This window comes from Floccifex porci, assembly GCF_009696175.1.
Classification (GTDB): domain Bacteria; phylum Bacillota_I; class Bacilli_A; order Erysipelotrichales; family Erysipelotrichaceae; genus Floccifex; species Floccifex porci.
In genome coordinates this window covers 1-57303 of sequence record NZ_VUMM01000010.1, presented here as the reverse complement: position 1 = coordinate 57303, position 57303 = coordinate 1, and the positions used below count along the sequence as shown (strand labels likewise).

The 57303-nt window shown below is 34.7% G+C and carries 64 protein-coding genes, 1 tRNA gene and 2 riboswitches; of the genes, 50 read left to right on the top strand and 15 right to left on the bottom strand.

The features are described 5' to 3' along the window. Window positions 1–98: 98 nt before the first annotated feature. Window positions 99–569: an SDR family NAD(P)-dependent oxidoreductase gene (locus FYJ50_RS06275; RefSeq protein ID WP_154460231.1), complete on the bottom strand. Its 471-nt coding sequence runs from the start codon at window positions 567–569 to the stop codon at window positions 99–101. Window positions 570–692: 123 nt separating this feature from the next. Next, window positions 693–2591: an NAD(+) synthase gene (locus FYJ50_RS06270; protein WP_154460230.1), complete on the bottom strand. Its 1899-nt coding sequence runs from the start codon at window positions 2589–2591 to the stop codon at window positions 693–695. A gap of 105 nt (window positions 2592–2696) precedes the next feature. Between FYJ50_RS06270 and gpmI the strand changes: the two genes are divergently transcribed. The 12 genes from gpmI to FYJ50_RS06210 all read left to right on the top strand — a co-directional run bounded on the left by gpmI (window position 2697) and on the right by FYJ50_RS06210 (window position 12710). After that, a complete protein-coding gene (gene gpmI / locus FYJ50_RS06265; protein WP_154460229.1) occupies window positions 2697–4238 on the top strand; it encodes a 2,3-bisphosphoglycerate-independent phosphoglycerate mutase in 1542 nt (513 codons plus the stop codon). Between the two features lie 258 nt (window positions 4239–4496). Continuing rightward, window positions 4497–4766: a TnpV protein gene (locus FYJ50_RS06260; protein ID WP_476729690.1), complete on the top strand. Its 270-nt coding sequence runs from the start codon at window positions 4497–4499 to the stop codon at window positions 4764–4766. Further along, on the top strand, window positions 4763–4975 hold the full coding sequence (locus tag FYJ50_RS06255; RefSeq protein ID WP_205946453.1) for a DUF6809 family protein: 213 nt from the start codon (window positions 4763–4765) through the stop codon (window positions 4973–4975). The genes FYJ50_RS06260 and FYJ50_RS06255 overlap by 4 nt, the downstream gene beginning before the upstream one ends. A gap of 326 nt (window positions 4976–5301) precedes the next feature. Further along, window positions 5302–5410, top strand: a riboswitch (TPP riboswitch). Between the two features lie 46 nt (window positions 5411–5456). Continuing rightward, a riboswitch (TPP riboswitch) is annotated at window positions 5457–5564 on the top strand. Window positions 5565–5823: 259 nt separating this feature from the next. Beyond that, window positions 5824–6342, top strand: coding sequence for an energy coupling factor transporter S component ThiW (thiW, locus tag FYJ50_RS06250; protein ID WP_154460227.1), 519 nt, complete (start codon window positions 5824–5826; stop codon window positions 6340–6342). A 12-nt stretch (window positions 6343–6354) separates the two neighbouring features. Continuing rightward, window positions 6355–7176, top strand: coding sequence for a hydroxyethylthiazole kinase (gene thiM / locus FYJ50_RS06245; RefSeq protein ID WP_154460226.1), 822 nt, complete (start codon window positions 6355–6357; stop codon window positions 7174–7176). Continuing rightward, window positions 7163–7804 carry a thiamine phosphate synthase gene (gene thiE / locus FYJ50_RS06240; RefSeq protein ID WP_154460225.1) on the top strand — a complete coding sequence of 214 codons (642 nt, stop codon included), beginning with the start codon at window positions 7163–7165 and terminating at the stop codon, window positions 7802–7804. The genes thiM and thiE overlap by 14 nt, the downstream gene beginning before the upstream one ends. Then, complete coding sequence (locus tag FYJ50_RS06235; RefSeq protein ID WP_205946452.1) at window positions 7801–8463, top strand: HAD family hydrolase; 663 nt, start codon at window positions 7801–7803, stop codon at window positions 8461–8463. Before thiE ends, FYJ50_RS06235 begins: the two co-directional genes overlap by 4 nt. Before the next feature lie 89 nt (window positions 8464–8552). Next, window positions 8553–9359 (top strand): bifunctional hydroxymethylpyrimidine kinase/phosphomethylpyrimidine kinase, encoded by an 807-nt coding sequence (gene thiD, locus FYJ50_RS06230; RefSeq protein ID WP_154460233.1) that lies wholly within the window; start codon window positions 8553–8555, stop codon window positions 9357–9359. Between the two features lies 1 nt (window position 9360). Next, window positions 9361–10533 carry a putative hydroxymethylpyrimidine transporter CytX gene (cytX, locus tag FYJ50_RS06225; protein ID WP_154460223.1) on the top strand — a complete coding sequence of 391 codons (1173 nt, stop codon included), beginning with the start codon at window positions 9361–9363 and terminating at the stop codon, window positions 10531–10533. Window positions 10534–10636: 103 nt separating this feature from the next. Further along, complete coding sequence (locus FYJ50_RS06220; RefSeq protein ID WP_205946454.1) at window positions 10637–11179, top strand: thiamine diphosphokinase; 543 nt, start codon at window positions 10637–10639, stop codon at window positions 11177–11179. Between the two features lie 582 nt (window positions 11180–11761). After that, a complete protein-coding gene (locus FYJ50_RS06215) occupies window positions 11762–12211 on the top strand; it encodes a methylated-DNA--[protein]-cysteine S-methyltransferase (RefSeq protein ID WP_154460222.1) in 450 nt (149 codons plus the stop codon). Continuing rightward, a complete protein-coding gene (locus tag FYJ50_RS06210) occupies window positions 12204–12710 on the top strand; it encodes a hypothetical protein (protein WP_154460221.1) in 507 nt (168 codons plus the stop codon). Before FYJ50_RS06215 ends, FYJ50_RS06210 begins: the two co-directional genes overlap by 8 nt. On the opposite strand, the gene mnmE is transcribed toward FYJ50_RS06210, so the two are convergent. After that, a complete protein-coding gene (gene mnmE, locus FYJ50_RS06205) occupies window positions 12699–14018 on the bottom strand; it encodes a tRNA uridine-5-carboxymethylaminomethyl(34) synthesis GTPase MnmE (protein WP_154460220.1) in 1320 nt (439 codons plus the stop codon). The two genes, FYJ50_RS06210 and mnmE, sit on opposite strands and share 12 nt — an antisense overlap. A gap of 56 nt (window positions 14019–14074) precedes the next feature. Between mnmE and FYJ50_RS06200 the strand changes: the two genes are divergently transcribed. Further along, window positions 14075–14662, top strand: coding sequence for an L-threonylcarbamoyladenylate synthase (locus tag FYJ50_RS06200; RefSeq protein ID WP_154460219.1), 588 nt, complete (start codon window positions 14075–14077; stop codon window positions 14660–14662). Between the two features lie 25 nt (window positions 14663–14687). On the opposite strand, the gene FYJ50_RS06195 is transcribed toward FYJ50_RS06200, so the two are convergent. Continuing rightward, window positions 14688–16382 carry a putative glycoside hydrolase gene (locus FYJ50_RS06195; protein WP_154460218.1) on the bottom strand — a complete coding sequence of 565 codons (1695 nt, stop codon included), beginning with the start codon at window positions 16380–16382 and terminating at the stop codon, window positions 14688–14690. Between the two features lie 167 nt (window positions 16383–16549). Between FYJ50_RS06195 and rapZ the strand changes: the two genes are divergently transcribed. The 14 genes from rapZ to FYJ50_RS06125 all read left to right on the top strand — a co-directional run bounded on the left by rapZ (window position 16550) and on the right by FYJ50_RS06125 (window position 28514). After that, window positions 16550–17407 carry an RNase adapter RapZ gene (rapZ, locus tag FYJ50_RS06190; RefSeq protein WP_154460217.1) on the top strand — a complete coding sequence of 286 codons (858 nt, stop codon included), beginning with the start codon at window positions 16550–16552 and terminating at the stop codon, window positions 17405–17407. Next, a complete protein-coding gene (locus FYJ50_RS06185) occupies window positions 17404–18351 on the top strand; it encodes a gluconeogenesis factor YvcK family protein (RefSeq protein ID WP_154460216.1) in 948 nt (315 codons plus the stop codon). The genes rapZ and FYJ50_RS06185 overlap by 4 nt, the downstream gene beginning before the upstream one ends. 9 nt (window positions 18352–18360) lie before the next feature. Continuing rightward, window positions 18361–19305 carry a DNA-binding protein WhiA gene (gene whiA, locus FYJ50_RS06180; protein ID WP_154460215.1) on the top strand — a complete coding sequence of 315 codons (945 nt, stop codon included), beginning with the start codon at window positions 18361–18363 and terminating at the stop codon, window positions 19303–19305. Further along, window positions 19302–19838, top strand: coding sequence for a hypothetical protein (locus FYJ50_RS06175; RefSeq protein WP_276984045.1), 537 nt, complete (start codon window positions 19302–19304; stop codon window positions 19836–19838). Before whiA ends, FYJ50_RS06175 begins: the two co-directional genes overlap by 4 nt. Before the next feature lie 18 nt (window positions 19839–19856). Next, a complete protein-coding gene (locus FYJ50_RS06170) occupies window positions 19857–20216 on the top strand; it encodes a NusG domain II-containing protein (RefSeq protein ID WP_154460214.1) in 360 nt (119 codons plus the stop codon). Continuing rightward, window positions 20213–20719 (top strand): Gx transporter family protein, encoded by a 507-nt coding sequence (locus FYJ50_RS06165; protein WP_154460213.1) that lies wholly within the window; start codon window positions 20213–20215, stop codon window positions 20717–20719. Before FYJ50_RS06170 ends, FYJ50_RS06165 begins: the two co-directional genes overlap by 4 nt. Beyond that, window positions 20706–20960 (top strand): TIGR03905 family TSCPD domain-containing protein, encoded by a 255-nt coding sequence (locus FYJ50_RS06160; protein ID WP_154460212.1) that lies wholly within the window; start codon window positions 20706–20708, stop codon window positions 20958–20960. The genes FYJ50_RS06165 and FYJ50_RS06160 overlap by 14 nt, the downstream gene beginning before the upstream one ends. Next, window positions 20960–21568 carry a hypothetical protein gene (locus FYJ50_RS06155; RefSeq protein WP_154460211.1) on the top strand — a complete coding sequence of 203 codons (609 nt, stop codon included), beginning with the start codon at window positions 20960–20962 and terminating at the stop codon, window positions 21566–21568. Before FYJ50_RS06160 ends, FYJ50_RS06155 begins: the two co-directional genes overlap by 1 nt. 2 nt (window positions 21569–21570) lie before the next feature. Beyond that, entirely contained in the window at window positions 21571–22551 is a 981-nt protein-coding gene (locus FYJ50_RS06150) for an NAD(P)-dependent oxidoreductase (RefSeq protein WP_154460210.1), read from the top strand. A gap of 190 nt (window positions 22552–22741) precedes the next feature. After that, window positions 22742–24016 carry an ABC transporter substrate-binding protein gene (locus tag FYJ50_RS06145; RefSeq protein WP_154460209.1) on the top strand — a complete coding sequence of 425 codons (1275 nt, stop codon included), beginning with the start codon at window positions 22742–22744 and terminating at the stop codon, window positions 24014–24016. Window positions 24017–24086: 70 nt separating this feature from the next. Then, on the top strand, window positions 24087–25010 hold the full coding sequence (locus FYJ50_RS06140) for a carbohydrate ABC transporter permease (protein WP_154460208.1): 924 nt from the start codon (window positions 24087–24089) through the stop codon (window positions 25008–25010). Continuing rightward, complete coding sequence (locus FYJ50_RS06135; protein WP_154460207.1) at window positions 25010–25891, top strand: carbohydrate ABC transporter permease; 882 nt, start codon at window positions 25010–25012, stop codon at window positions 25889–25891. The genes FYJ50_RS06140 and FYJ50_RS06135 overlap by 1 nt, the downstream gene beginning before the upstream one ends. A 1-nt stretch (window position 25892) precedes the next feature. Next, the gene (malQ, locus tag FYJ50_RS06130; RefSeq protein ID WP_154460206.1) at window positions 25893–27383 is read left to right on the top strand and encodes a 4-alpha-glucanotransferase; all 1491 of its coding nucleotides are present in this window, start codon (window positions 25893–25895) and stop codon (window positions 27381–27383) included. Between the two features lie 18 nt (window positions 27384–27401). Beyond that, window positions 27402–28514: an ABC transporter ATP-binding protein gene (locus tag FYJ50_RS06125; protein ID WP_154460205.1), complete on the top strand. Its 1113-nt coding sequence runs from the start codon at window positions 27402–27404 to the stop codon at window positions 28512–28514. A gap of 36 nt (window positions 28515–28550) precedes the next feature. On the opposite strand, the gene FYJ50_RS06120 is transcribed toward FYJ50_RS06125, so the two are convergent. The 3 genes from FYJ50_RS06120 to FYJ50_RS06110 all read right to left on the bottom strand — a co-directional run bounded on the left by FYJ50_RS06120 (window position 28551) and on the right by FYJ50_RS06110 (window position 30325). Further along, on the bottom strand, window positions 28551–29333 hold the full coding sequence (locus tag FYJ50_RS06120; RefSeq protein WP_154460204.1) for an LTA synthase family protein: 783 nt from the start codon (window positions 29331–29333) through the stop codon (window positions 28551–28553). Further along, window positions 29312–29992, bottom strand: coding sequence for a sulfatase-like hydrolase/transferase (locus FYJ50_RS06115; protein ID WP_205946451.1), 681 nt, complete (start codon window positions 29990–29992; stop codon window positions 29312–29314). Before FYJ50_RS06115 ends, FYJ50_RS06120 begins: the two co-directional genes overlap by 22 nt. Before the next feature lie 117 nt (window positions 29993–30109). Continuing rightward, window positions 30110–30325, bottom strand: coding sequence for a hypothetical protein (locus tag FYJ50_RS06110; protein WP_154460202.1), 216 nt, complete (start codon window positions 30323–30325; stop codon window positions 30110–30112). Window positions 30326–30672: 347 nt separating this feature from the next. On the opposite strand from FYJ50_RS06110, the gene FYJ50_RS06105 reads away from it, so the two are divergent. The 5 genes from FYJ50_RS06105 (at window position 30673) to FYJ50_RS06085 (ending at window position 33956) form a co-directional block, all read left to right on the top strand. Beyond that, on the top strand, window positions 30673–31401 hold the full coding sequence (locus FYJ50_RS06105) for a Type 1 glutamine amidotransferase-like domain-containing protein (RefSeq protein ID WP_154460201.1): 729 nt from the start codon (window positions 30673–30675) through the stop codon (window positions 31399–31401). A 41-nt stretch (window positions 31402–31442) separates the two neighbouring features. After that, on the top strand, window positions 31443–32090 hold the full coding sequence (locus FYJ50_RS06100) for a potassium channel family protein (protein ID WP_154460200.1): 648 nt from the start codon (window positions 31443–31445) through the stop codon (window positions 32088–32090). 9 nt (window positions 32091–32099) lie between these two features. Further along, entirely contained in the window at window positions 32100–32885 is a 786-nt protein-coding gene (locus tag FYJ50_RS06095; protein WP_154460199.1) for an alpha/beta hydrolase, read from the top strand. 8 nt (window positions 32886–32893) lie between these two features. Then, window positions 32894–33838, top strand: a complete 945-nt coding sequence (locus FYJ50_RS06090; protein WP_154460198.1) for a DUF7309 domain-containing protein — start codon at window positions 32894–32896, stop codon at window positions 33836–33838. 43 nt (window positions 33839–33881) lie between these two features. Further along, a tRNA-Glu gene (locus FYJ50_RS06085) sits at window positions 33882–33956 on the top strand. Window positions 33957–34533: 577 nt separating this feature from the next. Here the strand turns inward: FYJ50_RS06085 and FYJ50_RS10745 are convergent. Next, window positions 34534–34659 (bottom strand): hypothetical protein, encoded by a 126-nt coding sequence (locus tag FYJ50_RS10745; RefSeq protein WP_268891883.1) that lies wholly within the window; start codon window positions 34657–34659, stop codon window positions 34534–34536. 259 nt (window positions 34660–34918) lie between these two features. On the opposite strand from FYJ50_RS10745, the gene FYJ50_RS06080 reads away from it, so the two are divergent. Genes FYJ50_RS06080 through FYJ50_RS06060 form a run of 5 tightly spaced genes read left to right on the top strand, consistent with a single transcriptional unit; the run spans window position 34919 to window position 38016 of the window. Next, window positions 34919–35497, top strand: a complete 579-nt coding sequence (locus FYJ50_RS06080; protein ID WP_154460197.1) for a TVP38/TMEM64 family protein — start codon at window positions 34919–34921, stop codon at window positions 35495–35497. Between the two features lie 11 nt (window positions 35498–35508). Next, window positions 35509–36129: a CDP-alcohol phosphatidyltransferase family protein gene (locus tag FYJ50_RS06075; protein WP_154460196.1), complete on the top strand. Its 621-nt coding sequence runs from the start codon at window positions 35509–35511 to the stop codon at window positions 36127–36129. Beyond that, window positions 36126–36926, top strand: coding sequence for a phosphatidylserine decarboxylase (locus FYJ50_RS06070; RefSeq protein WP_154460195.1), 801 nt, complete (start codon window positions 36126–36128; stop codon window positions 36924–36926). Before FYJ50_RS06075 ends, FYJ50_RS06070 begins: the two co-directional genes overlap by 4 nt. Further along, window positions 36904–37551, top strand: coding sequence for a phosphatase PAP2 family protein (locus FYJ50_RS06065; protein ID WP_205946450.1), 648 nt, complete (start codon window positions 36904–36906; stop codon window positions 37549–37551). Before FYJ50_RS06070 ends, FYJ50_RS06065 begins: the two co-directional genes overlap by 23 nt. A gap of 27 nt (window positions 37552–37578) precedes the next feature. After that, window positions 37579–38016: a hypothetical protein gene (locus tag FYJ50_RS06060; RefSeq protein WP_154460193.1), complete on the top strand. Its 438-nt coding sequence runs from the start codon at window positions 37579–37581 to the stop codon at window positions 38014–38016. 245 nt (window positions 38017–38261) lie between these two features. Here FYJ50_RS06060 and FYJ50_RS06055 read toward each other — a convergent pair whose 3' ends face one another. Continuing rightward, the gene (locus tag FYJ50_RS06055) at window positions 38262–39239 is read right to left on the bottom strand and encodes an aldolase catalytic domain-containing protein (RefSeq protein ID WP_154460192.1); all 978 of its coding nucleotides are present in this window, start codon (window positions 39237–39239) and stop codon (window positions 38262–38264) included. An 85-nt stretch (window positions 39240–39324) separates the two neighbouring features. Here FYJ50_RS06055 and FYJ50_RS06050 point away from each other — a divergent pair, with 85 nt between their 5' ends. Beyond that, window positions 39325–39789 carry a DUF5684 domain-containing protein gene (locus FYJ50_RS06050; protein WP_154460191.1) on the top strand — a complete coding sequence of 155 codons (465 nt, stop codon included), beginning with the start codon at window positions 39325–39327 and terminating at the stop codon, window positions 39787–39789. A gap of 153 nt (window positions 39790–39942) precedes the next feature. Next, complete coding sequence (rpoD, locus tag FYJ50_RS06045; protein ID WP_154460190.1) at window positions 39943–41187, top strand: RNA polymerase sigma factor RpoD; 1245 nt, start codon at window positions 39943–39945, stop codon at window positions 41185–41187. A 30-nt stretch (window positions 41188–41217) separates the two neighbouring features. Here the strand turns inward: rpoD and FYJ50_RS06040 are convergent, their stop codons facing one another. From FYJ50_RS06040 to FYJ50_RS06030, 3 genes are read right to left on the bottom strand one after another with little or no spacing between them, the layout of a single operon-like run. Beyond that, window positions 41218–42213 (bottom strand): aspartate-semialdehyde dehydrogenase, encoded by a 996-nt coding sequence (locus FYJ50_RS06040; RefSeq protein ID WP_154460189.1) that lies wholly within the window; start codon window positions 42211–42213, stop codon window positions 41218–41220. A gap of 3 nt (window positions 42214–42216) precedes the next feature. Next, window positions 42217–43527, bottom strand: coding sequence for an aspartate kinase (locus FYJ50_RS06035; protein ID WP_154460188.1), 1311 nt, complete (start codon window positions 43525–43527; stop codon window positions 42217–42219). A gap of 15 nt (window positions 43528–43542) precedes the next feature. Further along, window positions 43543–44697, bottom strand: coding sequence for a homoserine dehydrogenase (locus FYJ50_RS06030; protein ID WP_154460187.1), 1155 nt, complete (start codon window positions 44695–44697; stop codon window positions 43543–43545). A gap of 92 nt (window positions 44698–44789) precedes the next feature. Between FYJ50_RS06030 and thrC the strand changes: the two genes are divergently transcribed. Genes thrC through FYJ50_RS05980 form a run of 10 tightly spaced genes read left to right on the top strand, consistent with a single transcriptional unit; the run spans window position 44790 to window position 54041 of the window. Beyond that, window positions 44790–46265 (top strand): threonine synthase, encoded by a 1476-nt coding sequence (thrC, locus tag FYJ50_RS06025; RefSeq protein ID WP_154460186.1) that lies wholly within the window; start codon window positions 44790–44792, stop codon window positions 46263–46265. Continuing rightward, window positions 46258–47130, top strand: coding sequence for a homoserine kinase (thrB, locus tag FYJ50_RS06020; RefSeq protein ID WP_154460185.1), 873 nt, complete (start codon window positions 46258–46260; stop codon window positions 47128–47130). Before thrC ends, thrB begins: the two co-directional genes overlap by 8 nt. Further along, a complete protein-coding gene (locus tag FYJ50_RS06015; RefSeq protein WP_154460184.1) occupies window positions 47123–47557 on the top strand; it encodes an ACT domain-containing protein in 435 nt (144 codons plus the stop codon). Before thrB ends, FYJ50_RS06015 begins: the two co-directional genes overlap by 8 nt. Beyond that, window positions 47557–48234 (top strand): TIGR01906 family membrane protein, encoded by a 678-nt coding sequence (locus FYJ50_RS06010; protein WP_154460183.1) that lies wholly within the window; start codon window positions 47557–47559, stop codon window positions 48232–48234. The genes FYJ50_RS06015 and FYJ50_RS06010 overlap by 1 nt, the downstream gene beginning before the upstream one ends. Further along, the gene (locus FYJ50_RS06005) at window positions 48231–48785 is read left to right on the top strand and encodes a Maf family protein (RefSeq protein ID WP_154460182.1); all 555 of its coding nucleotides are present in this window, start codon (window positions 48231–48233) and stop codon (window positions 48783–48785) included. The genes FYJ50_RS06010 and FYJ50_RS06005 overlap by 4 nt, the downstream gene beginning before the upstream one ends. 55 nt (window positions 48786–48840) lie before the next feature. Next, on the top strand, window positions 48841–49122 hold the full coding sequence (locus FYJ50_RS06000) for an HU family DNA-binding protein (RefSeq protein ID WP_154460181.1): 282 nt from the start codon (window positions 48841–48843) through the stop codon (window positions 49120–49122). Window positions 49123–49173: 51 nt separating this feature from the next. Beyond that, window positions 49174–50772: a putative manganese-dependent inorganic diphosphatase gene (locus FYJ50_RS05995; RefSeq protein ID WP_154460180.1), complete on the top strand. Its 1599-nt coding sequence runs from the start codon at window positions 49174–49176 to the stop codon at window positions 50770–50772. Window positions 50773–50782: 10 nt separating this feature from the next. After that, entirely contained in the window at window positions 50783–51976 is a 1194-nt protein-coding gene (gene pepT, locus FYJ50_RS05990; RefSeq protein ID WP_154460179.1) for a peptidase T, read from the top strand. Window positions 51977–52029: 53 nt separating this feature from the next. Then, the gene (locus FYJ50_RS05985; RefSeq protein WP_154460178.1) at window positions 52030–53196 is read left to right on the top strand and encodes an NAD(P)-dependent malic enzyme; all 1167 of its coding nucleotides are present in this window, start codon (window positions 52030–52032) and stop codon (window positions 53194–53196) included. Next, on the top strand, window positions 53190–54041 hold the full coding sequence (locus FYJ50_RS05980) for a patatin-like phospholipase family protein (RefSeq protein WP_154460177.1): 852 nt from the start codon (window positions 53190–53192) through the stop codon (window positions 54039–54041). The genes FYJ50_RS05985 and FYJ50_RS05980 overlap by 7 nt, the downstream gene beginning before the upstream one ends. A gap of 18 nt (window positions 54042–54059) precedes the next feature. Here the strand turns inward: FYJ50_RS05980 and FYJ50_RS05975 are convergent, their stop codons facing one another. Both FYJ50_RS05975 and FYJ50_RS05970 read right to left on the bottom strand, forming a co-directional pair. Further along, window positions 54060–54620 (bottom strand): chromate transporter, encoded by a 561-nt coding sequence (locus FYJ50_RS05975; RefSeq protein ID WP_154460176.1) that lies wholly within the window; start codon window positions 54618–54620, stop codon window positions 54060–54062. After that, window positions 54617–55168 (bottom strand): chromate transporter, encoded by a 552-nt coding sequence (locus tag FYJ50_RS05970; RefSeq protein ID WP_154460175.1) that lies wholly within the window; start codon window positions 55166–55168, stop codon window positions 54617–54619. The genes FYJ50_RS05975 and FYJ50_RS05970 overlap by 4 nt, the downstream gene beginning before the upstream one ends. A 110-nt stretch (window positions 55169–55278) precedes the next feature. Here FYJ50_RS05970 and proC point away from each other — a divergent pair, with 110 nt between their 5' ends. Beyond that, on the top strand, window positions 55279–56079 hold the full coding sequence (proC, locus tag FYJ50_RS05965) for a pyrroline-5-carboxylate reductase (protein ID WP_154460174.1): 801 nt from the start codon (window positions 55279–55281) through the stop codon (window positions 56077–56079). 3 nt (window positions 56080–56082) lie between these two features. On the opposite strand, the gene FYJ50_RS05960 is transcribed toward proC, so the two are convergent. Further along, window positions 56083–57144, bottom strand: a complete 1062-nt coding sequence (locus FYJ50_RS05960; protein ID WP_205946449.1) for an Mbeg1-like protein — start codon at window positions 57142–57144, stop codon at window positions 56083–56085. Between the last annotated feature and the right edge of the window lie 159 nt (window positions 57145–57303).

Below are 57303 nucleotides of genomic sequence, written 5' to 3'. Positions count from 1 at the left end.
AGGGTCTCTTTTTTGTCTTGCCATTTCATTCATTTCCTTTTTTCTCCTATATCATAGCATAGATAATAATAAAAACCGTGAAGTTGATCCGTACGCTCTCAACTTACACGGTTTATATTACACTCTCTTCCAGCTACACTGGCAACATTTATGATAGATCCTTTTCCGGTTTTTGTCATTTCTTTAGCTGCTTCTTTCATACAATACATTGTTCCTTTTGTATTTGTATTTAAAATACGATCTAAATCTTCATCTTCAAAACGATCAATCGGCTTTAATCCCTGTTCTAGAATACCAGCGTTGTTAACTAGAATATCCACTTGGCCAAATTTTTCAACCGTTTTTTCTATGATATTAACGGCATCCTCTGCTTTAGAAATATCAGCACTTAAAGGATATACAATTCCTCCAGCCGCCTCAATTTGAGCAGCAACTTCTTTTAATTTTTCTTCACGACGAGCTGTAATAACAACTTTTGCTCCTTCTTTGGCAAATAATAAAGCAGTGGCAGCCCCTACTCCTGAATTTCCACCTGTAATAATCGCAACTTTTCCATTTAAACGTGTCATAATATGTACCTCCTATAAAAAGGATAACATTTTATTAAATATATTTCATAGGGAAACTTCAAGAAAAATTTTAAATAATTTTGTTGATTGTATTCATAGATAAAAAAGCAGCTCAATGCTGCTTTAAATGTCTTTAAGCTGTTGTTTCCATAAATTACTGGAAGCATCACTTGGCATACGCCAGTCTCCTCTAGGAGAAAAACAGATGCTACCAACTTTTATGCCATCTGGCATACAGTTTCGTTTAAACTGCTGTGTAAAGAAACGATGATAGAAAGTATGGATGGCTTTTTGAATGGTTTCTTTTTTTATGTCTTTAAAGGCTAGTAAGCAGCTTTCATAAATTTTTAAAGGTTCTTCATGATAACGAAGCATATGATACAGGAAGAAATCATGTAAATCATAAGAGCCAAGGACTTCTTCTGTTTTCTGAGCAATTTTACCAGATGCATCCGGAGGAAGAAGTTCTGGAGAAACAGGAGTATCACAAATATCCAGCAATACTTCAGATAAAGTTTCGTCTTTCAAAGCATAGCTTTCCACAATAAAACGAACCAGAGTTTTAGGTACCGATGCATTGACCGCATACATGCTCATATGATCTCCATTATAGGTACACCAGCCCAATGCCAATTCACTTAGATCCCCGGTACCCACTACAATACCATTGTATTTATTGGCCAGATCCATAAGAATGTATGTTCTTTGTCGAGCCTGAGCATTTTCATAAGTAATGTCATGCACACAAGGATCGTGATGAATGTCTTTGAAATGCTGATTCACTCCAGATACGATACTTATTTCTTCAGAGCTGACATGAAGAAGATCCATCAATATCTGTGCATTTGAGCGGGTTCTATTGGTTGTTCCAAAACCAGGCATGGTAATGGCATGTATACCAGAATTATCGTATCCATTGATTTTATAAGCTTCGTTGCATACTAACAGGGCTAAAGTAGAGTCTAAACCGCCGGATATTCCAATTACGACCTGATCACAATGAATTTTCTTTAAGCGAGTGGCTAAGCCCTGCGCCTGAATGTGTAAAATGTCCATACAGCGTTCGATTCTTTTCTTGGTATCTTTTGGTACAAAAGGGTAAGGATTGAAAGATCTTGTACATTGAATGGAAGAATAAGGTTTGGATTCATATTCAACTATAATATAATCTTCCATACACTCTTCCATACTGGTTTTAAAATGAATTCGATCGTGCATTAAATGCTGAATATCAATTTCACCAATAATAAATTTTTCATTGACTCCTTCTTTCAATAAAGAACCATTTTCGCAAATCAGATCATGTCCTGAAAAAACCAGATCTGAAGTACTTTCTTCTTTTCCACAGGAAGAATAAATATAAGCAGCATAGCTTCTTGCACTTTGATTTAAAATCAGACCAGTGCGATATTCTTTTTTCGCAATCACATCATTTGAAGCACTTGGATTGACAAGAATATTTGCTCCTGCTAATGCATGGTAAGAGCTCATTGGAATGGTTACCCATAAATCTTCACAGATTTCAATTCCAGTAACTGCATCTGTGGTTGTATCTTTAAATAATATTTTATTCGATACTGGAACAATCTGTCCATCCAGACAAATTGAATCGGTATCTAAATCTTTACTGGAAGAAAACCATCTTTTTTCATAAAATTCATTGTACATAGGAATATAAGTTTTTACATAGATTCCTAAGATTTTATGATTAAAAACAAAAGCAGCACAATTGTATAATTTATTTTGAATCACCAAAGGCAGTCCTAAGACAACCGCTAAATTCTCAGGAATTTCATAAGACAGTTCAATCAATACTTGTTTTGAGCGTTTTAATAAAATATCTTCATAGAATAAATCCTGACAAGTATATCCAGATATACACAATTCTGGGAATACGGCCAGTTGTGTATCGGAATCTAAAGAATGAATAATATTTAGAATTTCTTTTTTATTGGCATCTGGATCTCCGATAAAAACATCAGGAGTACAGCTTGCGACTTTATAATATTGAAATCGATGCATATAAATCCTCATTTCTGTAGATTAAGTATACACCAAATCAGTCAAAGATTGAATTCAAAGAAAATTAGTGATACTATTTTTATGTAAAAAATGGAGGATATAGGAATGACAAAAAGACCTGTTGTACTGGTCGTAATGGATGGTATTGGAATCCGTGAAGACAAAAAGAACAATGCAGTTGCACTTGCCAACAAACCAACATTGGACAAATTATGGAATGAATGTCCACATACACAATTAAGAGCTCATGGTTTGGCTGTTGGTCTTCCAACAGATGGGGACATGGGAAACAGTGAAGTAGGACACAATGCTTTAGGTTGTGGTCAGGTTTATTCACAAGGTGCAAAATTAGTAAATGAAAATATTGAAAGTGGAGAATTATTCAATTCAAAAACATGGAAAGAACTGGTCGCAAATGCACAGAATTCAAAAATGCATTTCTTGGGACTGTTATCGGATGGAAATGTACATTCTCACATCAATCATTTAAAAGCTTTGATTGCACAGGCTAAAAAAGAAGGTGTAAAAGAAGTACGTGTACACGCTTTATTAGATGGACGTGATGTTCCAGCTACAAGTGCTTTACAGTATATTGATGAAATTGAAGATTTCATGAAAGAATTAAATGACGATTCATTCAATTCATTGATTGCTTCTGGTGGTGGACGTATGCAGATTACTATGGACCGTTATGAAGCGAACTGGGCAATGGTAGAAGCAGGATGGAAAATTCATGTAATGGGTGAAGGTAGACAATTTGAATCCGCTACACAGGCTATTGAAACATATCGTAATGAAACAGGTGTTGTGGATCAGGATCTGCCAGGATTCGTAATCGCAAAAGATGGAACTCCAGTGGGAACAATCGATGATGGAGACAGTGTCATCTTATTTAACTTTAGAGGGGACCGTGCTCAGGAAATCTCTTTAGCATTTGATGGAGATGAATCTTTTGATAAATTTGATCGTGTGAAAGTTCCGAATGTTAAATTTGCAGGTATGTTACAATACGATGCGGATTTACAGATTCCTAAGAACTATTTAACAGAACCACCAAAAATTAAAAATACATTGACAGAAGAATTGTGCAAACATGGTATTCGTGAATATGCAATCAGTGAAACACAAAAATATGGACACGTTACATATTTCTGGAATGGAAACCGTTCTGAAAAATTTGATGAAACTTTAGAAACATATGTAGAAGTTCCATCTGATGTTGTTCCATTTGATCAAAGACCTTGGATGAAAGCAGCTGAAATTACCGATCAGTTATGTGAAGCAATTGAAAGCGGAAAATACGATTTCATTCGTACAAATTATCCAAATGGAGATATGGTTGGACACACAGGATCTTTACCAGCAACGATTATTGGTGTTGAATCTGTGGATTTAGCTTTAGCTCGTGTTATTGAATCCGTTGATAAAGTAAATGGTATCTTATTAATCTGTGCGGATCATGGAAATGCAGATGATGAAAGCAAAACAAGTCATACATTAGCACCAGTTCCATTTATTGTATATGGAGCGGATGTAAAATGTAAACAAGATCCATCTTTAGGATTATCAAATGTAGCGGCTACTGTTACAGACTTGTTGGGATTAGAACCAAATCCTAGCTGGAATGAATCTATTATTGAAAAATAATTGCGGGGAAATGGCGGGTGCTCGTAAAACAGTTAAACCAAAAATTTAACTATTTTACGGCATCTGTCAGACATGGTTGGCTAAACAAAAGTTAGCGATACTTGGTTTGATAACCGAGTATCGCTTCTTTTTTTACCCGTAAAATGCTTTTGTGGAGGTACATATGATGCAGGAACTGAACTATATCCGTTGTGGTGATTACTATATTCCGATATTCGCTTAACGAAGGAAACCAGACCTATTGGTCTGTGGGGACGAATGCACAGAGATTACATCAAGGAGCATAACCCCGTCCGACTCAATGATCTGTGCCTTAGCGGTGAGTTGTGGACGTATCTGGCTGATTTGAACGAGCAGGCGCAGAGTCGTCTTAAACTTATCATTGAGCAAATGAAAGCCGCTGTGGGCGTGACGGAGCGCATGAAGCAGCACGATCAGATGGCATGGGTTGGAGCCATGAACAGCATCCGCCATCGTGCAGAGGAGATTGTTTTGTATGAGATAATCTATGAGGAGGATGTGGTATGAGAATCCTTGAAGAATTTTGGTACGGCAATGTTGAACTAACCGAGTATGACACTTCCTCTTACAGGGAATACAAGAAACTGTTGGAGTTGATTTGCAGAAACGAAGAAAAGCTCCGTGCCACTATGACGGACGAACAGAAAGAATTATTCGAAAAATACACCGATTGTGTGCGAGAGCATCAAACCAATACAGACTGTTTGATTTTTTAGAATGGATTTAAACTAGGTGCAAGAATGATGTTAGAAGTTCTAGAAGAATAACCGAATATATCGAAAATGGGGGCTTGTGCTTAAATTGGGCGCAATCCCCTTATACTTCGACACAGGTTGTGTAGAAGTTGGCTCTTACGACTTCGGTGCAAGTTGCGTAGAAGTTGAGCGGAATAAAGATTACGAAACGGACACTTCTCGTCAACTTATCGGGAAGTTAATGCCTGTTATAAATATCCTATCGAATCATCCTAGAATTAAACATTTTGTGTCTTTTTCAGAAAATCTATTGTATTTTCATGAAATTAGATGTATTATATCAAACAAAATAAATACAGGGGAGCTTGTTTGTGCAGGCTGAGAGGAAGTAATCGAACTTCGACCCTATAACCTGATGCGGATAATGCCGCCGTAGGAAGTCATACACAAGGATTTTTTACAGGAGGCATCCCCAAGGGTGTCTCCTGTTTTTATTTTACAACTGAAAACGCAGGGGAGCTTGTGCTGACAGGCTGAGAGGAAGGTGCAACCTTCGACCCTTATACCTGATGTGGATAATGCCGCCGTAGGAAATGTTTTGGCTCTATTACAGGAGGATACCACAAAAGGTATTCTCCTGTTTTTCTTTATCTTCGAGAAAGGAGGAAACGAGACCCACTTATGTGGCGGACTGAGGGGGAGCGCCCTGAGTCTTGTATATTAGCGATGGGAAGCCGTGTTCCGGCGTGAGAGGATGCCAGTAAGCATCGACCGAACTTCCGTGCAGTTATCTTTGGGATAACTACGCCTATTTTGGAATCGCCGCTGATGACTGACGTTTCCTAATTCACTCAAAGGAGAAATTGAATATGAACAAAACTAATACAAAAAAATTAGCGATAGCTGGTGTTTTCTGTGCCGTTGCTGTTGTTGGAAGCCTGTTTTCTTTTCCTGTTTTCGGGAGTAAATGCTCACCTGTTCAGCACATGGTCAACATCCTGTGTGCAGTAATGCTCGGACCTGCTTATGGGGTGGGTGCAGCTTTTGCAGCCGCTTTAATTCGTAATCTGCTTGGTCTTGGCAGTCTGATGGCATTCCCGGGCAGTATGTTCGGCGCATTTGTGTGCGGCATAGTTTATGCTAAAACCAAGAACATTTTGGGAACTTTGATTGGCGAAGTAATTGGTACTGCCATTCTTGGCGGTCTGTGTGCTTACCCGATTGCAATTTTCTTCATGGGGCAAAGTGCAGCCGGTCTTGCTTTTTATGCCTATATCATTCCGTTCCTAATCTCTACCGCCGGTGGTGCAATTATATCCGCAGTTTTGATTTACAGTTTGAAAAAAAATGGCGTTCTGCATACCATGCAGGAATCTCTTAGCCGATAAGGAGGAAGAAAAATGTTTCAGAATATGCTTGAAAATGTGCAAAAGAAATGTCCACTCATTCATAACATTACCAACTATGTAACAGTCAATGACTGTGCAAACATCGTGATTGCTTGCGGTGCATCCCCAATCATGGCTGACGATAAGGATGAAGTAGCTGACATCACAACGATTTGTGCCGGTCTGAATATTAACATTGGTACGCTGAATAGCCGCACCATTGCATCCATGCTGATTGCAGGTAAACGAGCTAACGAACTGAACCATCCGGTTGTATTAGACCCCGTGGGAGCCGGTGCATCTAAACTCCGAACCGAAACGGCTATGCAGCTTCTTCAAGAGGTAAAGTTCTCCGTTATCCGTGGTAATATTTCTGAAATTAAAACCTTGGCTTCTGGTAGCGGCACAACAAAAGGTGTGGATGCCGATGTAGCCGACAAGGTAACGGAAGATAACCTTGATGATGTAATTGCTTTCGCAAAGGGTTTTGCAAAGAAAACCGGAGCCGTCATTGCCATCACCGGTGCTATCGACATCGTAGCAGACAGTAAAAAGGCGTACTGCATCCGCAACGGACATCCTATGATGTCCTCCATTACCGGAACGGGTTGCCAGCTTTCTGCCATGACGGCGGCTTTTGTCACCGCAAATCCTGACCATTCGTTAGAAGCAGCAGCTGCATCTGTTGCCGCTATGGGTTATGCAGGTGAGGTGGCTCACAGCAGACTCACCGAAATGGATGGTAACTCTACCTACAGAAATTACATCATTGATGCGATTTACAATATGACCCCAGAGATGCTGGAGAAAGGTGCAAAATATGAAGTGCGATAAAAAAGCGATGCTGCTCTACGCTGTCACCGACAGAGCATGGGTAGGCAAACAAAGTTTATATGAACAGGTTGAATCTGCTCTGAAAGGTGGCGCAACTTGTGTCCAGCTTCGTGAAAAGGAATTGGATGATGCGGCTTTTCTGAATGAAGCAATCGATATTTCTGCTCTGTGCAAGAAATATGGAGTTCCGTTCTTCATCAATGACAATGTGGAAATCGCCATCAAGTGTCATGCCGACGGTATCCATGTTGGACAGGAGGACATGGAAGCATCCCAAGTTCGTCAGAGAGTTGGAGATGATATGATGATTGGTGTTTCCGTACACTCCGTGGAAGAAGCTCTGGAAGCTGTTAAGAACGGCGCAGACTGCCTTGGAGTTGGAGCTATGTTCTCTACCTCTACGAAAACAGACGTAAATGTTCTTACGAAAGAAATACTCCGTGATATTTGTGCTGCTGTTGATATTCCGGTTGTTGCCATCGGTGGTATTGGTAAATCAAATATCTCTCGGCTTGCAGGCACCGGTGTGGATGGTGTTGCTTTGGTTAGTGCCATTTTTTCCGCTGACGACATTGAAAACGAATGCCGCCTGCTTCGCAAGCTGTCAGAAGAAATGGTGAACGCATGAAAGTAAAGTGTGCGATTTTCGATTTTGATGGAACGCTCTTTGATTCTATGTTCATTTGGGATCAAGTCGGCGAAATTTATCTCCGTTCTCTCGGAAAAGAACCACAGCCATCCATGCGAGAAGATGTCAGAGCATTGAGTCTTTATCAATCTGCCTGCTATTTAAAGCAAGAGTATGCTTTGTCTTTGTCCGTAGAGGAAATTATGACAGGCATCAATCAAACCATCGAGCATTTTTATATCCACGAGGTTTTACCGAATCCCGGTGTGATTGATTTTCTTAAGCAGATGCAAATGGATGAGATTCCAATGTGTATTACCACAGCATCTGACCGCTATCAAATTGAAGCAGCTCTCAGCAGATGTGGGATGGAACACTATTTTGATGCAATCTTTACTTGCAGCGAAGTCGGACACGGAAAGGACGAGCCGGTTATTTTCCAAAAAGCAATGGAATATTTTGGTGCGGATCGCAGTTCTACCATTATTTTTGAAGATGCCATCCATGCTATTCAGACTGCAAAAGCTGATGGCTTTGAAGTAGTCGCAGTGTTTGATAACAGCGAGAAACGGCAAACCGAAATCCGCAATCTGTCGGATTGCTATATTGAGGATTTTAAACATACAGAAGAATTTTGGGAGTTCGCTTCGGCTGAATAAGCCGAAAGCTTCAAGCGGCAGATTGGGGGCACCACCTTATGCCGCTATATAAAACGATGCGGAAAAACGAAAGGAGTAAAACTATGAAAATGAAAACAGCATTGACCATTGCAGGAAGTGACTGCAGTGGAGGCGCCGGTATTCAGGCAGACATGAAAACAATGACCATGAATGGTGTTTATGCCATGAGTGCAATTACAGCACTGACTGCGCAGAACACAACCGGCGTGCGAGCAATTCAAGAATCAACACCGGATTTCTTGAAACAACAATTGGATGCGATATTCGAGGACATCTACCCCGATGCCGTGAAGATCGGCATGGTAGCATCCAGCGAGCTGATCCGTGTAATTGCGAACAGATTGCGATATTATGATGCCAAGAATGTGGTTGTTGACCCTGTTATGGTGGCAACTTCCGGTTCTGCTTTGATGAAGAACGATGCAGTTCAGACCTTGATTGAAGAATTGCTGCCTCTTGCTATCCTCTTGACTCCAAATATTCCGGAAGCGCAGGTTCTCTCCGGTCTGACCATTGAAACGAAAGAGGATATGATGACAGCGGCAAAGCATATTGGAGACAGATATCATTGTGCCGTTTTGCTGAAAGGCGGTCACAGTATCAACGATGCAAATGATCTGCTTTACGCAAATGGCGAACTTACATGGTTTGAGGGCAAACGTATTGATAACCCTAATACTCACGGTACAGGATGCACGTTGTCTTCGGCCATCGCATCCAATCTTGCCAAGGGATTCACTCTTGCCGAATCTGTGCAAAGAGCAAAGGACTATCTCTCCGGAGCATTAGCAGCTATGCTTGATTTGGGCAAATGCTCCGGTCCGATGAATCACGCCTTCGATTTGAAGGGTGTGTACGCAAAGGAGGTGCAGTAAAATGGAAGAAAGATGCACTTCTGTTTTTGAGAACGGGCTGATTTGGTTCGGAGCCGCTGTTTCTGTTGCTGAAATCCTGACCGGTACATATTTTGCCCCTCTCGGGTTCACAAAGGGCTTGCTTGCAATCCTGATCGGTCATGTTATCGGTTGTGCAATGCTCTTCTTTGCCGGACTGATCGGAGGCAAAGTACGTAAAAGCGCAATGGAAACTGCCAAAATGAGCTTCGGAAAAAAAGGCGCTTTGCTTTTCTCGGTGCTGAACATTATTCAGCTTGTGGGCTGGACTGCTATTATGATCTATGACGGCGCACTTGCTGTAAACGGTATCTTGGACATTGGAAAATGGATTTGGTGTATTGTTATCGGTGCATTGATTGTACTTTGGATCATGATCGGTATTAAAAATCTCGGAAAAGTAAACACTGTCGCAATGAGCGCATTGTTTGTCCTGACGATCATTCTCAGCATTGTGATTTTCGGTAAAGGCAGTGCATTGAATGTCAGCGGTGAGGGCATGACTTTTGGTGCTGCCGTGGAGCTTTCTGTCGCTATGCCGCTATCCTGGCTGCCACTAATCAGCGACTATACCAGAGAAGCAAAGAAGCCCGTCAAAGCGACAGCGGTCAGTGCTATCACATACGGTGTGGTCAGCTGCTGGATGTACATTATCGGTATGGGTGCTGCTATCTTTACCGGTGAATCTGATATTGCACAGATCATGGTGAAAGCTGGTCTTGGCATTTCAGGACTTTTAATTATCGTATTTTCTACTGTTACAACTACCTTCCTTGATGCGTATTCTGCCGGTATTTCCAGTGAATCGCTGTCAACAAAAATAAACGGAAAGTGGTTTGCCGTGGCAGTAACCGTAGTCGGTATAGTTGCTGCAATCTTCCTTCCCCTTACTGATATAACCGATTTCCTGTACTTTATTGGTTCTGTGTTCGCACCAATGATTGCCATCCAAATTGCCGACTTCTTTGTACTGAAACAAAACAAGAAAGCGAGCGCATTCAACATCTGCAATCTGATTATCTGGTTTGTAGGCTTTGTGGCTTACAGGCTTCTGATGAGGGTAGATATTATTGTCGGAAACACTCTGCCCGATATGCTTATCACGATTGCGCTCTGTGTTGCAGTCAGCAAGATGAGAAGAAAAGAACGGAAATGAGCCGGATGAAGAAAATGAAACGCTGCGTAATTGTAGGCGCTGCAGACATCAACAATTATGGCTTTTTCCGTGAAAAGCTCTGTACCGATGACTATGTCATTTTCTGAGACAGCGGTTTGAGGGATTTGGAGCAGTTGCAAGCGAAGCAGGGCTGATCTTCGGAGATTTTGATTCCTACGAGAATCCCCTCCTTGATGTAGAAACCATCGTTCTGCCATGTGAGAAGGACGATACCGGTACTGTGTTTGCTGTCAAAGAAGCAATTAAGAGAGGTTTCGATAACTTCCTTTTGATTGGCGTTGTCGGCGCATGGCTTGACCATACACTTGGCAATGTTTCTACCCTGCTGTACCTTGATTCCCTTGGGAAGAAAGGATGCATTATAGACGATTATTCCGAAATGGGAATCGTATCTGACAAGCCAGTTTCCATCTGCGATCAGTATGCGTTCTTCTCTTTGCTGAATATCACCGGCTGCGCCAAAGGCATCGCCATTACCGGAGCAAAGTATCCATTGTCTGACACAGAGATTTCCTGTGAATACCAGTACGGTGTGAGCAATGAAGTGTTACCCGGAGAAATGGCAACCGTGTCCTTTGAACACGGAAAACTACTCTTGATTAAGATTCAAAAAATAAACGCATAGAAAAACTGATGAATCCCACTTCTGTCCAAGTTGGTCAGAAGTGGGATTTTTAACTTTCGCCCAACTTGGTTGGAAGTGCATTTTGAAGTTTTTTCTTGAAATGCTTCTAAAAATATCTTTCTCGTCGGCTACCACTTGAAAGGAAATCTCCTGCACAGGGTTCGAAAATGAAAGCTTTTTCTGGCGGTATATGAGGGCGGTTCCAAAAAGTGTTTACAATACCGTCGATAATTCGGCGCTAAATGTTCTAACTAGTAGAGTTTTTTTTTTCGCCACCGTTGAAAACCGCACTTTGAAATTCCGAATATAGTGAGAGACATTCAGAAACTTGACGAACGAGTGATGTATCTGTATAAAGGTGGTACAGCGGCAAGCGAAGACAGAAGATCCACATTGAATATGACGGCATCGGCTTTATCCCTTTGGAGGAACTTTCGAAAAAGGAAACGGCGTGACTGAAGTCACGCCGTCCCTTGAAAACAGTCGTTTTCAAGTATTTTTCAAAATAACTGTTTTACGAATCCCCGTCTAATCTCCCGCTTTTTCTTTGACAGATGATACACTTTCTCCTATACTTCTTTTATGAGTTATGATTCATTTAATAGTCCATATGGCGATTTCATACTCGAGGAAAAGAATGGTAAAATTGTTAAGATTTATCCTGGAAGTCTAGAAAATAAGGAAACAAGCTTTATTTGTACATTATGTAAACATCAGCTTATTGAATATTTTGAAGGAAAAAGAAAAGAATTTGAAATTCCTTTTGATGTTTCAGGAACTTCTTTTCAGATAAAAGTATGGAATGAAGTATTAAAAATTCCATATGGCCAAACAAAGTCTTATCAGGAAATCGCATCATTAATAGGGAATCCCAAGGCAAGTCGTGCAATAGGAATGGCAGTGCATAAAAATCCCATTCCATTTATTATTCCATGTCATAGAGTGATTGGAAAAAAAGGTAAATTAACAGGATATGCATATGGTTTGTCTTTTAAAAGAGAATTATTAGAAATGGAGAAAAAGCATGATTGAAGAATTTAAAAAAATTAATAATCAGCGTCAACAAAGAAAATATCTGGATAAATTAGCCATTCAGATCAAAAAAATGGAAATGAATGAAACCTTAATGAAGGATATATTGGAATTTGATGCTTATTTAGAAAACAATCATTACTACAATATTTATGAAGGGTTGTTTGAAGATGTTGTTGTAAAAGCAAAAATGTATCAGCTTGAAAGAAAAAACAATCAATTGAAAAAAGAATTAAGTTCTTCTCAAATAATAAAACTGGAAGAGATTTGTAAAGAAGCTTTTCATTATGATAAAGCCATTGAATGCATCTGTTATGATAGAAATAAAAAAGAAATTCAATCCGTATTGATTCAAAGTAATACATTACCGGATTTAGATTTATTAAAAAAATCGCACATTCAAAGTGAATATGCGATGATTCAGGCATTTATCCAGAATGGTTCAATTGTCCTTAAAAAAGGATTGCGTACTCTTAAGAAATATACATCACTTTCCTAAGCAGAATTTAGAAAATAAAGTATCCAGCAGATCTTCTCGGTGCACTTCACCGAGAATTTCTTTTAAATGGTCATGAGCCATTTGAATATCAATTTCAACTAGATCCGGTTCCATTCCTATTTCCATTGCCTGGTAAGCTCTTTCCATATCTTCTTTAGCATTCATTAATAAACCAATCTGTCTTTCATTGGATAAAACGGGATTTTCAATTAATAAATTCTGATCATATAGATTCAGTATCGCATCCAGTAAAGGCTGTATTTCATGTTGTTTTGCACTGATGCAGATTCCATCGTGTTTATTCAGATCCGATTTATTATAAACAATCAATCGCTGTTTATCTTTTGTCATTTCCATTAACATCTGATCTTGTGAATCTAATGGAGAACTTCCATCCAGAAGTAAGATCACAAGCTGTGCTTTTGATAATTTTTCCTGGCTTTTTTCAATCCCAATCTGCTCAATTTTATCATCGGACTGGCGGATACCAGCTGTATCGATTAAATTCAATTGAAGGGAACCAATATGAATCTTTCCTTCGACAATATCTCGTGTTGTTCCTGCAATATCGGTTACAATGGCTTTGTCTTCATCCAGCAAAGCGTTTAATAATGAACTTTTACCTACATTTGGTTTTCCTACGATTACTGTATCGATTCCTTTTTTATACATCTGCCCACTTTGCGAACGCTGTAAGATCTGATCAATCTGTTCCAGCCATTTTTTTGTTTTCGGCTTCAGTTCACTGGTTGTCAATTGTTGAACATCTTCATATTCTGGATAATCAATATTGACTTCAATCTGGGCAATGATATCCATGATTCCATCAATCAAAGGCTGTAATAATTTTTTAACGCTTCCCTGAATTCCATATATGGCCATTTTGCTGGCGGTATCATTGGAAGCAGATATCATATCCTGTATCGCTTCTGCCTGAGATAAATCAATTCGACCATTATAAAAAGCTCTCATAGAAAATTCGCCTGGTCTTGCAAGAGTGGCTCCATTGGATAAAACAAGAGATAATATTTTTCGAGTGATGAATACACCACCGTGGCAATTGATTTCAACAACATCTTCTCGTGTATAGGTTTTAGGGGCTCTGAAAATGGAAACCAGGACCTCATCAACTGGCTGATTGCCATCCATAATAAAACCATAGTGAATGGTATGACTTTTCGCATCAAAGATATTCCCTGAAAAGAGTTTTTGCACAATCGAAATGGCTTCATTTCCAGAAATACGAATAATTGAAATGGCACCATCCTGTAATGGAGTAGAGATAGCTGCAATGGTTTTTTCAAACATAGACTTGACTCCTTTCGTCTATTTATTTTAACATAACTAGGATAGGAAGTGAAAACATGCTTGAATTTAATAAGAATGAAACCGATAAAATTGTAAAAGCGTTTAAGGAAAATAAAATACTGGCATTTCCAACCGATACCGTATATGGAGTCGGAGTCAGGATGGGAATCGATAATTTAAAAAGACTAAAACAGATAAAAAATCGAATGGAAACAAAACCAATACCGGTTATGTGTGCCAATGTCAAACAGATTGAACAGATTGCCTGTGTAAATGAAAATATTAAAAACATCATCCAGAATTTTTTACCAGGAGCTTTAACTTTAGTATTGCCTGTTAAAGATTTACCAGAAGAATTTACCAATGGACTTTCGACCATTGCGATTCGCATTCCCGATGAACCCTTTTTATTAAAAGTTATAGAGGCATTGGAAACTCCTTTATTTGTGACCAGTGCCAATCAGTCTGGCAGCCATACATCTTTAACTTATGAAGATGCAAAGAAACAGTTACCGGATTTAGATGGAATTGTATATGGAACATGTAAAGAATTAGAAGCTTCTACCATCTTAGATTGTATAAATATGAAAATTCTTCGTAAAGGTCCCATTTCAATGGAGGACATTCAAAACGTATTAAAATAAAAAGTCAGATCTCATTTCTGACTTTTTATTCTTCTTCAATTTTACTATCAATGAATCCATCTTTGATTTTATCCAGATCGTTTGGATTTCCATTTCCATACCAGATCATATATCCTTCATAGTCTAGATCATTGATTCCATAAATTTCATTTTTAATATCCTCACTGCTGCATGAATATCCCTGGATCCATGTTCGATAAATACAGGAGGATTCAATTTTATCCAGCTGACGCTTAACGACACTGGAGAACTGTTTTAATGTTTCTCTAGGTTTTTCTGTTGGATCTTCAATTCCCATAGAACCTTTTGAGAAATGATCCAGATAGGGCATTGGACTGATGACATCTACAACCGAAGCCATAGCTGGAAGAAATTGTCCAATATCCTGATCATCTTCGGCAACAACAGGCCATCCGAAAATATCTGCAGCTACATAGACCTGATAATCCATTAAAGAGATTTTTGCATACATTAAAAATCCCTGCAGAGCACTGACTTTGCTCTCGTTGTATTTATTTTTAAAATCAATGGTCTTATCCAGTGAATTCTGTAGCGTTCCATCTGGAAAACGTACATAGTCAAACTGGATTTCATTGACATTGCACGCAGCTACTTCTTTGGCAATGTCCACATTGTACATCCAGGCTTCACGCGAATAGGCAGATGGCCAATAGGAATTGTTATGAAGTAAAAGATTTCCCTGTTTATCTGTTAATGCAGCGTTTTTATCGTATTGAGCAAACAGCGGATCTTTAAAGGTTACCAGACGGGCAATGATGTAAAAACCTTCATCCTGAAACTCTTTAAACAGTTTACTAAGTTCTTTCTGACTTAAAATGGCATAGTCACATACAACATTTGATGTATTCATATATTTTTCTGGAACATCGGATTTATACCATAGATAGCCTTCATCACCTTTTAATTCTATACAAAGAGAATTAATAGAAGTTTTCTTCTTTAAATCCATAAAATATTCTTTATGAGCAACCAGAGTATCTAAATTGGTATGAACACAATTGATATCGGTACGAATTGGATTGTCTGGATAACTGACTTGAGCGAAAGGTTTATAGTCTACTTGGGTAATATAGGCATTCTTTGAATAATTTTTTCCATAATACTGGTCCCAGTAGGTAGAATAAACAACGGAACCAGAATAAGTTTTATTGGCCAGTTTTTCAGTGGTTTCTACATAATTTCCATTGATCCAGTACGTTTTATCTTCTTTTTCAACTTTATACCAGTTTACAACTCCAGTTTGAGAATTTAAATCTTTCCCAGAAACTGAAACGACTTTTAATTCTTCGCCTTTATTTGCGATTACAGAGCTTAACTTTCCGTTTTTTTCCGAATAAAGGTTAACCAGACGTCTAGGATAAACATATTCTGTCTGAACACATTCATCTAAAGAATCGGCTAAATAATGATTATCGATTGTAAATATCTTGTTTTCATAACGTACAGTACTTTTAGTCTGTTCTGTTTCACGTACTTCCACTTCAGTTCCTCTAGGAAGTTTTAAAACATCTTCTACAATTTCACCATCTTTTTTATAAGGGATTTTAACGACTATGATATTTTCACTGGAAACAATGTATTTGGTTGGATGAAGAAATTCAGATAATTTTAGACAGCTAAACAATCCTAAAATTAGAATACAGGATACAAGAATGGCAATCTGAATAAAACGAAGCCATTTCACGTTTTTATATTTCATAAGATAAGTCCTTTCATATAAGATGAGGATAATTCAACTGAATGGTATCATAATTTTTTTAAATTTGTCAATTTATGACAAAATTGGTGTATTTTCAAGGTTCATAAATTTATTCTTTCCTATTTCATGATATAATTATAAATATCTTTTTTGAGAGGATGAAGTGTATGAAGAAAAGCATTGTATTGATTACTGGAATGTCAGGAGCTGGTAAAACAAGTTCAGTGAATGCGTTGGAAGATATGGGATATTATTGTATTGATAATTATCCAAAAGAATTATTACCAGAATTAAAAAATCTGATTATGAGTTCAGATGTTTACAATAAAATTGCCTTTTCAGTCAGTGCAATCAATTATGGCCTGTTTTATAATTTTTTTGAACAGATGGATGTTCAGTTACGGGTTCTATTTTTAGATGCCCAGGATGATGAACTTCTGCTTCGTTATCGATTTACCAGAAGAGTTCATCCCTTAATTGCTTTTGGGCTGGCGGATACTTTAGAAGAAGCTATTGAAAAAGAAAGAAGATATTTTCAGGAAGCCTGTTTTGAAGCCAATCATCTGATTCGTATTGATACCACAAAGATGAAAACATCAGAATTGTCCAATCGCATCCGCAATCGATTCAAAGAAAATCAGGAAGCTATATTGACTATTACATTTCAGTCTTTTGGATTTAAACAGGGTATTCCTTTGGATGCCGATATCATTATGGACGTTCGATTTTTACCAAATCCATTTTATATAGAATCTTTAAAACATAAAACAGGAAACGATCTGGATGTCTATCGTTATGTAATGGAAGACAGTCATACAATTGAATTCTGTGAAAAATTGAAAAATACTCTGGATTATACTTTTAAAGAATACAGTAGTCAGAACCGTTCACAGCTAATCGTTGCCATTGGCTGTACAGGTGGCTGTCATCGTTCTGTTTCTATCTGTAACTGGTTATATGATACTTATAAATTGACGTATCGATGTTTTAAATCTCATCGAGATATTGGAGTGAATGAAGTATGAAAAAGATTGTCGTGATTGGTGGAGGAACGGGATTGAGCAGTATGCTCATGGGAATGAAAAAAATTCAGGATGTTGCCTTAACGGCTATTGTTACCGTTGCGGATGATGGAGGAAGTACAGGACGTATTCGAGATACATACAATATCCCAGCTGTTGGGGACATTCGTCATGTTCTATATGCAATGGCTCAGGATGAAAATGAAAATCTTTTCCGGGAATTATTAAATTATCGCTTTCAGGGAAATGAAGATGTAGGTGGGCATAACTTAGGAAATCTGATTTTTTTAGCTCTGATTGATATTACGGGTTCTTTTATTGGGGCCATTCAGGCACTTAGCCAGGTTTTAAATATTAAAGGACGTATTGTTCCCAGTACTTTGGATAATGTGACTTTGTATGCCATGATGAAAGATGGAACAAAAGTCAGAGGAGAAAAAAACATTCCCATTGTGTGCAATTCCATCGATCGTGTGTTTTATCAGGATAAAGTAGTGGCTTATCCTCAGGCAATTAAAGCCATTGAAGAAGCTGATTTGATCATTTATGGAATTGGTTCTTTATATACTTCCATTTTACCAAATCTGATCATTGAACCCATTTGTAAATCTATACAGAATAATCCATGTCCGAAAATTTATTTCTGCAATGCGATGTCACAGCCAGGAGAAACGGATGGATATTCTGTAGAAGATCATATTCGAGCCATAGAAAAACATTCTTTTATGAATAGCGTAGATGTTGCCATTGTGAATGAGTCTTATATTCCAAAAACAATACTGGAACGATACGCAAAAGAAAATTCCAGTCCCGTTCGTTTAAAAGAAGCCATTCATTCTTATGCCATTATTAAGCGTAATCTTATTAAATTTGATACACAGGGACGCATTCGTCATGATGCCAATGCAGTAAAAGAAATTATTGAAGAATTGATCAATCAATTGTAGGAGGGAAATATGTCTTTTACAGCCGATGTAAAATTTCAAATCTGCCAGGAAGAATTAGACGATTCCGATTCAAAAGTTCAATTGTGTGCTTTGTTTTTAATGAAAGGATCGGTCCATATCAACTGGCAGGGGATGTATCTTTCGTTTCAGAGTGAAAATGCAGCCATTTCAAAACATGTATTTAAGCTGTTTAAGTCTATGTACGATGTGAATCCGCGTTTATCCATTCTGAAAAAGATGCAACTGAAAAAAAATAATATTTATCGAATCCAAATTTATGAAAAAGCACAGGAAATTTTAGAAGACCTTCAGATTATGACCGATACTGGACTTCATTCCTGTCCACCAAGTAAAATGATTCGTTCAGAAAAGAAAGCCAGAGCGTTTCTTCAGGGGTGTTTTTTAGGAAGTGGAAGCATAAACGATCCTAAGACGACCAATTATCATCTGGAAATGTCAACTTCAGATGAACACTTTGCGAATCTGATTGTAAAAGCAATGGAAAAATTCTATATTCCTGCAAAAATTACCATACGTAAAAACAATTATGTTGTTTATATCAAGGCAGGTGAGAAAATAGAAGATTTTCTACGCTTATGTAATGCATCAAAAGCTTTGATGGATTTTGTAGAAACCAGATCTTTAAGAGATTTTTATAATAGTATGTCAAGACTGGATAATTGTACTTTGGCAAATGAAGTGAAAACGATAAAAGCAGGAAAGAAACAGCTGGAATATATTGAAGCACTAGAAAAAAATAAAACAAAAGTAAAAGTAAGTGAAAAAATACAGAGAGTGATGGAAATACGAAAAAAATATCCAGAAGCCAGTTTGAATGAATTGTGTGATGAATGTTATCTGGAATATGGAGAAGTGATTTCAAAATCAGGTATGAAACATCGTTTAAATAAAATTAAAGAAATGGCAATGGAATTTATGGAGGAAAAAGAGTGAAGAAAAAATGGCTGGCAGGAATCCTATGTATACTGATTTGTTGTGGATGTTCAAAATCGATTGTATTGCAGAAACAGACATTTACAATTGAATTGGGAGAAGATGTATATGCCAATCCTGCTTTATATGTAAAAGATGCGGAAAAAGTCAATGTGTCGAAAATGAAAGTGATTTGTAAAACAAGTGGAGTCAACAAAAAAGACAATCGTTTTGTGACAGGGAATCAGGATTATCTGGTTACAGGGGAATATGATTTTGTCTTAGAAACAGGAAATCAGGACATTTCTTTTAAAATTAAGATCAAAGATACCAAACCACCTACGGTTCAAAAAACAGTTCATGAAGTGAATGTAACATCGGGTTCTCTTGTTGACTGGTCCAGCTATTTTCCAGCCACTGATATTTCAGGTGTTTCTTATTCAACTTCCCCTGTACTGGATACAACCAATCCTGGAGATTATACGGTCATGGTAAAAATAGCAGATCGTTTTGGAAATGGCAGTGAATACGAAGTTGTTGTACATGTTTTATAAAAAGATTATAATCAGTTTATGACAAGAGCTGATAAAATTTTGATATGTATTATTATGCTGGCATCAATTGTAACTTTGATTCCAATTTTTAAGAATAAAATGGATTCAAATTATGTGACCGTAAAAGTTTCCAATCAGGAAGTGCTATCTCTGGATCTGTCTAAAGATGGAACCTGGGATGTAAAAGGAACTTTAGGAACGGTTACCATAGAAATCAAAGATCGTAAAGTAAGAGTGGTTCAGGAAAATTCACCACAGCATTTATGCTCAAAACAAGGGTTTGTTTCCAGTCCCAATGTGCCAATTGTTTGCCTGCCTAATGAAACCGTTGTCCAGATTGAAGGATCGGATGAAGAAATGGATACGGTGATACAATGAAAAAAATGATTTATTTAAGTTTTTTGATTGCGCTTGGTATTGTGTTTCAAATAGTTGAAAGCTTTTTATCTCTGTCCTGGATCGTTCCGGGATTTAAAATTGGTTTTGCGAATGTATGCAGTGTCTATGCGCTTTATTTATGGGGATATAAAGAAATGTGCATAGTCAGTATCATGCGCATATTTTTATCTTCTTTACTGCAGGGGACTCTGTTTTCGATTTCTTTCTGGTTATCTTTATCAGGAGGAATTCTTTCTTTGCTGGCTATGGCAATATTATACAAGTTAAAAAAATTTTCAATATATGGAGTGAGCATTGCAGGTGCCTGTTTTCACAATATAGGACAGGTGTTTGCGGTATGTATGATCTATCAGCAGTTTTTTATGCAGCTGTTTTTACCTTTATTACTGGCATTATCCAATGTCAGTGGATTCTGTATCGGTTATTTAACCTTACAGATTATAAATCGAACGAAAGGAAGGATACAATATGGCAACTTATAAATATACTCCAAGTGGAGTCTGTTCTTCTCAATTTATTGTAGAAGTTGAAGATGGAATTATTCAGAATATTGTGATAAGAGGAGGATGTCCAGGTAACTTATTAGGAATCTCCAGGCTGGTGAAAGGACGTAGTATAGAATCAGTAATTTCCGACTTAAAAGGTGTTCGTTGTGGTGCAAAACCTACTTCTTGTCCAGATCAGATTGCTCGTTGTTTGGAAGCAATCTTAGAAAAACAATAATGGCTGACATTTTTCTTCAATCCATTAAAGAGATTGAACGACGAAGCAAAGACAATGTTTTAATTTTTTCCGATGTTTTAACGGAAAGATTGACAGAATTGGCTCAGGCAATGATTGATGCCAGAATGTCGGATAACGATTACATTAAATTATGTGAAGTATACTGGCTTTATTATAAGAAGGAAAATAATGTACAGGGAATGTTGTTCTGTCTGTTAAGAATTCAGCAATTGATTCAATATAAAAAAAAGACACGTTTTCAATTTTTATTTCCTTCTTTAACATTTTCAAATCAATTAGATACGGATACAAGATCTTTTTTACTGGAAAAGAAATATGAATATAAAATTCGATATCATCAGTTTAAGAAAAAATTAGCTGTAATTGATATGATTTTAATGATTCTTCTTCTTTATATACTGATACTGGTCTTTCATATTTCATTTTTTAGAGGATGGTTTTTTACAGTATGGATAGGATTTGGAATATATTTTATCGCAACTTTTTATATATTTGATCGTATTCTGGAATCTTCTATTGAAAGTTTGCGAAAAAATATTCATCCCATTCATGCAAAAGTGGATATTTCAATACAAAAGGAACAATGATTATGAAAATACTGGTATGTGATGTTTGTGATTTTGAACAGGAAAAATTAAATGAAATAAAAAAGAATTGTGAGGATGAATTAATTCTTACAAATGAGCCTCTTTCGCTATCGTTACTGGATCAGCAAGATTCTATAGATGGAATTTCTATATTGGGTTATTCTTATGTGGATGAATCAATTTTAGATAAAATGAGTGAAAAACAGATTCGATATTTATCGACAAGGACCATTGGATATGACCATATTGATGTGACATATGCAAAATCAAAAGGAATTCATGTATACCATGCTTATTATGATCCTAATAACGTTGCGGATTTTACAATCATGCTGATGCTGATATTGCTTCGCAAGGCGAAAGTATCTATCTGCCGATCTCTTGTCAATGATTTTTCATTGGATGGCTTACAGGGAAGAGAACTCAGATCGTTAACGGTAGGGGTTATTGGTACAGGTAAGATTGGTTCTACAGTCATTAAAAATTTAAGTGGATTTGGCTGTAAGATCATTGCCTATGATCCATTTGAAAAAGAGGAAGTGAAACAATATGCAAGTTATGTTCCTCTGGATGAATTGTATCAAAAATCAGATATAATTACTCTTCATATTCCTTTGACTAAAGAGAATTACCATATGATTCAGGCAAAAACCATTGATAAAATGAAAAAAGGTGTTATTTTGATCAATACTGCAAGAGGGCAGCTGATTCATACAAAAGATCTGATAGATGCTCTAGAACAGGAAAAAATTGCTGGGGCGGGAATTGATACTTTAGAAGAAGAAAATGGTGTTATGCATGAACATATTGGTGTGCGTATTATTGACAATCGAGATTTATTGTACTTAAAACAGTTTCCAAATGTGGTATATACACAACATTATGCGTTTTATACAAAGGAAGCCTGTGATTCTATGATTGTTTGTGGAATCCGTTCCATTCAGGATGGATATCATCAAATAAAGACAATTTGTGAAATTTAGAAAGAGAGAAACTCTTTCTTTTTTTTATAAAAAGATCTTTATTATTTATAACAATATTCGGAAACGAATTTTAATGTTTTGGTTGGATTTTCAAAGTAAAAGGAGTATTCTAAAAGTATAAGAAAACGCTTACATTGGTTAATGCGTCGATCAGGACGTACAGATAAAAAAGAAAAGGAGAGAAATAATAATGAAAAAGAATTTTTTATCGTTAACAGTTTCAGTTGCAATGGCTGGAACAGTACTGGCAGGATGTTCTTCTGGTTCTAAGGATTCTGCTGGAAAAGTTTACTGGTTAAACTTTAAACCAGAAGCAGATGAGGCACTTCAGCAGATTGCGAAAGACTACAAAGAAGAAACAGGTGTTGAAGTGAAAGTCGTTACAGCTGCATCTGGTAAATATCAGGAAACTTTAACAGCTGAAATGGACAAATCAGAAGCTCCTACATTATTTGTTGTTGGTAACCAGGCTGCGGTTAAAACTTGGGGTGACTATTGTTACGATCTGAAAGATACAGATGTTTATAAAGAATTAACTACAGATGACTTTACTTTATACAATGGAGAAGAAGTAGCTTCTATCGGTTATTGTTATGAAACATTTGGAATTATCGTTAATAAAACATTATTAGCTAAAGCCGGATATTCTGTTGAAGATATTACTAACTTCAATACTTTGAAATCTGTAGCGGATGATATTCATGCTCGTGCTGGTGAATTAGGATTTGATGCATTTACATCAAGTGGTATGGATGATTCTTCATCATGGCGTTTTACAGGACACTTGGCTAACCTTCCATTGTATTATGAATCTGTAGATGACAACTGGACTGAATGTCCTGCTGAAGTAAAAGGTACTTACTTAGATAACTTCAAGAACATCTGGGATTTATATATTACAGATTCAGCTGTTGATAAAACAACTTTAGCAACTGGTGGTTACGATGCAGAAGCTGAATTTAAAGATGGAAAAGCTGTATTCTATCAGAATGGTTCTTGGGAATATTCCGCATTATCTGAAGTGTATGGGGATGATGAAATGACTATGATTCCTATTTATACAGGTGTTGAAGGAGAAGAAAACCAGGGATTATGTTCTGGTACTGAAAACTGCTGGGCAGTAAATAAAAATGCTTCTGAAGAAGATATTAATGCTACATTGGATTTCATGAAATGGTTAGTTACTTCTGAAGAAGGAACAAAAATGATGTCTGAACAGTTCGGTGAAATTCCTTATAAGAATGCAGCTGAAAACAATAACGTATTCTTTAAAGCTGCAAATGAAGCATTAGAAGCTGGTAAATACTCTGTAGCATGGGCATTTAACTATACACCAAATGTTGATCAGTGGCGTTCTGGTATGGTAGCTGCCATGAATAAATATGACAATGGTGAATCTTGGGATAATGTTGTTTCTGCATTCGTTGATGGATGGGCAACTCAATATAAAGCTGCTAACGAATAAGATTTAAAAAGTTCAATTTATGGGATGAACGCATTTATTGTTCATCCCTGTTTTAATAAGAGGAGAAATTATGAAAAAAAAGAAACGAAACAATGACAGTGCGGCGGTCAATTCCAAGCTGATCCGTAAACCAATTGAACGTTGTTTTTTGATCTTCCTGGCTCCTACTTTAGCTGCTTTTACCATCGGATTTGTCTATCCATTTCTAAAAGGATTCTATTTATCTTTTTGTAGTTTTAAAACAACTTCCGATGCGACTTTTATAGGACTGGGAAACTATGTTAAAGCTTTGGGTGACCCTTCATTTACACATGCATTCTGGTACACTGCCTTATATGCAATTGTATCCTTATTGCTGATCAATATTATTGCTTTTGTGATTGCCTATGTATTAACTCAGGGAATTAAAGGTGCTAATATCTTCCGTACGGTATTCTTTATGCCAAACTTAATTGGTGGTATCGTACTGGGGTATATCTGGAGCATGATTTTTAATGGAATCTTATCTCGTTATGGAACATCTATTTTAATGGAAACGAGATTTGGATTCTGGGGCTTGATCATTCTGATGTGCTGGCAGCAGATTGGTTATATGATGATCATTTATATTGCTGGATTACAGGCTATTCCACAGGATATGATGGAAGCAGCAAAAATTGATGGTGCCAGTCGTATGCAGACACTATTCCATATTACCATTCCAAATGTAATGCCTTCTATTACAATCTGTATGTTCCTGTCACTGACAAATGCGTTTAAATTGTTTGATCAGAACTTAGCTTTGACCAATGGTCAACCGTATGAATTCTTAGCGGATGGTTCAGTTGTTAAGACAACCGAAATGCTGGCTTTAAATATTTATAATACATTCTATGGACAAAATACGGCGGCTCGTGGAACAGCACAGGCTAAAGCAGTAATATTCTTTGTACTGGTTGCAGCAATTTCAATTGCGCAATTAAGTGCAAACCGTAAGAAGGAGGTGCAGCAATAATGGCAAAACAGGCAAAAATAAAAGGTGATGGAAGATCAGTTGGAAACGATAAAAAGTTAAAAACGACTTTAACGATCACTTTTTCTATTATTTCTATTGTTTATGTATTACCAGTATTCTTTGTATTGCTGAACTCTTTCAAAGCAAATACATTTGTTAAAACAAGAACTTTCGCATGGCCAGATTCAGAAACATTTGTAGGATGGTCAAACTATATCAAAGGATTTACGTTTGGTAACTTTCCATTTATGAAATCTGTCTGGTATTCATTTATTATCACAATTGTATCTACGATCCTGATTTTATTGTGTACATCTATGGCAGCCTGGTTTATTGCTCGTGTCAATAATCTGTTATGTAAAATCTGTTATTACTTGTTTGTATTCTCAATGGTTGTACCATTCCAGATGCTGATGTTCACTTTATCAAAGACAGCTGATACTTTACATTTAAATACACCATATACAATACCAATTATTTATCTGGGATTTGGAGCTGGACTGGCGGTCTTCATGTTTTCAGGATTCATTAAGAGCATTCCTCTGGAAATAGAAGAAGCGGCAGCAATTGATGGTTGTGGACCGGTTCGTACATTTTTTAATGTTGTGCTTCCAATGTTAAAACCAACTATGATTTCAACAGGTATTCTTGAAATTATGTGGATCTGGAATGACTATTTACTGCCTTATCTGGTATTGGACCGTACAAAATACATGACCATTCCAATCCATATTCAATATTTGCAGGGAAGTTATGGTTCTGTTGATTTAGGAGCCATTATGGCTTTAATCACTTTAAGTATTATTCCAATTATCATTTTCTATTTAACTTGTCAGAAATATATCATTGCCGGTGTAGCGGCTGGGGCTGTTAAAGGTTAATATGGAACGAAGCAGTGGAATACTAATGCCTATCTTTTCACTTCCTTCCAATTATGGAATTGGTACACTAGGAAAAGAGGCATATGAATTTGTTGATTTTTTAGAACAGGCCGATCAGAAATACTGGCAGATTTTACCTGCTGGATCTATCAGCTATGGAAATTCACCTTATCAGAGTTTTTCTTCTTTTGCGGGTAATCCATATTTTATTGATTTAGATTTATTGATTGAAGATGGTCTATTAGAAAAAGAAGAAGTACAATCAAAAAAATGGATGAAAACTTTGGATAAAGTGGATTATGGCAAAATTTATCAACATCGATTTGATATATTATTTGAAGCTTATAAACGAGGAATTCAAAAAGATTATGATGAATTTAAATCGTTTGTGAATGAAAAATCAAAATGGATACATGAATATGCTTTATTTATGGCATGTAAAAAACATTTTGATATGGTAGCCTGGTCAAACTGGCCAGAAGATATTCGTCTTCATAAAAAAGAAGCTTGTTTAAGATATAGAGAATTATTAAAAGAAGATGTAGAATTTTATCAATACATCCAATATCTATTCTTTAAACAATGGAATCAATTAAGAAATTATGCTCATTCTAAAGGAATTGAAATTATTGGAGATATACCTGTTTATGTAGCTATGGATTCTTGTGATGTCTGGAGCGAACCACAATGGTTCTATCTGGATGAAAACAATGTGCCAATTGAAGTGGCAGGGTGTCCACCGGATTCTTTTAGTGCAGATGGACAATACTGGGGAAATCCACTATATCGTTACGATGCGATGAAACAGGACGGATATGGATGGTGGATTCGCAGAGTTGATGGAGCTTTCCAATTGTATGATGTTGTTCGAATCGATCATTTTAGAGGTTTTGAATCGTATTGGGCAATACCATATGGAGCGAAAAGCGCTAAAGATGGACAATGGAAGAAAGGACCTGGAATGTCATTGATTGGTGTATTAACTTCCTGGTTCTACAATAAACAATATATTGCCGAAGATTTAGGAGCCCTGACGGAAGAGGTAATTCAGCTGGTTAAAGATTCACATCTGCCAGGAATGAAAGTCTTACAGTTTGCTTTTGATTCTAGAGAATCGGTTAATTATTTACCATATACATATGATCGAAACTGTGTCTGCTACATTGGAACACATGATAATATGACATGTAAACAATTCTTTGATCAATCGCCAGAAGAGGACGTATTATTCGCAAAACAATATTTAGGATTGAATGAAGAAGAAGGTTATGTATGGGGTATGATTCGAGCTGGTATGGGATGTGTCGCAGATCTGTTTATCTGCCAGATGCAGGACTATCTGGAATTGGGACAGGAAGCACGTATCAATTTACCAGGAACAGCCAGTGACAACTGGGAATGGCGAATGAAAAAAGGTCAGAATACAACACAATTGGCAAAGAAAATTGCTGAGTATACAAAACGTTATGGCAGAAGCTGCCATAAAGATTAGAGAATGGAGGAATAATAAATGTCTGGATTATCATTACAGCACATTAAAAAAGTGTATCCAAATGGTTATGAAGCCGTTCAGGATTTTAATCTGGAAATTGAAGATAAAGAATTTATTATTTTCGTAGGACCATCAGGTTGTGGTAAATCCACAACATTAAGAATGATTGCTGGTCTTGAGGAAATAAGCAGTGGAGATTTATATATTGATGGAAAACGTGTCAACGATATAGAACCAAAAGATCGTGACATTGCCATGGTTTTCCAGAGCTATGCTTTATATCCACATATGACAGTTCGAGAAAATATGGCATTCAGTTTAAAAATCAAAAAGACACCAAAAGATGAAATTGATAAAGCCGTAAATGAAGCAGCCAAAATTCTGGATCTGGAAGAATTAATGGATCGTAAACCAAAAGCCTTATCTGGTGGACAAAGACAGCGTGTGGCAATGGGACGTGCCATTGTTCGTCATCCAAAAGTATTCTTGATGGATGAACCTTTATCAAACCTGGATGCGAAATTACGTGGACAGATGCGTGTTGAAATTTCAAGACTTCATCAAAGACTGGGAGCCACAATTATCTATGTTACCCATGATCAGACGGAAGCCATGACTTTAGGTACACGTATTGTCGTTATGAGCAAGGGAAAAGTAGAACAGATTGATACACCACAGAATTTATATAACTATCCAAAAAATATGTTTGTGGCTGGATTTATTGGATCTCCTCAAATGAATTTCTTAGATGCTAAATGCATTGAAAAGAATGGACATATCATTCTTCAATTAGGAGACTATCCAATTTCAATTCCAGAAAGAAAACAAAAAATCTTGAAAGAAAAGGGATACGTTGGAAAAACAGTTGTTTTAGGAATTCGTCCTGAAGATTTATATGTAGACAATTCGTCTGTTGAAAAATTTAAAAATTCAATGATTCAATCTCAAATTCGTGTATATGAATTATTAGGAGCTGAAGTTTGTCTGCATTTTGATTTTATGGGTGTAACAATGACGGCTCGTGTTGAAGCAGATACTCCATATCGCAATGGAGATACAGTTACATTTGCACTGGATCCAGAAAAGATTCATATCTTTGATAAGGATACAGAAATCACTATCACAAATTAAATTAATTTTATAAAATGAAAAGCGAAATAGTTTATTTTACTTCGCTTTCTTTTTTTTTGCTGAATTGTATTTTTCTTCCCATAATGAGGTAGAATCAATTACATCGTCTTCTCCAAATAAATACCCATAATAATTGGTTTCTACAATCTGTTTTGAAAAATTTACTTTGTTTTGAGCCAGCTGACACATTTTTGAAATATATTCATCATCCACTTCGATTCCTTCATTGGCAAAGAATTCTCCTGTAGAGTTGCTGTAATATCCTTTTTCACTTAACCAGCTGTAATTGTTCCATACCACAAAAGGAGTCTGATTTGAAAAAACATCTCTTCCTACTAATAATCTTGAATCGTATTTAAAGCCAAATAAATTGGATAGTGTAGGAAGATCATCCAAAGAATATACAGGAGTATCTATTTCACATTGTAAATCTTCATATTGTTTTCCTTTTTCTAAACAGCCAGACCATATAATTAAAGAATTATGATCCTGGTCAGGTTGTGTCATAATGGTATGTCCATATAAATCCTCAACATAATTCACAGTATTACCATAGACTCCTTCTTCCAGTTCCATCTGATAACATAAATAATAGTTTGTGACACCCTGATATTTATTTCTGGTTACTTCCAAAACCTTATCCAAATGCTCAGAAACAAAAGCAGTGTTTGGATAATATCCAGAATGTCCACTCACTGTCATGTAATAGATACTGAATGGCTGTGAATCGATATAAGTATCTAAAGTCGTAGAAATCATAGTTTCATCATTTGGATATTCAATTCCACATATAGTTTCTAATCCATTTCCTGTACCCAATATTTGTTATAACCTAAATTTTCATGAGTCAGATTTCGATCATAGAAATCATAATTTCTATTATGATAGGCCTTTGTATAATATCCCAGACGCTGCATCTGGTTTCCAACTGTAAAATAATTATTATTGGCAGCAGTATCCAGAATTGTTTGAATTCCATTGGTTGGAACCAGTCCAAATAAGAAAGAAAATTCACCAGTAGAAGTACTTCCGCCCCAGGTTAACTGATAATAATCTGAAAAATAAAATCCTTTTCGGGATAAACGATATAAAGATGCTGTTAATTCTTTAGAAATAACAGCATCTGAAAAAGCTTCTGCACAAATCATAATCAGGTTTTTTCCTTTAAAGATTCCGGTATAATCATTTTGTGAAGAAGGAGCAAGACTGGCAATATATTCATTCATTTGTTTATAGGGATCATTTGTCTCGTTTTGAGCCAGTTCATTAAAATCTATATCACAAATATTTTTATCGTATTCTTTTTCTTCTTTTATTTCTTCAATCTGTTGACTATCAACCACTAAAGAAACATCTCTATGCCCATTTAGATGCATACTGGTCAACAAACCAAAAGTTTCAGTTGCTGTATTAAATTCAAATTGGAATTTATAGCGACCGGAATTGGAACCAATGGATGCAAATAGAATGGTAACCATAAATAAACACAAACTCAAAATAAAATTCATTACAATGGCAGGCCATTTATATTGATAAGTCGAATATTTTTTTGCTTAAAAAGCAATATAAAATAGAAGGAAATAAATATAATACAATCACAAATAAACCAGAAAAATCTGTTTAAGCATATCGGATGTAAAACCGGTTGTGACTCCATCAGCTCCTTTTAAAATCGAAGAAAAAGGCATATAAACCTGAAATGTATTTTTTACAATGCATTCAATAATAAAAATTAAACTGGAACTGCATAAAATAAATAAAGTGATTCCCCGATTGATTTTTTTAATAAATAATATATAAAGCAGTTGCACAATAAACCAAAAGAAATTCCAAATAAAATAGGATATAATAGATTGGAAAAAAAAGTCCAGTATGAGTAAAAATTCTTAATAACAGTTCGTAATATACAAATACAAAACTGAATAAGCCTAAATGAGATAATTGTTTCCAGCTTAATAAGAAATGATTTTCTGATACTCTCATTGAAGAGAAAAATCTGTGCAGGTATTTAAAAAAATGTTTGGAATATACAATTAGAAAATGAAAAATTTTATTTAGATATTGATAGATAATTTTAAAAGTATTCATTATATAATTCTCTTTCTTAATTCTTTTTTGGATTATTTTAATATACATTTTTTTTAAATGGAGGTAATTTATGCATATTTTTTTAACAAGTTCTCCTACAGGAGATTTAGATGGATCCAGACCCGTAAAAGGTATCGATTCATTCAATCAATTTTTATACAATTTAAAAAAACTCTGGAAACATTCTTATCGATGTGCATATATCTGTGCTGAATTTAAATCTTATGATTCCAATGATGAAGCGGTACAGTTTTTTAAAAAAGCATTTCAAGATTCAAATCTTTTCTTTTCCTGTTTTGACTGTATAGATAATCGAAATCATGAAAAATTAGATTATGATGTGATTCTTTTAGGTGGAGGACATGTTCCCAGTCAGAATCAGTATTTTAAAGACTATAAAATTAAAGAAAAATTAAAAGAGTTTGATGGAATATTAATAGGTATCAGTGCGGGGTCTATGAATTGTGCAAATATTGTATATGCAATGCCTGAAGAAGCTGGTGAATCTATAAATCCAGGATATCAGCGATTTCTTACAGGATTGGGATATACAGATACACAAATCCTTCCACATTATCAGATGTTAAAAGAATCCGTACTGGATGGAAAACGATTATTTGAAGATATTGTGTATCCTGATAGCTATAATCATAGCTTTCTATGTTTAGTGGATGGATCATATGTATATATTCATGATGGAATAGAAACTGTATATGGCTTATCTTATAAGATCCAGGATGGCAGGCTGGAATTGTTTCGTGATCACAATGAACATAGAATTCTTAAAATTTGTGAATAATAAAGGATATGATATAATTTATTGAGAAAGTTGGGAAGTATATGAAATCAGTTTTAGTTGTAGGTATAGGAAGATTTGGACGACATTGTGCTCGTGAATTAATGTCTTTGGGACATGAAGTTATGGCAGTTGACATAAATGAAAAGAATATCGATTCTATTGCCAATGATGTATCCAGCGCTCAAATAGGAGATGCGACCGATCCGTTATATATGGAATCTTTAGGAATATCTGATTTTGATATGTGTGTAATCTGTATTGGAGATAATTTTCAGGCTTCTTTAGAAGCAACCAGTTTATGTAAAGAATTAGGATGTCCTTTTGTAGTCGCAAGAGCAGCCAGAGATATTCATCGAAAATTTCTTTTGAAAATGGGAGCCGATCAGGTAGTATATCCCGAAAGACAAATGGCAATCTGGACTGCCACTACATATAGTTCGGATCATGTTTTTGATTATATCCAGCTGGATATGGATCATGCGATATATGAAGTAGATATTCCTTTACCTTGGCAGAATAAAACGATTTTAGACATTAATGTACGAAAAAAACATAATGTGAATATTTTAGGATTAAAAATTGATGGAAAATTAATGTTGTCTATTACTCCAGATACAGTTTTAAAAAAAGGGATGACGATGTTGATTTTAGGAACGAAAAAAGACATTCAGAAATGTTTAAAGTATTAAGAGGTAATTATGATTCAAAAACAGCTTTGGTTTGAAAAGGCAAACGATTATCGAACATTGCATATTTATCTACCAGAATCTTATTTTAATAGTCATCAGGAATATCCAGTCATGTATTTTTTTGATGGACATAATTTATTTTTTGATGAAGTGGCAACCTATGGAACCTGCTGGGGATTAAAAGATTTTCTGGATACATGGGATAAAGATCTGATCGTAGTTGGATTAGAATGTGGTCATAAGAAGAATGAAAGAATGAATGAATATCTGCCTTATACAGTTTCAAATGGATTTTTAAGTGAATATACAAGTCTGGGAAAGGAAACATGGAAATGGATCTTAGAGGAAGTAAAACCATATATTGATTCGCATTATAGAACTATTCCTTTTCGAGAATGTACAGCTATTGCAGGATCCAGTATGGGTGGATTAATGTCATTGTATGGACTGATTCACTATAATACATATTTTTCAAAAGCGGCTTGTGTGTCCAGTACCATTGTTCCTTGTATAAAACAAATTGAAAAAGATTTAAAACACATAAAATTATTTGAAGATACAAAAGTCTATTTAAGCTGGGGAACAAAAGAAGCCTTTGGAATTTTGAATGAGTCAAGTTTAGATACACATTCTCTAACATATAAATGCAATAAAAAAATATATGAATTACTGAAGGATAAATCACAGATGTTCTGTCAGATACAAGGAGGACATTGTGAAGCCGATTGGGCAAAACAAGTTAAAGGATTTATGGAATATTTATGGAAAAATAAAGACATACAGAATGTATGGTAGGAGGAACTTTGAAACAGAAATTAGATCAGTTAGTGGATTTAACCATCAGAATCGCAAAATTAGAACCATGGAAATATTTATCCGAATATGACCTGATTGAAGTGTTTTCACAGAATAATGAAATGGTATATTATTGTTCTATATTAGGATATAGTGAATTGACATATGGAATTGCTGTATTTGAAGGTTTAGATGGATATGCGGATTTTAAAACAACATTTGAAAATCCGGGGCCTGTCCCTGAAGATTTCTTATTTGGAGATATCAAATGTTTAGTTTGTTTTATGTATGAAGAAGAATTGGATAACGATCAGACAGGTCTATATTGCGATGAATTGGATTCCTATATATATTATGCTTCTATGGAAAAGCGTTTTCTTCCATTTGCATTGACCGAGAAAGAAGTGGATGTATTGCTTGAAGTATATGATTTATTATATAAAACAATTTATCATTATCTTATAAATGATGAAATCAATCCAGATTTTGAGATTGGACAGATGTTAAGAATTATGAATAATAAGATTTCTGTTTCAAAACCGATTCCTGTTGAAAAAGAATATGGACAGATGTTTATAGATGATGAATATAAAGAGGAATTAATTTTACTGGATAGAGTAGAGGAAGAAATATATGTAGATTTAATGTATACTTATATGCCCGTTGATGAAGAATTATCATATGGAAAGCTTCTAAATCCTTTAATGTTTTATATAATGGATGAAAATTTTGATATACTGGAACTGGAATTTGTTCCAGTGGAAGAGGAAGAAGTTTGTTTTGTCTTTGATATCGTAATGGATTATATAGAAAAAAATGGCATTCCTAAATCGATCCATTGTCGCAATCCGTATGTAAGAGAAGCATTAAAAGATTCCTGTGAAAAATTAAATATTGAACTTACATATGATACTTTTCCTGATATCCAGCCGGATTTAAAATATATGAACTAAAACTTTTATTTCTTTCATAGTGTGATATACTATGAAAGTACATGGCGCGTTCGGCAAGCGGTCAAGCCACAGCCCTCTCAAGGCTGTATCACGGGTTCAAATCCCGTACGCGCTACCATTTTTATTTTTATTTAATATTAAGGAAAATTCTTAAAAATTGACAAAAAATAAATGGAATTTAAATGAATTGAAAACACGCAACATTAAAAATTTTACACTTTTATAAGACTGCATCCATCAAAACGAATATACTCTATAGTGAAACCCTTTATCCATAGGAAACATACTCCTATGGCCCTTTTTTTATTTATAGAGATAATTTATTACATTTAATAAAATGAACCGCCTCTGTCAAGACAGAAATCAGGTTTTGTTTCTTTTTAATAGGATTTCAGGTACTGTATTTCCATGACTAAATCCATTATAATGTAGCTATCATAGAATCTGTATTATTTCTGTAGTGTTCCAGCCTTTATTTTCAATCCTGTTATTTTATGGAATTCGATAATTTACCGGTGTTTCTGAAACAAATGCTTCTTTTCTTATTTCTGATGGTGTTCTTGCACCAAATCTTATTTGATATCTTCTGTTCATATAGAAACAATCCACTTTCAATTTCTTCTATCAGCCTCTTCTTAGTATCAAAACGTTTTCCTTTGTATCATTCACATTTTGGGATTCCCAGAATTCTTCCATCAATCCATTATCGGTGCAGCAGTGCATCCTTGACATACTTTAGAAACTTCAGCCAGTTTACGAATATTGATACTCACCATCTGAATGTACTGGTGGTATGGCACTGGAATTGTTTTGATTATCATTCTGAGTGTATTGTTGTTTGAAAAAGTATAAAAAAATGAGCTTTATCGTTAAAAAATACAGAACTTTTTTAAGATAATATTACATAATCATTTGTATTCTATTGATTTTATGTGAAATGTGGTATTATTTACTTGTTAAAGTCTGTTAAAGGATGTATAGAACAGACTTTTTTTATCCATAATATTTTAGAAACCTTTTCTATCGTCTTAAGTTTTTTTTAAGAATTAATCGATATACTTTAGTCGAAAGAAGGATATTATGGAACGTAAAGAGACATTTATTGAAAATATATTAATGACTTCAATGATTCTTTTATTTGGAATCGTATTATTTGTTGTGTTAAAAGGATGGATAGAAGGAAGATTTTCATCTATTGCTTCTTTAAGAAGCTATATACAGGAATTTGGACTGTTAGGACCCTTTATTTTAACCATTATACAGGTCCTTCAGGTTGTTCTGCCTGTTTTGCCTGGTTTTTTTGGATGTATTGTAGGGGCTTCTATGTATGGAGCAATGAACGGGTTCTGGATCAACTATATAGGCATCTCCCTGGGTTCTTTGATGGCATTCTGGTTAGCTAGAAGATATGGTGTATCTTTAGTAAAAAAATTAATATCCATCGAAAAATATGAAAGATTCACAAACTGGATTCAAACAAAAAACAGTTATACATTTATTTTATTTTTATGTATATTGCTTCCTTTGGCTCCAGATGATTTCTTATGTTACTTTTCAGGACTGATTTCAATGTCCTTTAAGAAATTTTTATGGATCATTATATTCGCAAAACCATGGTGTATCTTATTTTATTGTCTGTTTTTTGCCTATTTTATTTAGAAGGAGAGTATATGCTAGGATTTTATAATTATACAGTGATATTAACTTATATAGGAATGATATCTGGATTTACGGGAATTGTTTTTGTGATAAAAGGAAATATTTTATATGCTTTGATCTGTTTAATGGTTGCAGGAATCTGTGATATGTTTGATGGGAAAATTGCGGCTACAAGAAAGAGAACCAAAGCGGAAAAACAGTTTGGAGTTGAAATTGATTCATTATCTGATTTAATCTGTTTTGGTGTTTTACCTGGAGCATTGATTTTTTCTATATGTCATTCCAGCAATTTAGGAATGGTGATATCTTCTTTTTATGTATTATGTGCTTTGATCCGTCTGGCATGGTTTAATGTAGATGAACTTCAAAGACAGGAAAATGAAGAGGGAAGAAGAAATGTTTATTTAGGACTTCCAGTTACTACAACTGCCTTTCTTATTCCTTCATTTATTTTAGCCGGTAAAATGATACATATTCGATTAGAAATCTTAATGCCAATTGTACTGGTTTTAATCGCAATTGCTTTTTTAACTCCTTTTAAAATTAAAAAACCAAATATTACCAGAAATATTGTGATTCTGATTGGAATTCTATTCATACTGGGTTTGGTTTTATGTAAGGTGATTCTATGAAAGAAAATGATGCTTCGGTTCAATTTCTATATGGTACGACTTTAGGAAGACTGATTTTAAAAATCTTAATGAGTTTTCATATCGATAAATTAATTGTCTGTTTTTTAAAGTCTAAACTTTCTTATCCTCTAATATCTAAATATGTAAAAAAATATAATATAGACATTCAGGGACAATCGTTTAAAACCTATCAGGAATTCTTTTTGCGTTCCAGAAACGATGTACATATAGATTTACATCCAGAACATCTGATCAGTCCCTGTGATGGATTTTTATCCTGTTTTTCATTGGATGAAACACATCATTTTTTTATAAAAGGCTCGTATTATGATTTAAAAGATTTTATTCAGGATGATATTCTTTGTGAACAATATAAATCAGGGACTTTACTTGTTTTTCGATTGTGCGCAAGAGACTATCATCATTATTGTTACATAGATGAAGGATATCAGAATAAACATAAAGAAATTAAAGGAACTCTTCACAGTGTACAATCCATTGCCTGTGAAACATATCCAGTTTATACATTAAACAAGAGAACTGTCAGTGTATTAAACACAAAACATTTTAAAGATGTGATTCAATGTGAAATTGGAGCTTTTGTGGTAGGTGGAATTGTGAATAAAAAAGAAGATTCTTATTTTAAAAAGGGAGAAGAGAAAGGGTATTTTGATTTAGCGGGATCAACCATTGTATTGATTTTTAAAAAAGACAGTATTTGTTTAAAGGAGTGTTACAATGAACAGGAAATTCGGGTACAAATGGGAGAATGGATTGGAAGTTCTAAAAAAATATAAATACAGTTTATGTGTATTGATATTGGCTTTTTTATTTAATGAATTTGTATATTATCTTGCTCGATATATTAATTTAAATCGAATGCATTATAATCTAACCTTATCACTTGACAATGAGATTCCTGTAATGCCATGGACAACTATATTATATTTTGGGTGTTTTCTATTCTGGACAATCAATTATTTTATCTGTTCCAGACAATCCAGAAAAAACAGTGATATCTTTTTCTGCTCGGATTTTTTATCAAAAATAATTTGTTTCTTTTTATTTATTATCCTTCCTTCTACAAATATTAGACCATTGATTCAGCCAGGTACAATCTGGAATCAGATTTTATTGTTTCTATATAAAATTGATATGCCAGATAATTTATTTCCATCCATTCATTGCTTAGTCAGCTGGTTATGCTGGATTGGTCTAAGAAATCAGAAACAGATTAAAACAGGATATAAAATCTTTTCTTTTTTGATGGCCATTGCCATCTGCATCTGTACATTAACCACAAAACAGCATGTTATAGTGGATGTAATTGCTGCAGTAGGATTAGCGGAAGTGTCTTACTTGATTTCTAAGAAATGTTATCGATATTATTCTAAATTCATTCATTATTTTTTTCATATATAGTGTCAATTTAAATTTTATATTCGATATATGAATTATAAAGAGCTTCAGAATCGAAAATATCTATTTCAGTTATTGATCAATTTAAATTCAAATTTAAAAGGTTTATTAAAGGAAGAATTGCTGGATGTGAATAATATGGAATATATTATTCATACTTTGATTGATTCTAAATACTGGTTATATTTTGGTTTAGAAAAAGAAGTTGAATATTCCTATCTGGAAGGTTTATCAAAAGAAGCTTACTGGTTTATTGTGAATCGAGATCAGAAAGGAAGAGCTAATATTTATTTTAGCATTGATTCTTATATAAAAAGAAAAATGGAACTGCATACGCTTCAATCTGTAAAAGAGGAACAGTTGTTGTATTTTAATAAATATAAAGTAAAATACAATTTTACACAAAAAGATATAGATGTGATTTATGAAATTGTAAGTTTTGTGTATAAACGAAATAGTAAATATTAAAAGGTCCTTACTATCTATTTATGATGTAAGGACCTTTTATGAGATAAATCGATTCATGCTTACTCCTTTCTATCTCATCTATATTAAATACCTTTTTTTAATATCTATAGCGGTATGTAACTATAGATAACCCCTTTATCTATTGGTATCTCTAATTTCAATTTCATTATATAAAGAATATTTATAGATACAAGTAATGTGGAAAAGATAGTCTAAAAAAAGGAAAAAGAAGAGGAATCCTCTTCTTAGAATACAGAATCATCTAATAGATCTTTGTAGAAGTCACAATAATCTTTACGCTTTTCATTGGTGAATTTAATAGCGGATCTAGGATGACGATTTAATTGGCCAGTAAATAAATACTGAAGATCATATCCCCATACAACTCCACTTTCTTTCAAAGGAACCATATAGTTTTCAATGAAAGTTAATAATGGATATAAACTGTACTTTGGATTACGCAAGAATCCCAGTAAAAGTTCAGATGCACAATTTCCTGCACCACGTCCCATTCCCTGTACCGTGGAATCTAAATAAGAAACTCCATAAGATAGGGCTTCAATGGTATTGGCAAAAGCCAGATTCTGATTGTTGTGTGCATGAATACCAATTTGTTTATTGGATTTATTTGCGTATTCTAAATACATTTTTGAATATTTTTCAATATTTTCTGGATATAAAGAACCATAGCTATCTACAATATAGATGATGTCCACTGGAGTTTCACACAACATTTCTAGAGCTTCTCTTAAATTATCGGCGCCAATCTGGCTGATGGCCATAATGTTGCATGTGGTTTCATAACCCAGATCGTGTAAATATTCAATCATTTCAACTGCAGCTGGAATCTGATGAATGTAACAGGCAACACGAACCATATCAATAACGCTTTCACTGGCAGGAAGAAAATCCGTTTTGTAGTCACATCGACCTACATCGGCCATTACGGATATTTTCATATCAGAAACATTATCGCCTACAATACTACGAATGTCCTGTTCATCACAGAATTTCCATTTTCCAAATTCATTCACATTAAATAATTTTTTACTGGCTTTGTAACCAAATTCCATATAGTCAATTCCAGCTTTGATATTTGCTTTATATAATTCTTTAACAAATTCATCACTGAATTCAAAATTGTTACACAATCCACCATCACGAATGGTCGCATCCACTACACGTATATCTTTACGAACACTTAATAATGTACCTTTTCTCATTGTTATCACCTCATGTTTAAGATTTTAACATATGGATTTTTTTTATGCAATTTAATATAATGGATGGATAGAAAGGAAGTGTTCTATGATCACATTATTAGCAGCTCTGTTTGGAAGCGTTGCTTTTATGATTCGTCTGGCTCTTATTCTATTAAGTATGGTAGCTGGTTGGAAAGTGTTCACAAAAGCGGGAGAAGAAGGATGGAAATCATTGATTCCGGTATATAATACGTTTACATTATATAAAATCAGCTGGAATACACATAATTTCTGGCTGTATTTTGGATTTTCTGTCGTTTCATCGGTTATTGAAGCAATTGGTGGAGAAGATCCGGGTTTTCTTATGACAATTTTGTCCGTTCTTGTCAGCATTCTATTGATTTATTATGAAGTTAAAGTATGCATCTATTTATCTAAATCCTTTGGAATGGATACTCTATTTGGAATTTTGACTTTCTTCTTACGATTTGTAGGCTATCTTGTTATCGGATTTGGAAATGCATATTATACAGGACCTGCTGGAGCAAACGATCAGGGAATATCATTATGATATTTCTTTTTTTATATTGAAATAGACCCTTGATGTAGTTTATAATAATATCACGTTTTTTGGCAATTTATGGATAAGATCATATAAATGATATAGAAAACGATTTTCAAAATGTTTGTTCAAAAAATGAAATTGGATAAGAGGGGAAATTCTATGTCTATTAACTTAAAAACACATTACTTTGAATCAATTGAAGAAGTAAAAGATTTTTTATTAAGTGCCAGTAGTTCAAATGAATCTATTGATCAATCGGATTTTATACAAGCCATTTCACAACTTGAATTAACAAATGATCAAAGAGATGAAATTACCAATTTACTATTGAATTCAAAAGAAGATGATATCCAGGATGAAGATTTAATGGTAGAAGATCTTGATGATGATTTAGTGGATGAAGATTTTAATTTTGAAGAAAATGAATCCGAAGAAGATTTATATGAAGAAAAAATTTCTAAGATGGAACAGGAATATGCAGCTTCCTTTAAAGGATCTGTACAGGATTCTGTAAAATTATATTTAAAAAGCATTGGAGAATCAAAATTATTAAAAGCCGATGAAGAAACTATTGTAGCCAATCAGATCAAAGAGGGAAGAGAAGCAAAAGTTTTACTGGAAACGGAAACGGATATTGAAAAAAGAAAAGAACTGGCAGCTTTGGTTTTAAAAGGGGAAGATGCAGAAAAAGAATTGATTGAAAAGAATTTACGTCTAGTTGTTTCCATTGCGAAAAAATATTCTGGAAGAGGATTGGATTTTCAGGATCTGATTCAGGAAGGAAACATTGGGGTTATTAAAGCGGTAGAAAAATTTGATCCAACAAAAGGATTTAAATTTTCAACTTATGCGACATGGTGGATCCGTCAGAGTATTACTCGTGCAATAGCCGATCAGGCACGTACCATTCGTATTCCTGTTCATATGGTTGAAACAATGAATAAATTAACGCGTATTCAAAGGGAAATGGTTCAGATACTGGGAAGAGATCCTTTGGCTGAAGAAATTGCGGAAAAAATGGGCGATATTTCAGCGGAAAAGGTAAGAGAAATTCAATTGATGTCTTTTGATACCACTTCATTAGAAACACAAATTGGAGACGAAGGGGATACGACATTGGGAGATTTTGTGGAAGATAAAAATGCGATTTCTCCAGAACAGTATGCTTATCGTGAACAATTAAAAGAAAGTTTAAGAGAAGTATTATCTACATTGACGGAAAGAGAAGAAAATGTAATTCGTATGCGGTTTGGATTGGACAATGGACAGCCTATGACATTAGAAGAAGTTGGACAGAAATTTGGTGTTACGCGTGAACGTATTCGTCAGATTGAAGCAAAAGCCATTCGTAAATTAAAACATCCAACTCGTTTAAATAAACTGGCTTCCTATAATCAAAATTAGCTCTAAAGAAAAATCTTTAGAGCTTTTTTTTTATTGAATTAACTTTTCTAGAATTTGTACGGCATTTGTAGCTGCACCTTTACGAATCTGGTCTCCACAGCAGAATAGAGCCAATGAACGACCTGTTGGATCGGTTAAATCTTTACGGATACGTCCTACATAAACAAGATCCTGATCTGTTGTATCCAATGGCATTGGATAGACTTTGTTTTGTGGATCGTCTTTTAATATTGTTCCCTGTCCTTTTGAAATCAGTTCACGAGCCTGATTTACATCTACTTCTTTTTCACATTCAATGAAGATCGATTCAGAATGAGATCTTAAAATAGGAACACGAACACAAGTACAGTTGACTAATAAATCTGGATGATGCCACATTTTTCGTGCTTCATTCTGCATTTTCCATTCTTCTTTTGAAATTCCATTTTCATCAAAATCACCAATCTGTGGAATTAAGTTATAAGCAATTGGATAAGGGAAAGCTGTACAAGGAGCATCTGGATCTTTTAACTGATTTTCCAGATCCTGAATCCCTTTTACACCCGCTCCACTGACTGCCTGATAAGTGGAAACGATCATACGTTTAATGTGATATTCTTTGTGAAGTTCATGTAAAGCAACCATTGCGATGATCGTTGCACAGTTTGGATTGGCAATAATTCCATTGTGTTTTTTAATATCTTCTGGATTGATTTCAGGAATGACAAGTGGAACGTTTTCATCCAGACGGAAAGCCGATGAATTATCCACTACAACAACTCCTTTAGCATTTGCCCATGGAATCCATTTTTTTGCCAGATCATTTTCAGTAGCTCCCAGAGCATAATCTACATCATCAAAACTATTTTCTGTTAATTCTTTTACAGTTACTTTCTGATTGTTAAAAGTAAATACTTTACCAGCGGAACGACTGGATGCCAGTAATTTTAAATTGACATCAAATTGTCTTTCTTCTAAACATTGAAGCATTTGCTGACCTACTGCACCAGTGGCTCCAACGATTGCGATTGTTAATTTCTTTTCCATATTTTACTCCTCATTGACAAAGGCACTGTAAATTGCCTTAATTGTTCTTTCAAAATCTTTTTTCTTAACTCCTACCGTAATATTGATTTCACTGCTGGATTGAGCAATCATGCGGATATTGATATTTTCTTTTCCTAAAGCAGAGAAAAGACGCCCAGAAGTACCTGGTTTATCAGACATGTTCTGTCCAACAGTTGAAATTAAAGCCAGGTCATCCTGAATGGATAGATCATCTGGTTTTAATTCTGCTTTAAAACGAGCTAAAATTTCATATAAGCTGTTTTCAACTTCTTTTTTCTCTACCACAATACTAAATGAATCAATACCACTAGGAATGTGTTCAATGCTTACATTATAAGATTCCAGAATGGATAAGGCTCTACGAATAAAACCAACTTCATTTGACATATGTTTTTTATAAATATAAATCGAAACAAAGTCTTTTTTTCCAGCAATTCCGGTAATTGGGAAATGATTTTTTGTTTTTGTTTCCTGAATATAAGTACCGAAATCCTGTGGACGATTAGTATTTAAAATATGAATTGGAATATTTTTTTCTTTTACTGGAAAAATTGCTTCTTCATGAAGAACACTGGCTCCCATATAAGACAATTCACGCAATTCTGTATATGTAATATATTTAATCTGTTCTGGATTTTCAACAATACGAGGATCAGCCATCAGAAAGCCAGATACATCGGTCCAGTTTTCATATTCATCGGCTTCCAGGCATTTTGCCAGAATGGATCCAGTAATGTCTCCACCACCTCTTGAGAAAACCTGAATCTGTCCACTGGAATTGGTTCCATAAAATCCAGGAAATACAAAATGTTCGTATTGAGCACATTTTGCGTTTAATTTCTGAGTGGTCACTTCCCAGTTAATGGTTTTATCTAAATGGAAACGGATAACATCTTTGGCATCTACAAATGCATATCCTAAATATTCAGCCATTAACTTAGCACAAAAATATTCACCACGAGATACAATTTCATCTTGTGTCATCTGGTTTAAATTTGTATACATGGCATCCAATTCTTTTTCAATTGGCTGTTTTAAGCCTAATTCGTTTTTGATGTCCATAAATCGCTGTTTGATTAATTTAAATACATTGCTTGCATCTACATGATATTGACGATGGGCATCTAATAAATAAAGCAGATCGGTAATCTTACTATCAGATGAATTTCTTCTTCCTGGAGCCGATACAACTACATATCGACGAGATGGATCCGATAATACAATATCCTTTACTTTTTTAAATTGTGCTGAATTGGCAACACTGCTTCCTCCAAATTTTGTGATTTTTAACATATCGATTTCTTCCTTTTACATATATTTCGCAATCATTGCCTTTTGATCTGAAATGGAATTTACAAGCTTCATAAAATCTTTTGTCGAAATGGCTTTTGTTGTGATGTAATAATTGGCTCCTTTACATTCAACTGAATCAATCCATTCATTTTCAATTGGACAATTTGTACGAATTAAATATTTTTCCTTTAATAAAGTATTACAGTAAGAAAGTTTTTTATCTAAAGAAACTTTTCCATATGAAATCTGATTCTTTATATCAAGGATATCTTCTACTATAGCATTAGCGGTTGGTAATTTACCAGCACCCTGGCCATAAAATTTTAATTCTCCAATGGTATTTCCATTTAAAGTCACAATATTAAAGTTAGATGGTATATTGGCTTCTAATGAATTGGAAGCAAATACCATAGGCATGACAAAAGCTTCATACATATTTTCTTTTTTGATTGCCTGTCCAATATATTTGATCATCTGATGATGACTTTTTAAATATTGAATGTCTTCATATGTGATATTTGCCATAGAAAAACATGGAAAATCCTTCATATCAATTTTTGAATCAAAAGCTAAAGCGGCAGATATCGTTACTTTGTTCTGTACATCATATCCATCAATATCTGCACTTGGATTGGCTTCTGCATATCCTAGTTGCTGGGCCTTTTTTAAAGCTGTTTCAAATTCTTCATTTAAAGTATTCATAGAATCTAAAATATAATTTGTTGTTCCATTAAAGATACCATAAAAGGAAGATATTTCGTCAATTCGTTTCGCTTTCTGAATGCTGGCTAGCCATGGAATTCCTCCACCGGTACTGGCTTCAAAACGAAATTGAACGCCATTTTCTTTTGCACTTTTAAGAAAATCACTCATATGAGCAGCTACAACCGCTTTATTGGCTGTAACAACATGTTTTTTATGCTGTAAACAATTCTGTATAAATTCATAAGCAGGATGAATTCCTCCCATTGTTTCTACAACCAGATCAATGGACTCATCTTCTGTTATGTCATTAATATCACAAACAATGATATCTAATTTATCTTTGTTTTGTGGTAAATCTAATATCTTTGTTACTTTACAATCTTTTAGCTCTTCAGCCTGTATCTGATTGACGATTTCATAGACACCACTTCCGATTGTTCCAAAACCTAAAATCGCAATATTCATAACATTCCTCCCTTGTAGACTTACAAAAAACACTTGTTTTTAAAACGTGAACATTGTATCATAGGATATGTAGTTTTTCAAGGAGGACTTTTATGAATAAAGTATATGTTTCAACACGCGACGAAAACAAAAAATTAAGTAGTAAAGAAGCAATTTTGGAAGGGATTTCAAGTGATGGAGGCTTATTTGTTTGGCCTGAACTGGATTCTGTCAAAATTGATTTAAATAAAGTATGTAAACAGAGCTATCAGGAAAATGCATATATGATTCTAAAAGAATTATTACCAGATTTTTCTGAAGAAGAATTAAGAGAATGTATTCACAATGCATATACAAATTCTTTTGATACAGAAGATATAACACCGATCAAAAAAGTAGATGATGTTTATGTTTTAGAATTATTCCATGGACCTACCAGTGCTTTTAAAGATGTTGCTTTGACACTTCTTCCTCAATTGATGCAGAAAGCATTACAGAGTACAAATCAGAAAGCTTTAATTTTAACAGCTACTTCAGGAGATACGGGAAAGGCAGCTTTATGTGGATTCCAGGATGTAAAAGACATTGGAATTGTTGTATTCTATCCACATCAGAAAGTCTCACAGATTCAATATCGTCAGATGGCTACGCAAAAAGGAAAGAATGTAAAAGTATATGCGGTAAAAGGAAATTTTGATGATGCGCAAAGTCAGGTTAAAAAATTATTCTTAGATGATGAAATGAATGGTATCGCAAAATCAAAACAGATTTTATTAACAAGTGCCAATTCAATTAATATTGGACGATTGATTCCACAGATCGTCTACTATTTTGAAAGTTACAAATATCTTGTAAATCAGGGAATGATTCAGATAGGAGAGAAAGTATCTTTCAGTGTTCCAACAGGGAACTTTGGGGATGTTTTAGCAGGTTATTATGGGTATTTGATGGGATTGCCAGTAGAAAAATTCTATGTTGCAAGCAATGCCAATCATGTTTTAACAGACTTTTTATCTACAGGAATTTATGATCGCAATCGTGATTTTATTCAAACTATCTCTCCTAGTATGGATATTTTAATTTCATCCAATTTAGAGCGATTATTATATTATATGTCAGGAAAAGATACTGCTTTTGTTAAGAAATGTATGGATGATTTAAAAGAAACAGGAAAATATCAGATTCCTGAGGATATGTTATCAAAGATTCAGGACTTATTTGGATGTGGATATGTGAATGATACAGAAACCAAACGTGTTATTTTAGATGTATATGAACAGACAAAAGTGGTACTGGATCCACATACAGCAATTGGTTATAGTGTGGCACAGAATAGCGATGAATCTCCTATTGTATCTTTATCAACTGCTTCTCCTTATAAGTTTAGCATTGATGTCTTGGATGCATTAGGAATTCAGGTCAAAGATGAACTGGAAGCGATGAAAGAATTATCAAAAGTATGCAGCGATCCAATTCCAAAAGGATTAAATGAACTGGAAAAACTGCCAATCCTTCATACGGATGTCATTGAAATTGAAGAAATGAAAGAGGTTGTCTCTCAGGCAATGGAGGCATGTTTCCATGATTAAAGTCCATGTTCCAGCAACCAGTGCCAATCTGTGCATTGGATACGATTGTCTGGGACTGGCATTGGATTTATACAATCATTTTACGTTTGAAAAAAGTGATGCTTTAGAAATTACTGGATGTGATCCACAATTTCAGAATGAAGACAATTTAGTTGTCGTGGCTTTTAAAAGAGTGTGTCAATATTTAAAGGTGGATTTTCCATCTTTTCATCTTCATATTGATGCCCAGATTCCTGTTTCCAGTGGATTGGGAAGTTCTGCAAGCTGCTTAGTGGCAGGAATTGCAGGAGCAAATGCCTGGTTTGAAGCCAATCTGGATTTACAGAGTATGGTCACACTGGCAACACAACTGGAAGGTCATCCAGACAATGTGGCACCTGCTATCTTAGGACAGGCCAGTATCAGTTACTTCTATAAAGACAAAGTGATTTCAACGATTGTTTCCTGTCATGGATGGCACGGACTGGTTATGATGCCAGATTATCAGGTAAATACAAAGAAAGCTCGAAAAGTCATTCCGTCCAGTATTGAGCATGATAAAGCCTGTTTACAGGTTGCTCATGCTTTGACTTTTATGCAGGCTTTGCAGAATAAAGATGAAGATAAACTGTTGGCAAGCTGTATGGATTATTTACATGAACCTTATCGTCGTCAGTTAATTAAAGAATACGATGATATTCATCAGTATTGTTTTGAAAGGAATTTTCCAATGTGGATATCTGGTTCAGGGCCCACAATGATGGCCATATCCATTAAAGAGGAAAATATTAGAAATTTATATTTATGGATGAAAGAAAACTATCCAAATATCCAATGTCATTTTGTGACCATTGATCAGAAAGGAGTAAGTGTTGATTATGAGTAAATTTTATGTAGTTTCATCGGAAATCTTGCCCGAAGTACTGGAAAAAGTGATTGAAGCTCGATCTTTACTTCAAAAGGGAAAAGTCAAACGGATTTCTGAAGCGGTGAAAATGGTAGGCATTTCAAGAGGAACGTATTATAAATACAAAGATACTGTTTTTTCTTTTGATCAGGAACAATCCAGAAGAAAAGCGGTCATTTCGATGATTTTAAGATCGGAAACCGGCTCTTTATCCAAAGTTATTAATTTATTATCCAGCCAGCAAATTAATATTTTAGCCATTAATCAGACCATACCTATTAATGGAGTTCATAATGTTTCATTTACACTGGATGTTGCGGAAATGGAAATATCTATACAAGTCTTATTAAACCTTCTGGAAGAATTACCGATGGTTGAAAAAGCAGATCTTGTGGCGGTTGAATAATGAAATCCTTTTTAGCTTATTTGTTCAATATCTGTTTAATAATTATTTGTGTTGTATCTGGTATTAAAAGCATCGCCTTAGATCCATCTTTTTATGAAAAACGTTATGAAAAATATGATTTTTATGATACCTTACATGTTTCTTCTGAAGATCTGAACCAGTCAATTCATGTATTACTGGATTATATTGAAGATAATCGAGATGATATTGTTGTATATATAGATGAACAGGAAGTATTTAATGACAGAGAAAAAGCACACATGGTAGATGTTAAGAATCTATATCAGAAGGCTTTAAAAGTAATGTATGTTTCCATTGGAGCAGCTATGGGAATATTATTTTACTTTTTATTGTTTGAAAAACGTTATCTATCCTTTCTGACCAGAGGATTTCTTCGTGTACTGTATACCGTCTTGATGCTTCTTTCCTTTTTTGGAATCTGGATCTTTACCGATTTTACCAGTTTCTGGAATTGGCTTCATACCCTTCTGTTCACAAATGATCTATGGTTACTGGATCCAAGAACCAGTTTTATGATCAATATGCTTCCAGAAATCATTTTTAATCAGCTGGTATTTGCCATTGTATTTTATCTGATTTTATTCATCGTTCCTTTAACTATTTTTTCAATTTATTACCAGATTAAAAAAGCGCCGATTGGATTTGAAAACTCATGATTGTTTTAGCTTCTCAATCTCCAAGAAGGAAAGAACTACTAACTTCTCTTGGTTATGAATTTATAATCTGTCCTTCTTTAAAGGAAGAAAAATTTGATTTATCAAAGGATCTGGATTCTGCTTTAATAGAGGTAGCCATTCAAAAAGGAAAAGATGTTTTAAAGAAGTATCCCAATGACTGTATTGTATCGGCCGATACCATTGTGGTATACCAGAATAAAATATTAGGAAAACCTTCCAGTAAAGAAGAAGCCATATCCTGTCTGAAACAATTATCAGGTCATACACATGAAGTAAAAACAGGTATGTGTGTCCTTTATAAGGAAATGATGCAAAATAAAGTTGTAACCACTGAAGTAACTTTTCGAAAATTATCAATAGAAGAAATCCTGAAATATGTTGAATCAGGAAAATGTATGGATAAAGCTGGTTCTTATGGAATACAGGAATGTGATTTTGTAGATTCTATAAAAGGAAGTTATTCCAATGTAGTTGGATTGGATTTAAAGAGTATAGATCTTATGCTTAAAACTGTACAGAGTGGGAAATAGTTGCATTCATTTAGAGATGATGTTATTATTTTGTGCATGCTAAGGAGGTATTTTTATGGCTATTTTAAAAAAAGATTATTTAGTGAACGCTTTATCTGAAAAAACAGATTTAACAAAAAAAGCCGCAAAAGAATGCGTGGATGTGCTTTTTGAAAGCATTCAGGAGGCATTAAAAGAAAACAATACTGTGGATATTTATCAGTTTGGAAAATTTTATATAACAGAAAATGCGGGTCGTAAAGGAATCAATCCTTTGACAAAAGAAGAAATTGAAATTAAACCTTCAAAATCTATCCGTTTTAAAGCATCAAAATCATTAAAAGATTCTGTAAAATAAGCATCAATTGATGCTTTTTTTGTTATAATTATATATACGGAGGATACAATAATGAGTTTACCTATATATATCATTGGGCATAAAAATCCAGATTCGGATTCCATCTGTTCTGCATTGGCTTTAGCTGAATTAAAACAGAAACAGGGAGTGAATGCTGTTGCGGGTCGTTTAGGAAGAATCAATCCAGAAACTGCTTTTATCTTAAATAAGCTGGAATTGGATTCTCCTGAATACATCTCAACCGCCAAATTAATGTTGTCTGAAATTGAAATTGACGAGGCTCGAATTGTCAATCAGAATACGATCATTCGTAAAAGCTGGGAATATTCTCAGGAAGTAAATGTAAAAACACTATATGTAAGTGATGATCAGGATAATTATATTGGGCTGGCAACTGTCTGGGAAATGGCTCGTATCCAGATGCAGGATCTTCATGCCACAGCCAGTCTCTTGCAGCATGCAACCATTGAAAATTTAGCCGATAGTGTACGTGGAGAAATTTTATTTGAAGGAAATCTGGATCGTACAGGATATGTTCGTATTGCAGATAAAAAAATGATGGATCGAGATTTGACTGGGGCTATTATGGTTTTAGGCGATAGCGAAGATGCGATGTTTAAATGCATCGCAAAAGGATGTGCTGTTATCGTGATTGCGGAAAACTATGTACCAGATGCTCTGATTATGTCAATTGCGAAAGATAAAGGGGTAACGATGATTACCACACCTTATAATATTATGAAAATTATTCAGATGATCTATCGTGCTATACCTATTAAAACTATTATGACTTCCAGCAAAGATGTAGTTTCTTTTAATCGAAATGAATATCTGGAAGATGTGGAAAGAGAAATGCTGAAGACAAGACATTCTTCTTATCCTGTAACCAATCAGGGAAAATTAGTTGGTTCAGTTTCTCGTTATCATTTGTTAAAATCGGAAAAGAAAAAATTTATTTTAGTGGATCATAATGAAAAGAAACAAAGTATATCCGATATTGAACACGGGGAAATTGTTGAAATTGTGGATCATCATCGAATTGGAGATATAGAAACTTCCACTCCTATTTCTTTCCGCAATATGATTGTAGGATCTACCTGCACAATTGTTGCTTTAATGTATAAAGAAGCCAACATCAAAATGTCTATCAAGGCAGCTCAGCTGCTGTTGTATGGTATGATTTCGGATACATTAAATTTTAATTCTCCAACGTGTACACAAATTGATAAAATGGTTGCCGAAGATATATGTGAACAATATCAATTAAATACCGATGAAATGGCTTCTGAATTGTTCTCAAATACAGCTACTATTAAAGGAAAAGAATTTAAAGACATTTTATATAATGATGTAAAAGAATATATGTTAGCGGGAGAACATATCGCTGTATCACAGGTATTTACTTATAATTTAGAGGATGTAAATGAAATCGAAGAAGAATTTTTAAAATATATGGAAAGTGAAAATAAGAAATACAATTATAATTTCTTATTAATGGTCTTTACAAATATTGAAGGAAAAGGATCTAAATTTTTATATGTAGGAGATCTGTCCAATAAGATGGCAACGGCTATTGAACGATTTACACAAAGAGGCTATGTTTCCAGAAAGAAACAGATTGTACCTTGTATTGCCAGTGAATTAGAATAGAGGGAATAAAATGAGTGTAATTGATAAATTTTTAAAATATGTATCTTTTGATACACAATCCGATGAGAATTCCGATTGTGTACCCAGTACATCTAAACAATTGATTTTAGGAAAAGAATTAAAAGAAGAATGTGAAAAGATGAATGCCGATCATGTATATATGGATTCATCTGGAATTGTATATGTAACGATTCATGCGACTTGTGATAATAAACCATCGATTGGTTTTTTAGCGCATATGGATACCGCAACGGAAATATCTGGAAAAGATGTAAAGCCACAGATTATAAAGAATTATCAGGGACAAACTATTTTTTTAAATGATGAATATAAGATGAATCCTGAAGAATTTAAAAATTTAAAGAAAGTGATTGGGGATGATCTTATTGTAACGGATGGAACCACTTTATTAGGTGGAGATGATAAAGCAGGGGTAGCCATTCTTATGCAGGTTATGGAAGACATCATTCAAAATCCAGTTGAACATGGAAAGTTAATGTTTGCTTTTACCTGTGATGAAGAAGTTGGAAAAGGAACCGATCATTTTGATTTAGATCGATTCAATGTCGATTTTGCCTATACGATTGATGGTGCAGATATTGATCAGGTGGATTATGAAACCTTTAATGCAGCTCATGCAAAGATTTCCATTCATGGAACAAGTATCCATCCAGGAGAAGCCAAAGGAAGAATGGTAAATGCCAGTTTACTGGCAAGTGAATTTATGATGAATATGCCATCGATTGAAACTCCACAATGTACAGAAAATTATGAAGGGTTCTATCATGTCACAAATGTAAAATCAAATGTGGATCTGGCCACTATCGATTATATTATTCGTGATCATGACCTGAATACATTTGAAAACCGTAAACAGTATATGAAAAAAATGGTATCGTATTTTAATGAAAAATATGGAAATCGATTTACCATTGAAATAGAAGATCAGTATTATAATATGGCCAATTATATTAAAGATACAACCTGTATTGAAAAGGCAAAAAAGGCCATTGATAAAGAAGGATATCAAAGTAGATCCACACCAGTTCGTGGAGGTACCGATGGAGCCAATCTGACAAAGAGAGGATTGCCATGTCCAAATCTGGGAACGGGTTCTTACAACCATCATGGTCGATATGAATTTGCCAGCATTCAACAAATGGAAACAATGGTTAGAATTGTTAAAAATATTATTTGTGATTAATTATTTATTTTCTTTTCTGTTTTTTGTAAAATAGTGTCTATGAGGTGAGAAAAATGGATTATTCTAAATTAGCTTTAGAAAAACACAAAGAATGGAAAGGAAAACTTGACATTCAGACAAAGATGAAAATTGAAACCAGAGAGGATTTGTCAACCTGTTATACACCAGGAGTGGCTGCTCCCTGCCTGGAAATAAAAAAGGATAAAAGAAACAGTTATATATATACAGGAAGACAGAATCTGGTAGCCGTTATCAGTGATGGATCGGCAGTTTTGGGTCTGGGAAACATTGGACCGGAAGCAGGAATGCCTGTAATGGAAGGGAAATGTGCATTGTTTAAAGCATTGGCGAATGTAGATGCCTTTCCTATCTGTTTGAATACACAGGATACTGATGCACTGGTTGAAATCATTTCTTCTTTAGAACCTACTTTTGGAGGGATCAATCTGGAAGATATTGCAGCTCCAAGATGTTTTGAAGTGGAAAGAAGACTGCAGGAAAAAATGAACATTCCTGTATTTCATGATGACCAGCACGGAACCGCCATTGTGGTCAGTTCTGCATTGATCAATGCATTGAAAATTGTAAAGAAAGATCATCCAACCATTGTCATCAATGGAGCAGGAAGTGCAGGATGTGCCATTGCTAAATTAATTCTAAAAATGAAACTGGGAAATGTCATTTTATGTGATATTCAGGGAATTTTGAATAAAGAAGACAAGTTAACAAGTGGACAAAGAGATTTGATTGATTCTTTAAATGAAGAAAATCGAAAAGGAACTTTAAAAGATGCAATGAAAAATGCCGATGTATTTATTGGTGTTTCTGCAGGACATATTGTTTCTAAAGAAATGATTCAGTCAATGAATGATAAGCCAATCGTATTCGCAATGGCCAATCCAGTTCCAGAAATTGAACCAGAACTGGCTAAAGAAGCAGGAGCCTATATCATTGGTACAGGAAGAAGCGATCATCCAAATCAGATCAATAATGTACTGGCTTTTCCAGGTATATTTAAAGGTGCGTTGCAGGTGCAGGCAACTTGTATCAATGATGCAATGAAGCAGGCAGCCGTATATGCGATTGCTTCTTTAATACCAGAAGAAGAATTAAATCCAGAAAACATCATTGTTTCACCATTAAAAGAAGGAGTGGCAGATGTGGTTTCAAAAGCAGTTGCACAAGCTGCAGTAGAAACAGGAGTGGTACGAAAATGGTAGAGTTTTCAGTCGTAATAGAAGGTGGAGGAACCAAAACGGCTTATTCAGGAGGAGTTTTAAAATGTCTTCTGGATAATGGAATTTATGCCAATTATGGTGTGGGAATTTCAGCAGGAGCTGAATTCTTACTGGCCTATGCTTCAGGTCAGTCAAAGCGTCTGGAAGTGACTGGAATTGATTCTATATCCAGTAAAGATGCGGTAGGGATTCGTCCTTTCTTAAAAGAAAGAAATATGTTTGGATTGGAATCTACCAATGCATTAATTGAACGATTGGCACCATTGGATAAAGAAGCGTTATTAAATTCGCCAACTCGTATGGAAGAAGGCGTTTATAATTTAAAAACGCATGAAATTGAATATTATGATCAGACTTATATTGATGATGACAATACGTTGACCAAGGCCAGTTGTGCTTTATTGTTGTTGTGTCGTCCATATAAATTTCTGGACAGTTTATATATGGATGCTGGTCTTCGAGTCATGATTCCAATTGAAAGAAGCATTGAATTGGGCTATAAGAAACATCTGGTTATTTCCTGTAAAGAAGTAGGTTATGTCAGAAAACCTGCTCCTGGTTACCAGATCTGGCTGGCCAATCGGGTGTATCACGATCCAATAATTACCCAGGATCTGAAAGATCGTCATCTTCGTTATAACGAACAATGGGAATTGATTGAAAAAATGGAAAAAGAGGGAAGTGCTTTAGTTCTTCGTCCATCCAAAGATATGGGGATTTCCAGATATACAACCGATCGGAATAAATTGGAACCATGGTTTAATTTAGGCTATCAGGAAACATTAGATCGTTTAGATGAAATCAAAGCCTTTTTAGAAATGGAGTAGAGGGGACAATGTCCCCTTTTATAATTGAAATACAATTCCTAAACATGCACAGATACACACGATAAAAATTGGATGAAGTTTATTAAATTTTCTGCAGAATAAATACATAACAATCAGTAAAATTATATTTAAGAAATTAATATCCCAGGAGATTTCTCCATTGTTAAAAACGGCTACAACCAGTATACCAAGTCCAGCTGAGGCAATCATGGCACAGACCGCTGGTCTTAATCCATAAAAAGCATCCTGTACCCAGTGACTGTTTTTAAATTTCTGTAGAAAATGTGCCACAATACAAATGATGATAATGCTGGGAGCCACTAAAGATAAAGTTGTAACAATACCACCAATTACAGAATTCGTGGTATGAAATCCAACATAAGTAGCCATATTGACTCCCATAGGACCTGGAGTGGATTCCGATACGGCAATCATATTCATCAGCATATCTTTTGTGAACCATCCATAATCTTTGATCATTTCATATAAAAATGGAATGGTAGCCAATCCTCCGCCTAAGGCAAACAATCCTGTTTTAAAAAATGCGATGATTAATTGAAATATTAATTGTAAACTCATTTGGATCCTCCTTTCTTCATTTTAATATAAGAAAAAAGAATTCCAGTGATTGCACTGAGTATTACAATCACAATGGTAGGGACGATAGATGTATAAGTTAAAACCAGAGATAAAATAAAAATGATAATGCCAGTCAGATCTTTAACACCTGTTTTAAATAATTTTAAGGTTGCATTCAATACCAGTATACAGACCGCAATACGAATTCCATGTAAAGCATGCTGTACAATTTCAATATCCGCAAAATTCTGTAATATAGAAGCAATTAAAGAAATAATCACAATACTGGGAAAGACAACTCCTAAAGTGGCAATAATGCCGCCAATTATTCCTTTCTGATAATATCCAATAAAAGTAGCAGTATTGACAAAGATTACACCAGGGGTACATTGTCCCACTGCATAATAATCCATGATTTCTTCATCGGTTGCCCAATGTTTTTTATCCACTACTTCTTTTTGAAGCATAGGGAGCATCGCATATCCCCCACCAAAGGTAAAGGCTCCAATTTTGGCAAATGTAAGAAACAATTCTATATATATTTTCATATTTTTCCTTCTTTCCAAAACAATTTTACATCAATAAGAGGTTCTTTCAAATGAATTAAAGACATTTGTTTCCTTTTATTGTAGAATTATACATTATAGGAGTGATACATATGAATAAAAATATTGGTTTTATTGGATGTGGAAATATGGGAAGTGCCATGATTTCTGGAATTGTAAAAGCTGAAATTGTTCCATCAGATCGAATCTATGTCTGTGATCATCATGAAAATAATTTTGATAAAGTAAAAGAATACAATGTCAATACAACAACAAATGTGATTGAAATGGTTCAGAAAGTCGATATACTGATCTTATCGGTTAAACCTTATGTATATGAATCTGTAATTTCTCAGATTAAAGAGGATATAAAGAAAGATGTAATTGTTGTCTGTATTGCAGCAGGAAAGAGCATTGAACAGGTTGAAAATGCTTTTGAAAAAAAGGTAAAAGTGGTTAAGGCAATGCCTAATACTCCTGCTTTAGTATTAGAGGCGATGAGTGCAGTCAGTTTTAATGATTTGATTGAAGAAGTAGAAAAAGAAGAAATTTTAAAAATCTTTTCAGGTTTTGGAAAAGTGGAAGTAGTAAAGGAAGAGCTGATGGATGCCGTAACAGCTGTCAGCGGAAGTTCACCTGCATATGTTTATATGATGATTGAAGCTATGGCAGATGCAGCAGTAAAACAGGGAATGCCCAGAAAACAGGCTTATGTATTCGCATCTCAGGCAGTATATGGAGCCAGTAAAATGGTTTTGGAAACACACCAGCATCCTGGTCAGTTAAAAGATGCGGTATGTTCTCCATCAGGAACAACCATAGAAGCGGTCGGTAAATTAGAAGAAACAGGATTTCGTTCCTCAATTATTCAGGCAATGGATGCCTGTTATGAAAAATCAAAGCGTATGAAATAAAGTTTATTTCTTACGCTTTTTTAACTGGATTTTTGTTTCTTTTAAGTTGGACTGAATTATGATTTTTATTACCTGGTGAATGATATCTTTTGTTGGCTTATCAAAATCCTGATATCCTTTTAGAATATTCTGAATATGAGTAAACTGAAATTGATGAATGTTTTCAATATTCTCTTTTTGAATCAATTCATAAAAAGATTCAATAAATACTTTTCGCTGATCAACAGATGCTTTTGATAACCATAAATTTCCGCTTTTCTGAAAAAAAGAAGCAAGTGAATCCAATTCTTCCTTTTTTATAAAATGATTTTCTTCTATATTCCATGCGAATAAATCATGTTGTTTTAAAAAATTTTCATCACTTTCTACAATTTTAAAAGAATCAGAAGAATCTAAAATTAAACCGATTATCGAACATTGAGGAACATACTTATGATAAATATCGGATATTTTTTCAAAAGGAATTTCTTCAATAAATCCAGGTCCATCAAAATTATAGATGCCGACACAATTTGAAAGATCTTGACATTGAATGGCACAATAAGTTGCCAGATTAGCACCTTTTGAATGTCCCATTAAACGATACTGATAATAAGGAAATTTTAAAGAACGAAAATAATGTAAAGCACTGATCTGACCAGAAACATGCCGGTTAAACAGCATGTTGAAATCTTCTTTCCATCCAATAATAGACGTATCCGTTCCTCTAAAACAAATATTGAAAATATTTTTTTCATTTGTAAAAACAATGGCTGCGAATTGTTCATCCACTTCCTGATCCAGAATTGATTGAAAGAAACCAACTTTAACATTTCCAAAACGAATACTGTTTAACATAGTGACAATTAATAGATAAAACTGATCGGGATATTTTGGAATATTACACAATATCGGTATATAGGACTGTAAATGGTAAAAAGGAATCATCTGACTTTCAATATCTAAATCAATTCCTTCCCAGTTTAAATAGGTTAAATAAGAAAAGATTGCTGCATCAATTTCATTAAAAGACAGTTCCTCCATTGTGAATTGTCCGTTCTGTATTACATAATCAATTAAATTCATATCTATATTGTAACAAAAAAAATCAGGAAAAGTGTAGTGAACCTCTAAAGTTGTACCAACAACTTTGGAGGTTTTTATTATGAAATATACAAAAGAATTTAAATTAGAATGCGTACTTAAATATCGAAATGGTGAATACATTCACGATCCACCAGGAGT

What these genes read in the sequence shown, in the direction of transcription:
- FYJ50_RS06275 (WP_154460231.1), bottom strand. Translation starts at nt 569, where the DNA reads ATGACACGTTTAAATGGAAAAGTTGCGATTATTACAGGTGGAAATTCA.
- FYJ50_RS06270 (WP_154460230.1), bottom strand. Translation starts at nt 2,591, where the DNA reads ATGCATCGATTTCAATATTATAAAGTCGCAAGCTGTACTCCTGATGTT.
- gpmI (WP_154460229.1), top strand. Translation starts at nt 2,697, where the DNA reads ATGACAAAAAGACCTGTTGTACTGGTCGTAATGGATGGTATTGGAATC.
- FYJ50_RS06260 (WP_476729690.1), top strand. Translation starts at nt 4,497, where the DNA reads ATGCACAGAGATTACATCAAGGAGCATAACCCCGTCCGACTCAATGAT.
- FYJ50_RS06255 (WP_205946453.1), top strand. Translation starts at nt 4,763, where the DNA reads ATGAGAATCCTTGAAGAATTTTGGTACGGCAATGTTGAACTAACCGAG.
- thiW (WP_154460227.1), top strand. Translation starts at nt 5,824, where the DNA reads ATGAACAAAACTAATACAAAAAAATTAGCGATAGCTGGTGTTTTCTGT.
- thiM (WP_154460226.1), top strand. Translation starts at nt 6,355, where the DNA reads ATGTTTCAGAATATGCTTGAAAATGTGCAAAAGAAATGTCCACTCATT.
- thiE (WP_154460225.1), top strand. Translation starts at nt 7,163, where the DNA reads ATGAAGTGCGATAAAAAAGCGATGCTGCTCTACGCTGTCACCGACAGA.
- FYJ50_RS06235 (WP_205946452.1), top strand. Translation starts at nt 7,801, where the DNA reads ATGAAAGTAAAGTGTGCGATTTTCGATTTTGATGGAACGCTCTTTGAT.
- thiD (WP_154460233.1), top strand. Translation starts at nt 8,553, where the DNA reads ATGAAAACAGCATTGACCATTGCAGGAAGTGACTGCAGTGGAGGCGCC.
- cytX (WP_154460223.1), top strand. Translation starts at nt 9,361, where the DNA reads ATGGAAGAAAGATGCACTTCTGTTTTTGAGAACGGGCTGATTTGGTTC.
- FYJ50_RS06215 (WP_154460222.1), top strand. Translation starts at nt 11,762, where the DNA reads ATGAGTTATGATTCATTTAATAGTCCATATGGCGATTTCATACTCGAG.
- FYJ50_RS06210 (WP_154460221.1), top strand. Translation starts at nt 12,204, where the DNA reads ATGATTGAAGAATTTAAAAAAATTAATAATCAGCGTCAACAAAGAAAA.
- mnmE (WP_154460220.1), bottom strand. Translation starts at nt 14,018, where the DNA reads ATGTTTGAAAAAACCATTGCAGCTATCTCTACTCCATTACAGGATGGT.
- FYJ50_RS06200 (WP_154460219.1), top strand. Translation starts at nt 14,075, where the DNA reads ATGCTTGAATTTAATAAGAATGAAACCGATAAAATTGTAAAAGCGTTT.
- FYJ50_RS06195 (WP_154460218.1), bottom strand. Translation starts at nt 16,382, where the DNA reads ATGAAATATAAAAACGTGAAATGGCTTCGTTTTATTCAGATTGCCATT.
- rapZ (WP_154460217.1), top strand. Translation starts at nt 16,550, where the DNA reads ATGAAGAAAAGCATTGTATTGATTACTGGAATGTCAGGAGCTGGTAAA.
- FYJ50_RS06185 (WP_154460216.1), top strand. Translation starts at nt 17,404, where the DNA reads ATGAAAAAGATTGTCGTGATTGGTGGAGGAACGGGATTGAGCAGTATG.
- whiA (WP_154460215.1), top strand. Translation starts at nt 18,361, where the DNA reads ATGTCTTTTACAGCCGATGTAAAATTTCAAATCTGCCAGGAAGAATTA.
- FYJ50_RS06170 (WP_154460214.1), top strand. Translation starts at nt 19,857, where the DNA reads ATGACAAGAGCTGATAAAATTTTGATATGTATTATTATGCTGGCATCA.
- FYJ50_RS06165 (WP_154460213.1), top strand. Translation starts at nt 20,213, where the DNA reads ATGAAAAAAATGATTTATTTAAGTTTTTTGATTGCGCTTGGTATTGTG.
- FYJ50_RS06160 (WP_154460212.1), top strand. Translation starts at nt 20,706, where the DNA reads ATGGCAACTTATAAATATACTCCAAGTGGAGTCTGTTCTTCTCAATTT.
- FYJ50_RS06155 (WP_154460211.1), top strand. Translation starts at nt 20,960, where the DNA reads ATGGCTGACATTTTTCTTCAATCCATTAAAGAGATTGAACGACGAAGC.
- FYJ50_RS06150 (WP_154460210.1), top strand. Translation starts at nt 21,571, where the DNA reads ATGAAAATACTGGTATGTGATGTTTGTGATTTTGAACAGGAAAAATTA.
- FYJ50_RS06145 (WP_154460209.1), top strand. Translation starts at nt 22,742, where the DNA reads ATGAAAAAGAATTTTTTATCGTTAACAGTTTCAGTTGCAATGGCTGGA.
- FYJ50_RS06140 (WP_154460208.1), top strand. Translation starts at nt 24,087, where the DNA reads ATGAAAAAAAAGAAACGAAACAATGACAGTGCGGCGGTCAATTCCAAG.
- FYJ50_RS06135 (WP_154460207.1), top strand. Translation starts at nt 25,010, where the DNA reads ATGGCAAAACAGGCAAAAATAAAAGGTGATGGAAGATCAGTTGGAAAC.
- malQ (WP_154460206.1), top strand. Translation starts at nt 25,893, where the DNA reads ATGGAACGAAGCAGTGGAATACTAATGCCTATCTTTTCACTTCCTTCC.
- FYJ50_RS06125 (WP_154460205.1), top strand. Translation starts at nt 27,402, where the DNA reads ATGTCTGGATTATCATTACAGCACATTAAAAAAGTGTATCCAAATGGT.
- FYJ50_RS06115 (WP_205946451.1), bottom strand. Translation starts at nt 29,992, where the DNA reads ATGGTTACCATTCTATTTGCATCCATTGGTTCCAATTCCGGTCGCTAT.
- FYJ50_RS06105 (WP_154460201.1), top strand. Translation starts at nt 30,673, where the DNA reads ATGCATATTTTTTTAACAAGTTCTCCTACAGGAGATTTAGATGGATCC.
- FYJ50_RS06100 (WP_154460200.1), top strand. Translation starts at nt 31,443, where the DNA reads ATGAAATCAGTTTTAGTTGTAGGTATAGGAAGATTTGGACGACATTGT.
- FYJ50_RS06095 (WP_154460199.1), top strand. Translation starts at nt 32,100, where the DNA reads ATGATTCAAAAACAGCTTTGGTTTGAAAAGGCAAACGATTATCGAACA.
- FYJ50_RS10745 (WP_268891883.1), bottom strand. Translation starts at nt 34,659, where the DNA reads ATGATAATCAAAACAATTCCAGTGCCATACCACCAGTACATTCAGATG.
- FYJ50_RS06080 (WP_154460197.1), top strand. Translation starts at nt 34,919, where the DNA reads ATGGAACGTAAAGAGACATTTATTGAAAATATATTAATGACTTCAATG.
- FYJ50_RS06075 (WP_154460196.1), top strand. Translation starts at nt 35,509, where the DNA reads ATGCTAGGATTTTATAATTATACAGTGATATTAACTTATATAGGAATG.
- FYJ50_RS06070 (WP_154460195.1), top strand. Translation starts at nt 36,126, where the DNA reads ATGAAAGAAAATGATGCTTCGGTTCAATTTCTATATGGTACGACTTTA.
- FYJ50_RS06060 (WP_154460193.1), top strand. Translation starts at nt 37,579, where the DNA reads ATGAATTATAAAGAGCTTCAGAATCGAAAATATCTATTTCAGTTATTG.
- FYJ50_RS06055 (WP_154460192.1), bottom strand. Translation starts at nt 39,239, where the DNA reads ATGAGAAAAGGTACATTATTAAGTGTTCGTAAAGATATACGTGTAGTG.
- FYJ50_RS06050 (WP_154460191.1), top strand. Translation starts at nt 39,325, where the DNA reads ATGATCACATTATTAGCAGCTCTGTTTGGAAGCGTTGCTTTTATGATT.
- rpoD (WP_154460190.1), top strand. Translation starts at nt 39,943, where the DNA reads ATGTCTATTAACTTAAAAACACATTACTTTGAATCAATTGAAGAAGTA.
- FYJ50_RS06040 (WP_154460189.1), bottom strand. Translation starts at nt 42,213, where the DNA reads ATGGAAAAGAAATTAACAATCGCAATCGTTGGAGCCACTGGTGCAGTA.
- FYJ50_RS06035 (WP_154460188.1), bottom strand. Translation starts at nt 43,527, where the DNA reads ATGTTAAAAATCACAAAATTTGGAGGAAGCAGTGTTGCCAATTCAGCA.
- FYJ50_RS06030 (WP_154460187.1), bottom strand. Translation starts at nt 44,697, where the DNA reads ATGAATATTGCGATTTTAGGTTTTGGAACAATCGGAAGTGGTGTCTAT.
- thrC (WP_154460186.1), top strand. Translation starts at nt 44,790, where the DNA reads ATGAATAAAGTATATGTTTCAACACGCGACGAAAACAAAAAATTAAGT.
- thrB (WP_154460185.1), top strand. Translation starts at nt 46,258, where the DNA reads ATGATTAAAGTCCATGTTCCAGCAACCAGTGCCAATCTGTGCATTGGA.
- FYJ50_RS06015 (WP_154460184.1), top strand. Translation starts at nt 47,123, where the DNA reads ATGAGTAAATTTTATGTAGTTTCATCGGAAATCTTGCCCGAAGTACTG.
- FYJ50_RS06010 (WP_154460183.1), top strand. Translation starts at nt 47,557, where the DNA reads ATGAAATCCTTTTTAGCTTATTTGTTCAATATCTGTTTAATAATTATT.
- FYJ50_RS06005 (WP_154460182.1), top strand. Translation starts at nt 48,231, where the DNA reads ATGATTGTTTTAGCTTCTCAATCTCCAAGAAGGAAAGAACTACTAACT.
- FYJ50_RS06000 (WP_154460181.1), top strand. Translation starts at nt 48,841, where the DNA reads ATGGCTATTTTAAAAAAAGATTATTTAGTGAACGCTTTATCTGAAAAA.
- FYJ50_RS05995 (WP_154460180.1), top strand. Translation starts at nt 49,174, where the DNA reads ATGAGTTTACCTATATATATCATTGGGCATAAAAATCCAGATTCGGAT.
- pepT (WP_154460179.1), top strand. Translation starts at nt 50,783, where the DNA reads ATGAGTGTAATTGATAAATTTTTAAAATATGTATCTTTTGATACACAA.
- FYJ50_RS05985 (WP_154460178.1), top strand. Translation starts at nt 52,030, where the DNA reads ATGGATTATTCTAAATTAGCTTTAGAAAAACACAAAGAATGGAAAGGA.
- FYJ50_RS05980 (WP_154460177.1), top strand. Translation starts at nt 53,190, where the DNA reads ATGGTAGAGTTTTCAGTCGTAATAGAAGGTGGAGGAACCAAAACGGCT.
- FYJ50_RS05975 (WP_154460176.1), bottom strand. Translation starts at nt 54,620, where the DNA reads ATGAGTTTACAATTAATATTTCAATTAATCATCGCATTTTTTAAAACA.
- FYJ50_RS05970 (WP_154460175.1), bottom strand. Translation starts at nt 55,168, where the DNA reads ATGAAAATATATATAGAATTGTTTCTTACATTTGCCAAAATTGGAGCC.
- proC (WP_154460174.1), top strand. Translation starts at nt 55,279, where the DNA reads ATGAATAAAAATATTGGTTTTATTGGATGTGGAAATATGGGAAGTGCC.
- FYJ50_RS05960 (WP_205946449.1), bottom strand. Translation starts at nt 57,144, where the DNA reads ATGAATTTAATTGATTATGTAATACAGAACGGACAATTCACAATGGAG.